49 protein-coding genes and 1 pseudogene (2 of these 50 cut by a window edge) are annotated in these 57671 nt (G+C 71.3%); 24 read left to right on the top strand and 26 right to left on the bottom strand.

From position 1 onward, the window contains the following. The 6 genes and pseudogenes from ACFVSN_RS13035 to ACFVSN_RS13010 form a co-directional block, all read left to right on the top strand. A pseudogene (locus tag ACFVSN_RS13035) lies at nucleotides 1-1489 on the top strand (SDR family NAD(P)-dependent oxidoreductase); its annotated part reaches 7193 nt to the left of the window's first position; the annotation flags it as partial. A 6-nt stretch (nucleotides 1490-1495) separates the two neighbouring features. Next, complete coding sequence (locus ACFVSN_RS13030; RefSeq protein WP_387955279.1) at nucleotides 1496-4660, top strand: type I polyketide synthase; 3165 nt, start codon at nucleotides 1496-1498, stop codon at nucleotides 4658-4660. 53 nt (nucleotides 4661-4713) lie between these two features. Next, complete coding sequence (locus ACFVSN_RS13025; protein ID WP_380444890.1) at nucleotides 4714-5931, top strand: cytochrome P450; 1218 nt, start codon at nucleotides 4714-4716, stop codon at nucleotides 5929-5931. 47 nt (nucleotides 5932-5978) lie between these two features. After that, nucleotides 5979-6443, top strand: coding sequence for a nuclear transport factor 2 family protein (locus tag ACFVSN_RS13020; protein ID WP_380444889.1), 465 nt, complete (start codon nucleotides 5979-5981; stop codon nucleotides 6441-6443). Nucleotides 6444-6518: 75 nt separating this feature from the next. Continuing rightward, nucleotides 6519-7319, top strand: coding sequence for an oxidoreductase (locus tag ACFVSN_RS13015; RefSeq protein ID WP_387597602.1), 801 nt, complete (start codon nucleotides 6519-6521; stop codon nucleotides 7317-7319). 246 nt (nucleotides 7320-7565) lie between these two features. Continuing rightward, nucleotides 7566-8939, top strand: a complete 1374-nt coding sequence (locus ACFVSN_RS13010; RefSeq protein ID WP_387954970.1) for an FAD-dependent oxidoreductase — start codon at nucleotides 7566-7568, stop codon at nucleotides 8937-8939. Between the two features lie 13 nt (nucleotides 8940-8952). Here ACFVSN_RS13010 and ACFVSN_RS13005 read toward each other — a convergent pair whose 3' ends face one another. After that, nucleotides 8953-10656 (bottom strand): serine/threonine-protein kinase, encoded by a 1704-nt coding sequence (locus ACFVSN_RS13005; RefSeq protein WP_387954968.1) that lies wholly within the window; start codon nucleotides 10654-10656, stop codon nucleotides 8953-8955. A gap of 50 nt (nucleotides 10657-10706) precedes the next feature. On the opposite strand from ACFVSN_RS13005, the gene ACFVSN_RS13000 reads away from it, so the two are divergent. From ACFVSN_RS13000 to ACFVSN_RS12990, 3 genes are all read left to right on the top strand, one after another. Beyond that, nucleotides 10707-11189 carry a hypothetical protein gene (locus ACFVSN_RS13000; protein WP_387954966.1) on the top strand — a complete coding sequence of 161 codons (483 nt, stop codon included), beginning with the start codon at nucleotides 10707-10709 and terminating at the stop codon, nucleotides 11187-11189. A gap of 382 nt (nucleotides 11190-11571) precedes the next feature. Next, a complete protein-coding gene (locus ACFVSN_RS12995) occupies nucleotides 11572-11922 on the top strand; it encodes a cupin domain-containing protein (RefSeq protein ID WP_387954964.1) in 351 nt (116 codons plus the stop codon). Between the two features lie 153 nt (nucleotides 11923-12075). Then, nucleotides 12076-13152: a response regulator transcription factor gene (locus tag ACFVSN_RS12990; RefSeq protein ID WP_387954962.1), complete on the top strand. Its 1077-nt coding sequence runs from the start codon at nucleotides 12076-12078 to the stop codon at nucleotides 13150-13152. A gap of 10 nt (nucleotides 13153-13162) precedes the next feature. On the opposite strand, the gene ACFVSN_RS12985 is transcribed toward ACFVSN_RS12990, so the two are convergent. The 7 genes from ACFVSN_RS12985 to ACFVSN_RS12955 all read right to left on the bottom strand — a co-directional run bounded on the left by ACFVSN_RS12985 (nucleotide 13163) and on the right by ACFVSN_RS12955 (nucleotide 19982). Further along, on the bottom strand, nucleotides 13163-14743 hold the full coding sequence (locus ACFVSN_RS12985; protein ID WP_387954960.1) for a CocE/NonD family hydrolase: 1581 nt from the start codon (nucleotides 14741-14743) through the stop codon (nucleotides 13163-13165). Nucleotides 14744-14851: 108 nt separating this feature from the next. Further along, complete coding sequence (locus ACFVSN_RS12980; RefSeq protein WP_387954958.1) at nucleotides 14852-15385, bottom strand: GNAT family N-acetyltransferase; 534 nt, start codon at nucleotides 15383-15385, stop codon at nucleotides 14852-14854. Nucleotides 15386-15392: 7 nt separating this feature from the next. Next, on the bottom strand, nucleotides 15393-16262 hold the full coding sequence (locus ACFVSN_RS12975) for a hypothetical protein (RefSeq protein ID WP_387954956.1): 870 nt from the start codon (nucleotides 16260-16262) through the stop codon (nucleotides 15393-15395). A 2-nt stretch (nucleotides 16263-16264) separates the two neighbouring features. Beyond that, complete coding sequence (locus ACFVSN_RS12970) at nucleotides 16265-16774, bottom strand: hypothetical protein (protein ID WP_387954954.1); 510 nt, start codon at nucleotides 16772-16774, stop codon at nucleotides 16265-16267. After that, the gene (locus tag ACFVSN_RS12965) at nucleotides 16771-18222 is read right to left on the bottom strand and encodes a Gfo/Idh/MocA family protein (protein WP_387954952.1); all 1452 of its coding nucleotides are present in this window, start codon (nucleotides 18220-18222) and stop codon (nucleotides 16771-16773) included. The genes ACFVSN_RS12970 and ACFVSN_RS12965 overlap by 4 nt, the downstream gene beginning before the upstream one ends. A 4-nt stretch (nucleotides 18223-18226) precedes the next feature. Continuing rightward, complete coding sequence (locus tag ACFVSN_RS12960) at nucleotides 18227-19564, bottom strand: MFS transporter (protein ID WP_387954950.1); 1338 nt, start codon at nucleotides 19562-19564, stop codon at nucleotides 18227-18229. 34 nt (nucleotides 19565-19598) lie between these two features. Next, a complete protein-coding gene (locus ACFVSN_RS12955) occupies nucleotides 19599-19982 on the bottom strand; it encodes a glycine-rich domain-containing protein (protein ID WP_380493591.1) in 384 nt (127 codons plus the stop codon). A gap of 766 nt (nucleotides 19983-20748) precedes the next feature. Between ACFVSN_RS12955 and ACFVSN_RS12950 the strand changes: the two genes are divergently transcribed. Continuing rightward, nucleotides 20749-21747, top strand: a complete 999-nt coding sequence (locus tag ACFVSN_RS12950) for a LuxR C-terminal-related transcriptional regulator (RefSeq protein ID WP_387954948.1) — start codon at nucleotides 20749-20751, stop codon at nucleotides 21745-21747. A 139-nt stretch (nucleotides 21748-21886) separates the two neighbouring features. Here the strand turns inward: ACFVSN_RS12950 and ACFVSN_RS12945 are convergent, their stop codons facing one another. Next, nucleotides 21887-23065, bottom strand: a complete 1179-nt coding sequence (locus ACFVSN_RS12945) for a hypothetical protein (protein ID WP_387954946.1) — start codon at nucleotides 23063-23065, stop codon at nucleotides 21887-21889. Nucleotides 23066-23600: 535 nt separating this feature from the next. Between ACFVSN_RS12945 and ACFVSN_RS12940 the strand changes: the two genes are divergently transcribed. Continuing rightward, nucleotides 23601-23870 (top strand): hypothetical protein, encoded by a 270-nt coding sequence (locus ACFVSN_RS12940; RefSeq protein WP_387954944.1) that lies wholly within the window; start codon nucleotides 23601-23603, stop codon nucleotides 23868-23870. A 200-nt stretch (nucleotides 23871-24070) separates the two neighbouring features. Beyond that, nucleotides 24071-25021 carry an HNH endonuclease gene (locus ACFVSN_RS12935; RefSeq protein WP_387954942.1) on the top strand — a complete coding sequence of 317 codons (951 nt, stop codon included), beginning with the start codon at nucleotides 24071-24073 and terminating at the stop codon, nucleotides 25019-25021. A gap of 185 nt (nucleotides 25022-25206) precedes the next feature. Here ACFVSN_RS12935 and ACFVSN_RS12930 read toward each other — a convergent pair whose 3' ends face one another. The 5 genes from ACFVSN_RS12930 to ACFVSN_RS12910 form a co-directional block, all read right to left on the bottom strand. Continuing rightward, on the bottom strand, nucleotides 25207-25650 hold the full coding sequence (locus ACFVSN_RS12930; protein ID WP_387954940.1) for a hypothetical protein: 444 nt from the start codon (nucleotides 25648-25650) through the stop codon (nucleotides 25207-25209). Nucleotides 25651-25885: 235 nt separating this feature from the next. Continuing rightward, a complete protein-coding gene (locus ACFVSN_RS12925; protein ID WP_387954939.1) occupies nucleotides 25886-26638 on the bottom strand; it encodes a DUF998 domain-containing protein in 753 nt (250 codons plus the stop codon). Then, nucleotides 26625-27380: a trypsin-like serine peptidase gene (locus ACFVSN_RS12920; RefSeq protein WP_387954937.1), complete on the bottom strand. Its 756-nt coding sequence runs from the start codon at nucleotides 27378-27380 to the stop codon at nucleotides 26625-26627. Before ACFVSN_RS12920 ends, ACFVSN_RS12925 begins: the two co-directional genes overlap by 14 nt. A 77-nt stretch (nucleotides 27381-27457) precedes the next feature. Next, entirely contained in the window at nucleotides 27458-28060 is a 603-nt protein-coding gene (locus ACFVSN_RS12915) for a hypothetical protein (RefSeq protein ID WP_387954935.1), read from the bottom strand. A 10-nt stretch (nucleotides 28061-28070) separates the two neighbouring features. Next, nucleotides 28071-28496 carry a hypothetical protein gene (locus tag ACFVSN_RS12910; RefSeq protein ID WP_387954933.1) on the bottom strand — a complete coding sequence of 142 codons (426 nt, stop codon included), beginning with the start codon at nucleotides 28494-28496 and terminating at the stop codon, nucleotides 28071-28073. A 448-nt stretch (nucleotides 28497-28944) separates the two neighbouring features. Between ACFVSN_RS12910 and ACFVSN_RS12905 the strand changes: the two genes are divergently transcribed. Continuing rightward, nucleotides 28945-30462, top strand: a complete 1518-nt coding sequence (locus tag ACFVSN_RS12905; RefSeq protein WP_387954931.1) for a peptide MFS transporter — start codon at nucleotides 28945-28947, stop codon at nucleotides 30460-30462. 77 nt (nucleotides 30463-30539) lie between these two features. On the opposite strand, the gene ACFVSN_RS12900 is transcribed toward ACFVSN_RS12905, so the two are convergent. After that, nucleotides 30540-32750: a tetratricopeptide repeat protein gene (locus ACFVSN_RS12900; RefSeq protein WP_387954929.1), complete on the bottom strand. Its 2211-nt coding sequence runs from the start codon at nucleotides 32748-32750 to the stop codon at nucleotides 30540-30542. A 657-nt stretch (nucleotides 32751-33407) separates the two neighbouring features. Here ACFVSN_RS12900 and ACFVSN_RS12895 point away from each other — a divergent pair. Both ACFVSN_RS12895 and ACFVSN_RS12890 read left to right on the top strand, forming a co-directional pair. Next, nucleotides 33408-34574 (top strand): sensor histidine kinase, encoded by a 1167-nt coding sequence (locus tag ACFVSN_RS12895; protein WP_387954927.1) that lies wholly within the window; start codon nucleotides 33408-33410, stop codon nucleotides 34572-34574. 132 nt (nucleotides 34575-34706) lie between these two features. After that, nucleotides 34707-35372 (top strand): response regulator, encoded by a 666-nt coding sequence (locus ACFVSN_RS12890; protein WP_380444873.1) that lies wholly within the window; start codon nucleotides 34707-34709, stop codon nucleotides 35370-35372. 6 nt (nucleotides 35373-35378) lie between these two features. On the opposite strand, the gene ACFVSN_RS12885 is transcribed toward ACFVSN_RS12890, so the two are convergent. Further along, nucleotides 35379-35990, bottom strand: coding sequence for a signal peptidase I (locus ACFVSN_RS12885; protein ID WP_387954925.1), 612 nt, complete (start codon nucleotides 35988-35990; stop codon nucleotides 35379-35381). Between the two features lie 93 nt (nucleotides 35991-36083). Then, nucleotides 36084-36737: a hypothetical protein gene (locus ACFVSN_RS12880; RefSeq protein ID WP_380444871.1), complete on the bottom strand. Its 654-nt coding sequence runs from the start codon at nucleotides 36735-36737 to the stop codon at nucleotides 36084-36086. A 260-nt stretch (nucleotides 36738-36997) separates the two neighbouring features. Between ACFVSN_RS12880 and ACFVSN_RS12875 the strand changes: the two genes are divergently transcribed. Beyond that, complete coding sequence (locus ACFVSN_RS12875) at nucleotides 36998-37876, top strand: LLM class flavin-dependent oxidoreductase (protein WP_387954923.1); 879 nt, start codon at nucleotides 36998-37000, stop codon at nucleotides 37874-37876. Between the two features lie 56 nt (nucleotides 37877-37932). Here the strand turns inward: ACFVSN_RS12875 and ACFVSN_RS12870 are convergent, their stop codons facing one another. Together ACFVSN_RS12870 and ACFVSN_RS12865 are read right to left on the bottom strand one after the other, a co-directional pair. Further along, on the bottom strand, nucleotides 37933-38376 hold the full coding sequence (locus ACFVSN_RS12870; RefSeq protein WP_387954921.1) for a GntR family transcriptional regulator: 444 nt from the start codon (nucleotides 38374-38376) through the stop codon (nucleotides 37933-37935). Between the two features lie 249 nt (nucleotides 38377-38625). Further along, nucleotides 38626-39909: a peptidoglycan-binding protein gene (locus ACFVSN_RS12865; RefSeq protein ID WP_387954919.1), complete on the bottom strand. Its 1284-nt coding sequence runs from the start codon at nucleotides 39907-39909 to the stop codon at nucleotides 38626-38628. A 372-nt stretch (nucleotides 39910-40281) separates the two neighbouring features. Here ACFVSN_RS12865 and ACFVSN_RS12860 point away from each other — a divergent pair, with 372 nt between their 5' ends. Together ACFVSN_RS12860 and ACFVSN_RS12855 are read left to right on the top strand one after the other, a co-directional pair. Further along, nucleotides 40282-40974 (top strand): response regulator transcription factor, encoded by a 693-nt coding sequence (locus ACFVSN_RS12860; RefSeq protein ID WP_387954917.1) that lies wholly within the window; start codon nucleotides 40282-40284, stop codon nucleotides 40972-40974. 201 nt (nucleotides 40975-41175) lie between these two features. Continuing rightward, the gene (locus ACFVSN_RS12855) at nucleotides 41176-42564 is read left to right on the top strand and encodes a sensor histidine kinase (protein WP_387954915.1); all 1389 of its coding nucleotides are present in this window, start codon (nucleotides 41176-41178) and stop codon (nucleotides 42562-42564) included. A 227-nt stretch (nucleotides 42565-42791) separates the two neighbouring features. On the opposite strand, the gene ACFVSN_RS12850 is transcribed toward ACFVSN_RS12855, so the two are convergent. Further along, complete coding sequence (locus tag ACFVSN_RS12850; protein WP_387954913.1) at nucleotides 42792-43190, bottom strand: RICIN domain-containing protein; 399 nt, start codon at nucleotides 43188-43190, stop codon at nucleotides 42792-42794. On the opposite strand from ACFVSN_RS12850, the gene ACFVSN_RS12845 reads away from it, so the two are divergent. Further along, entirely contained in the window at nucleotides 43189-43377 is a 189-nt protein-coding gene (locus tag ACFVSN_RS12845) for a hypothetical protein (protein WP_387954911.1), read from the top strand. The genes ACFVSN_RS12850 and ACFVSN_RS12845 overlap by 2 nt on opposite strands. A 152-nt stretch (nucleotides 43378-43529) precedes the next feature. On the opposite strand, the gene ACFVSN_RS12840 is transcribed toward ACFVSN_RS12845, so the two are convergent. Both ACFVSN_RS12840 and ACFVSN_RS12835 read right to left on the bottom strand, forming a co-directional pair. Then, on the bottom strand, nucleotides 43530-44459 hold the full coding sequence (locus ACFVSN_RS12840) for a Gfo/Idh/MocA family protein (protein ID WP_387954909.1): 930 nt from the start codon (nucleotides 44457-44459) through the stop codon (nucleotides 43530-43532). A gap of 390 nt (nucleotides 44460-44849) precedes the next feature. Next, complete coding sequence (locus tag ACFVSN_RS12835; protein ID WP_387954907.1) at nucleotides 44850-45749, bottom strand: ricin-type beta-trefoil lectin domain protein; 900 nt, start codon at nucleotides 45747-45749, stop codon at nucleotides 44850-44852. Nucleotides 45750-46448: 699 nt separating this feature from the next. Between ACFVSN_RS12835 and ACFVSN_RS12830 the strand changes: the two genes are divergently transcribed. From ACFVSN_RS12830 to murJ, 5 genes are all read left to right on the top strand, one after another. Next, nucleotides 46449-47723: an MFS transporter gene (locus ACFVSN_RS12830; RefSeq protein ID WP_387594556.1), complete on the top strand. Its 1275-nt coding sequence runs from the start codon at nucleotides 46449-46451 to the stop codon at nucleotides 47721-47723. Between the two features lie 303 nt (nucleotides 47724-48026). Further along, nucleotides 48027-49814: a Stealth CR1 domain-containing protein gene (locus ACFVSN_RS12825; protein WP_387594558.1), complete on the top strand. Its 1788-nt coding sequence runs from the start codon at nucleotides 48027-48029 to the stop codon at nucleotides 49812-49814. Nucleotides 49815-49871: 57 nt separating this feature from the next. Continuing rightward, on the top strand, nucleotides 49872-50438 hold the full coding sequence (locus tag ACFVSN_RS12820) for a GntR family transcriptional regulator (RefSeq protein ID WP_387594560.1): 567 nt from the start codon (nucleotides 49872-49874) through the stop codon (nucleotides 50436-50438). Between the two features lie 516 nt (nucleotides 50439-50954). Beyond that, nucleotides 50955-51713: an alpha/beta hydrolase-fold protein gene (locus tag ACFVSN_RS12815; protein WP_387594562.1), complete on the top strand. Its 759-nt coding sequence runs from the start codon at nucleotides 50955-50957 to the stop codon at nucleotides 51711-51713. 47 nt (nucleotides 51714-51760) lie between these two features. After that, nucleotides 51761-53650, top strand: coding sequence for a murein biosynthesis integral membrane protein MurJ (gene murJ, locus ACFVSN_RS12810; protein WP_387594564.1), 1890 nt, complete (start codon nucleotides 51761-51763; stop codon nucleotides 53648-53650). A 221-nt stretch (nucleotides 53651-53871) separates the two neighbouring features. On the opposite strand, the gene ACFVSN_RS12805 is transcribed toward murJ, so the two are convergent. The 4 genes from ACFVSN_RS12805 to tdh form a co-directional block, all read right to left on the bottom strand. After that, on the bottom strand, nucleotides 53872-54663 hold the full coding sequence (locus tag ACFVSN_RS12805; protein WP_387594566.1) for a hypothetical protein: 792 nt from the start codon (nucleotides 54661-54663) through the stop codon (nucleotides 53872-53874). Nucleotides 54664-54928: 265 nt separating this feature from the next. Next, complete coding sequence (locus ACFVSN_RS12800) at nucleotides 54929-55840, bottom strand: LysR family transcriptional regulator (protein ID WP_380444857.1); 912 nt, start codon at nucleotides 55838-55840, stop codon at nucleotides 54929-54931. Nucleotides 55841-56160: 320 nt separating this feature from the next. Next, complete coding sequence (locus ACFVSN_RS12795; RefSeq protein ID WP_387594568.1) at nucleotides 56161-57354, bottom strand: glycine C-acetyltransferase; 1194 nt, start codon at nucleotides 57352-57354, stop codon at nucleotides 56161-56163. Between the two features lie 143 nt (nucleotides 57355-57497). Then, nucleotides 57498-57671: the 3' end of an L-threonine 3-dehydrogenase gene (tdh, locus tag ACFVSN_RS12790; protein ID WP_380445828.1), read on the bottom strand. The gene runs 855 nt beyond the window's last position; 174 of the gene's 1029 nt are visible here — the last part of the coding sequence; its start codon lies beyond the right edge, outside the window; the stop codon is at nucleotides 57498-57500.

Here is a 57671-nt window from a genome sequence, read left to right as displayed (position 1 = left end):
ACTGAGCCGCCGTGCCGCGCTCGGCCGCCGCGCGGTGGTCGTGGCCAGGAACCGAGAGCAGGTGCGCCGGGCGCTGGGCGCGCTGTCGGACGGCGGTACCGCGCCCGGTCTGGTGCGCGGTACGGCCGGCCGGCCCAAGGTCGCGTTCCTGTTCACCGGTCAGGGAAGTCAGCGCCCGGGGATGGGGAAGGCGCTCTACGAGGCGTTCCCGGCGTTCGCCGAGGCGCTGGACGCGGTGCTCGAACAGCTGGACGTCCGTCTGGGCCGTCCGCTGAAGGAAGTGATCCTGGGCGACTCCGGGCACGAGGATCTGCTGGACCGGACCGCGTACGCGCAGCCGGCGCTGTTCGCCTTCGAGGTGGCGCTGTTCCGGCTGCTGGAGCACTCGGGTGTGCGGCCGGACTGCGTCGCCGGCCATTCGGTGGGAGAGCTGGCCGCGGCGCACGTCGCCGGTTGCCTGTCCCTGCCGGACGCCGCGCTACTGGTGGTCGAGCGCGGCCGGCTGATGCAGGGGATGCCCTCGGGCGGCGCGATGGCGGCCGTCGAGGCGAGCGAGGCCGAGGTGCTGGCGGCTGTGGACGGCGTGCGCGACAAGGTCGCCGTCGCGGCGGTCAACGGCCCGTCCTCGGTCGTCGTCAGCGGGGACGCGGCGGAGGTCGAGCGGATCGCGGGCGGGTTCGCCGCGCGCGGGCGCAAGACCCGGCGGCTGCGGGTGAGCCACGCGTTCCACTCCCCGCACATGGAAGGCATGCTGGACGCCTTCCGTGAGGTCGCGCGCCGCGTCGACCACCGGCCGCCGCGTATCCCGCTGGTCTCCACGCTGACCGGGGACGTGGTCACGGCGCAGGAGCTGGCTTCCCCCGACTACTGGGCCCGGCACGCGCGCCACGCGGTGCGTTTCCTCGACGCCGTCCGCACCCTCGAAGCCCAGGGCGTGGACTCGTTCCTGGAGCTGGGGCCGGACGCCGCGCTGACGCCGATGGCGGACAGCTGTCTCACCGGCAGGAACGCGGTGGCACTGGCGGCGGTCCGGGCCGGCCGGCCGGAGGAGGAGACGCTCGTCACGGCGCTGTCCCGGCTGCACGTGCACGGCGTACCGGTGGACTGGCGGACGTACCTGTCCGCGGCCGGGCCCCGGCTCGTCGACCTGCCGGCCTATCCCTTCCAGCGCCGGCGCTTCTGGCTCGCCCCATCCACGGACGGCGAGGCGGGGCAGCCCCACCGGGCCGGGCAGCGCGACCTGCCGCACCCCCTGCTGCGTGCGGAGGTGGACGTGCCGACGGCGGAGACGGTCCTGTTCACCGGCAGGCTGTCGGCGGCGGAGCAGCCCTGGCTCGCCGACCACACGGTGCTCGGCGCCCCGGTGCTGCCAGGGGCCGCGCTGGTGGACATGGCGCTGACGGCCGGCCGGGAGACCGGCCTCGCGGACGTCGAGGAACTCACCCTCCAGGAGCCGCTGGTCCTCCCCGAGGATCACGCCGTCCACGTCAGAGTCGTGGTCGACGCTCCGGACGCCTCCGGACGCCGGCCGGTGAGCGTCCACTCCCGGCCGGAGGACGCGCCCTCGGCGCAGACGTGGACCCGGCACGCCACCGGTCTCCTCTCCGCCGCCGGTCTCCTCTCCGCCGGAGGCGGGGAGCCGGAGCACCCCGTGGTGTGGCCGCCGGACGGCGCGCTCGCACTGGACACGTCCGGCCTCTACGCGGAGCTGGCCGCCGCGGGCCTGAGTTACGGGCCGTTGTTCCGGGGGGTGCGGCGGGCGTGGCGGCGCGGTGCGGAGATCTTCACGGAGGTGTCGCTGCCGGAGGAACGCACGCACGAGACCGGCGGCTTCTCTCTGCATCCGGCGCTGCTGGACGCCGCACTGCACGGTGCCGGCCTGGGCGGCCTGGTCGAGAGCGAGGGCGGGGCCATGGTGCCGTTCTCCTGGAGCGGCGTGTCGCTGCACGCGGCCGGGGCGTGCGCGCTGCGTGTCAGGCTGGCGCCGGACGGGCCCGGCAGCATCGAGGTGGCCGCCTCGGACCTGGACGGCCGGCCGGTGATGTCGGTACGGGGCCTCGCGCTGCGGCCGATTTCCCGCGAGCAGATCCGCGCCACGCAGAGTGTCAGGGACGGCGCTGTCTTCCGGGTCGACTGGGCCAGGACGGCGGCACGCGACGCGGTGCCGGTACAGCGCTGTGCGGTCGTGGGTCCGGGCGGTGACGGGTACGCCGGGGCTCTGGAGGCCGGTGGTGTCCGGGTGGGCCGCTTCGCCGGTGTGGCGGACCTGGGGGACGCGGTCGCCGCCGGTGAGGCGGTGCCGGATGCCGTGGTCGTGGTCCTGGGGCCGGGCGCGGGGTCGGTCGTCGCGGCGAGCCACGCCGCCGTCCACGAGGCGTTGGTGGTGGTCCGGTCCTGGCTCGCCGACGGGCGGTTCGCGCAGGCACGTCTCGCCTTCGTGACGAGCGGCGCGGTGGCCGCGCGCCGTGAGGAGGACCCGTCGGCGCTGGCCCACGCGCCGGTGTGGGGCCTGGTCCGGTCCGCGCAGACGGAGCATCCGGGCCGCTTCGTGCTGATCGACGTGGACGGTGAGGACGGGTCGTCGGGCGCGCTGAGCGCCGCGCTCGCCTGCGGCGCGTCCCAGGTGGCGATCCGCTCGGGCGCGCTCCTCACCCCTCGGCTCGCCAGGGCGGCGGGGGGCGGCGTGCCCGGGGATCTCGCGCTCGCCCCCGAGGGCACCGTGCTGGTGACCGGGGGCACGGGGGGCCTGGGCCGACAGGTGGCCCGTCATCTGGTGGAGCGCCACGGCGTACGGCACCTGCTCCTCGCGAGCCGTCGCGGCCGGGCCGCCGACGGGGCCGCCGAGCTGGTCGCGGAGCTGGCGGAGCTGGGCGCCGAGACCACCGTGGCCACCTGCGACGTGTCCGACCGGCAGGCGCTGGCGCAGCTCCTCGCGGGCGTGCCCGCCACGCATCCGCTGAGCCTGGTGGTGCACGCGGCCGGTGTGCTCGACGACGGGGTGCTCACCTCGCTGGCCCCGGAGCAGCTGGACAGAGTGCTGCGGGCCAAGCTGGATTCCGCGTGGCACCTGCACGAGCTGACCCGGGACAGCGACCTCGCCGGGTTCGTCCTGTTCTCCTCGGCGTCCGGTGTCCTGGGCGCCGGGGGGCAGGGCAACTACGCGGCGGCGAACGTCTTCCTCGACACGCTGGCGCAGCACCGGTCCGCCCAGGGGCTGCCCGCCGTCTCGCTGGCCTGGGGGCCGTGGGAGGAGAGCAGCGGCGGCATGACCGGTACGGCGGCCCGGAACCCGCTCGCCCGGCTCGCACGCTCGGGGGTGGCCGCCCTCTCCTCCGAGGAGGGCCTGGACCTGTTCGACGTGGCCCGGTCGGGTGCCGAGGCATCGGTCGTCCTGATGCACGTGGACACCGTCGCGCTGCGTGCGGCGGGCCGCGAGGAGGTGCCGACGCTGCTCAGGGGGCTCCTGCCCGCGCCGCCGCCTGCGCCGACTACGGCTACGGCTACGGCTACGGCCCGCAGGAACCTCGCGGATCTCGGCGCGGAGGAGCGGCGGGAGGAGTTCCTGGATCTGGTGCGGACGCGCGCCGCGAGCGTGCTCGGCCACACCGACCCCGGGGCCCTGGACGTCTCCCGGCCGTTCCTGGAGGCGGGGTTCGACTCGCTGACCGCCGTGGAGCTGCGCAACGCCCTGAGCGAGGCGACCGGCCTCCGTCTTCCCGCCACGATCGTGATCGACAGCGCCACACCGGCCGGGCTCGCCGAGCGGCTCGACGCACTGTTCGGCGCGAGCCGGTCCGGGCAGGACGCCGTCGCACACCGGACGCAGGACACCGTCGACGTGCTGTACCGGCAGGCATGCGCACAGGGCAGGATCGGTGACGGGAACGCGTTCCTGGTGGCCGCCGCCCGGCTGCGGCCGACGTTCACGGCGTCGCAGGACGGGGCCGTGCGGGAACCGGTCCGGTTGTCGAGCGGCCCCGAGCGCCCCGCCCTGGTCTGTTTCCCCACCGTGGGGGCCTCGTCGAGCCCGCTCCAGTACGCCCATTTCGCCGCGGCGCTCGCGGGCGTCCGCGAGGTGTCCGCGATGCAGGTGCCGGGCTTCGTCGAGGGTGAGGCGCTGCCCGCCGACTTCGCCACCATGGTGGAGACGCAGGCACAGGCGGTCCTGCGCCACACGGCCGGCGACCCGTACGTCCTCGTCGGCTACTCCTCCGGCGGCTGGCTGGCCAACGCGGTGGCGGGCCGTCTGGAGGAGACGGACCGCGGCCCGTTGGGCGTGGTGCTGCTGGACACGTACTTCGCCGACAGCCGGCTCCCGCTGATCCAGCCCGCGCTGACCCGGGGCATGTTCGACCGGGAGGAGTCGATCGGCAGGATCGACCACGTGCGGTGGACCGCGATGGGCGCGTATCTGGGCATGTTCGCCGGCTTCTCCCCGGCACCGACCCGTGCGCCCCATCTCCTGGTCCGCGCCACGGTCCCGCTGCCTCCGGTGGACGGCTCCCCCGAGGTCCCGGCGGACGTCTGGGAGCAGGACCCGGCGTTCCCGATGGCCGTCCGGGAGGTGCACGGCGACCACTTCACGATCGTGGAGGACGACGCCGGAGCCGCCGCCCTGGCGGTGCACCGATGGCTCTCCGCCCCCCTTCCCGGCCTGTGACAGGCGTTCCGCATCCGCACCACGTCCCCATCACGACGAGAGAGGTTCTGACCATGACTGAGCAGTCGACGACGACCGGCACGGAGCTGCACGAGTACCCGATGAGGCGGGGCTGCCCCTACCACCCGCCGACCGAGTACACGGAGCTGAGCGAGCAGGGCCCGCTCTCCCAGGTGGAACTCTACGACGGCCGGGTCGCGTGGCTGGTGACCCAGCACAAGGAGACGCGGGAGATGTTCGCCGACGCGAAGCTGTTCTCCTCCGACCACGACAACCCCGCCTTCCCGATCCTCGCCGAACGGGAGAAGAACTTCCCCGAGTTCACCCAGGAGCTGTTCGGTCTGGACGGGGAGCGGCACAAGGCCCGCCGGCGCATGCTGCTGCCGCGTTTCACCGCCAAGCAGGTGGAGAGGCTGCGTCCGATGATCCAGGAGGTGGCCGACGAGCTCATCGGCGACCTGCTGCGGCACGAGACTCCGGTCGACCTGGTCGCGGTGCTGGGCAGGCCGCTGCCGTCGCGGGTGATCTGCAAGATGCTCGGCATCTCCTACGAGGAGCACGAGCTGTTCGAGGTGCACGCCCAGGGGATCATGCAGGCGCCGGACCTGGAGCAGGCCGTCACGGCCGGCCGGGAACTGCTCGACTACCTGGTGAAGGTGGTGGACGCGAAGCGGGCGAACCTGAGCGACGACCTGTTGAGCACGCTCATCAGGGACCGGCTGAACACGGGTGAGCTGACGTCGATCGAGGTGTCGAAGCTGATGGTCGCCCTGCTGATCGGCGGTCAGGAGACGACCACGAGCATGATCGGCCTGGGCACCCTGACGCTGCTGCAGCACCCTGACCAGCTGGCGATGCTGCGCGAGGACCCGGAGCTGGTCCCCGGCGCGGTGGAGGAGCTGATGCGCTTCCTGTCCATCGCCGACCTGACGACGCTGCGGGTCGCGACCGCCGATGTGGAGGTGGCCGGGCGGACGATCAAGGAAGGGGACGGTGTCATCCTGTCCACCGCCGCAGCCAACCGCGACACCCGGGCCTTCGAGAATCCCGACGTGTTCGACATACGCCGGGACACCCAGGGCCATCTGGCCTTCGGTCACGGACCGCACCGCTGCCTGGGAGAGAACCTCGCGCGGGCCGAACTGGAGATCCTGTTCACCGCTCTCTTCGAGCGGATCCCCACGTTGCGCCTCGCGGTGCCGATGGACGAGGTCTCCATGAAGGTCGGCATGACGCTGGAGGGCCTGCACGACCTCCCCGTCACCTGGTGACCGCTCCTCCACGCCCATCCCCGACCGATCCCGGTAAGGAACAACGCATGGACGACCGCACCGCCGTCATCGAGATCTGCGATCGCACGGGGTGGCACAGCGACCGGCGCGAATGGAACGAGGCCCGCGCCCTGTTCGCTCCCAAAGTGCTCCTCGACTACACCAGCCTGCTCGGCGGGTCACCGACCACGGTGACGTCGAAGGAACTCGTCGACTCCTGGGTCGCGGTGCTCGGTGGCTACGACTCCTCCCAGCACTTGATGACCAGTCACCTGGTGTCGTTCGAGGGCGCCACGGCCGAGTGCACGGCCTCCTTCCAGGCGACTCACCGGCTGGACAACCCCATGGGCTCCCCGCTGTGGCGCATCGGCGGAACCTACCGCTTCCATCTCGTGCGCTCCGGCGGCAACTGGAGGATCGACGAGCTGGCGATGACCATCCTCTGGACGGAGGGGAACCGGAACATCCTGGACCTTGCGGCGGAACGGCAGTCGCAGAAGCCGACGAGCTGATCATCGCCCGGCCACCGGGCCCCGTGCCACCCCGCGGGGCCATCACTGAAGCACCGTCGAAGACAGGAAAGCGTCATGTCCTACGAAACAAACGCGTCAACGAGTAAACGGGGTAAGCGCGCGCTGGTGACAGGCGGTACCCGCGGTATCGGTTTGGCGATCGTGCGGAGGCTCGTCGCCGAGGGGGCGACCGTGGTGACTTCGGCACGGAAGGAGGCCCCCGGGCTCCCGGACTCGGCACACTTGGTGATCGCCGATTCGAGCAGCCTGGAGGGCGTTCAGCAGCTGGCCGACACGGCTCTCGAACTACTCGGCGGTGTGGACATTCTGGTCAACAACGCGGGTGGGGCGAGCAGCGGCGGCATGCCGCACCTGGGCGGGTACTCCACGATCCCTGACGAGGACTGGATCGAGGCACTCAAGACGAACTACCTCGCTGCGGTCCGGCTCGACCGGGCCGTCCTGCCGTCGATGATCGAACAGCGCAGCGGGGTGATCATCGAGATGGCATCGACGACCGCCCAGCGGCCGGTCGGCGCCCTGCTCCATTACGGAGCGGCGAAGGCGGCGCTCCTCCACTACGCGAAGGGACTGGCGGCCGAGGTCGCCGGGTACGGGATCCGCGTCAACAGCGTCCTTCCGGGACTGGTCAGGACCCCGGCCATGGACATGGTCGCGGACAGTATCAGGGGTGCCACCGGGCAGGACGGCGACGATGTCGTCCAGATGATGGTCGAGATGGAGGGCGCACCGATGAAGGGCGTCAGCGAGCCGGAGGATGTCGCCGACCTCGTGTCCTTCCTGACCTCGGACCACGCCGCCCGCATCACCGGCTCCGGCTACGTGATCGACGGCGGGGCGCTCGCGCGGGCGTAATGCCGTATACGCGGGGCGGATGCTCTGGACGAGGTGCTGTGGTACCGCAGGGCGGGGGCAGGAGAGACGGCCGCTTCCCGCCCTCGCCCTGCGGTGTCAGGCGCACAGGCCGCGGCGTCGGAACGCGGTCGGCGTCGCTGCTTCCAGTCGCACCCCGGAGGCGCTGCCAGGGGCGACGCCGGTTTGACGGGCGGCGATCATCGGACAGTAAGATCGCTCCGCAACACGACGCGAAGGGGAGCCTCAGTGGCGCGGGTTGCAGTGATCGGTGGCGGTATCAGCGGGCTGGGGACAGCGCTCATGCTGGGCCGGCGGGGCCATGTGGTGACGCTGTTCGAACAGGACACACGGGCCGCCGGTGAGGACCTCGACCGGGACTTCTACGACTGGGCCAGGCCCCGGGTGCCCCAAGCCGACCAGCCCCACTCGTTCCTCGCGCCGGTGCGCACCGTGCTGCGGGCCGAGGCCCCGGACGTCTACGCGGACCTCCTGGCGCGCGGCGCCCACGAGTACCACGACTTCGACTGGTTCGACGCGCACCCGCCGCAGCGGGACGGCGACGAGGACCTGATCACCCTGCGCACCCGTCGCATCGTGCTGGAGGCCGCCCTGACCGCCGCCGTGCAGCGGGAAGCCGCCGTCGACGTGCGGCGCGGCTGCCGGGTGCGCGGCCTCGCCTTCGCGGCGGACCGTCCCACCCGGGTCACCGGCGTGGAGACGGACGCCGGGACCCACCCGGCGGACCTTGTCGTCGACGCCGCCGGCCGCCGCTCGCCGGTGCCCGGCTGGCTGACCGCGGCCGGCTGCCGCCCGCCCGTGGTCGAGAGCCACCGCGCCGGGATCGCCTACCTGTGCCGCTGGTACCGCCTGCGCCCCGACGGCCCGCGCGACCCCGGGCGCGTCAAGACGGGCTCGGTCGCGCCGTTCGCGATGGCCGGCGTCTTCCCGTCCGACAACGACACCTTCGCGCTGAGCATGGTGCTCTCCACGGCCGACCCGACCCGGGGCGCGCTCACCGACCCCGCCGTGTTCGAGGCCGTCCTCCGCCGCTTCCCGGCCTGCGCCGCCTGGCTCGACCTGGCCCCCGAACCGCAGTCCGCCGTCCTGGCGATGGCCGGCCTGGACAACCGCTGGTCCTCACTCGTCGACGCGGACGGGCCCGTCGTCACCGGCCTGGTCAACGCCGGGGACAGCCTCGTCCACACCAACCCCACCCTGGGCCACGGCGTCGCCCTCGGGCTCCTGGCCGGCCAGTACCTCGCCGCGCACGCCGACGAGGTCGCCGCCGACCCCGCCGGCTACCACGCCTGGAGCACCCGGACCCTCCGGCCGTGGTTCGACGCCCAGGTGAAGGCCGACCAGACCAACGCCCAGCGCCTCGCCGACGCCGCACCGGCCACGGACGTGCGGGCCGCCGCCGTGGCCGCGTGCGCCTTCGAGGACCCCGTCGTCATGCGCGCCCGGGCCCACGTGCGCCACCTCGTCCACACCCCCGACACCGCCTACGGCAGCGACGAGGTGGACCGCCACGTCACGGCCTGGCTGGCCGACCGCCCCGACTTCGCCCCGGCCCACGACGGGCCGACCCGCGCCGAGTGGGACGCGCTGATTCCCGCCTGAGGGCCCGCCGGGGTCACTTCGGCCCGTCGTCCCAGGCGGTGACGGCGAACCGGAGGGGACCAACGCCCGAGGGAACGGCCACGATCCTCAGGACGACCGTACGGCCCTTGCGGGTCTGGTAGCAGAACTGTTTGCCGGGGACCAGGGGGCCGCTGTCGGCGGCGCCGTTCTGTTTGATCTGGACCTTGCATTCGCCGGAGCTCGGACCATAGTCGTCGAAGGGGCGGGCGGCCGCCGCCAGGGCCGGTCGCGCCCGCTCGACCCCCAGGCTCGGCGCGCCGGCCGCGTTCCACCGCACCGCCAGATCGGCGGGATCCGCACCGACCACCGGCCGGTCCGCGTCGAGGTCGATGGAGGCGGCCTGAGCGGAGTCGACGGTGACATCGACCGGTCCGTACTTGACGGGAGCGGTGGACTTCTCGTCGGGGACGTCCAGCGCCGCGAACGAGAGGTAGGCGATATAGAGGCCGACGACCAGGAACGACACGGCCACCAGACGTCGTCGTCGCCTGGGCCTCGCGGGCGCGTGCGAAGCGGGGGGAACGGGGACCTGGGGGGCGTAGGCGGGCGGCGCGGGCGGAGCGGGGGCCTGGGGAGCGACGGCCGCCAGGAAATCGGGATCCAGGACGCGGGTCGGCGCGGGCGGCTGCGGCCGGGGCAGTACGACGGGTGCGGTGGCGGGGGCCGTGGGCAGGTACTCGGCCGGGGCTGGCGCGGGCGCGGCGGGCTCAGGCACCGCAGGCTCGACCGGGCTCTCCTCCGCCGGCGGCCCCTCGACCGGCGCGTCCCCGTCCAGGAGCCGGCGGACGGCCGTCTCGCGGCGCCGGATCTCCCCCGCCAGGGGTGCCGGCAGCCAGTGTTCGAAGGCCCGGAGGGGCCGGGGAAGGACACGGTTGCAGAGGTCCGCCAGCTCCTCGGGCGTGGCCCTGGCCGCCGGGTCGGCGTGCAGGCAACGGGCGAGCAGCGCGCGCAGCTCGGGCTGGTAGCCCGAGAGGTCCGGGGGCCGGTACTCGGTGTTGGCGATGCGCGTGGCGAGGGTGATCGCGCTGCCCTCCCCGTACGGGTGCCGCTCGGTGGCGGCGACGGCGGCGATCAGGCCGAGCGCGAAGACGTCGCCGGCCTGGGTCACCGGTTCTCCGAGCGCCTGCTCCGGGGACATGAAGTGGGGCGTGCCGATCATCGAGCCGCTGGCGGTCAGCCGGGTGCCGTCCTCGGCCCGGGCGATGCCGAAGTCGATGACCCACGGGCCGTCGGAGGCGAGCAGGACGTTGCTGGGCTTCAGGTCCCGGTGGACGATCCCGGCCGCGTGCACCGCGCGCAGCGCCTCCGCGACGCAGCCGACCACCTGGAACACGGTCGTCAGGGGCAGCGGCCCGAACCCGCCGAGGGCCTGGTCCAGTGCGAGGCCGGGAACGTAGCGGCAGGCCAGCCAAGGCGTGGTGCCACCGGTGTCGTGGTCGATGACGGGCACCACGTGGTAGCCCTGCACCGTCCGGGCCGCGCGGACCTCCTGCTCGAACCGGCGGCGGAACTCCCCGTCGCGGGCGAACTCCTCACGGATCACCTTGATCGCGACCGGCTGGCCGCCACGCGTCCGGGACAGGTACACGGCCCCCATGCCGCCCTCGCCGATCCGGCGCAGCAGCGGGTAGCCCGCGACGTCGCGCGGGTCGCCCGGCCGCAACGGCGGCATGCCCGTGTGGTCCTGACTGGTCACCGCTGCTCCCGCTCCCCCGGCATCGTCGGATCACCGTCGGAGCACCGTCGATGATCAAGGACGATGCTACCGACGCGGCAGTGAGCTACGGTCGCCGTGTGGAGAATGAGGTGTTCCCGCCGTACCCGGTGCGGGACGTGCGGGCCCGGTACGTGTGGCAGGCGGGGTGTCCGTCCGACTTCGCTGACGTGACGGTGGACTTCGAGCCCTGGGAGGACGGGATCGTCCTGGAGGTCGCGCACGGGGCGGAGCTCGTCGGAACGATCCCGGAGGGTGAACTCCGCTCGTGGCACGAGTCGTTCGTCGAAGGCATCCGCGAAGAGCTGGCCGCACGCGGCGCGGGTGGGGTGGCGCTGGCCGTCGTCATCCACCGTACGGTCATACACGACGTGGATTCGAGCGCACGCTCCTTCCACGCCGCCGGCCGGGTCGCCGTCCGGGAGGCGTTCGTCCGGATCGACGGCCCCGGCCCTGCTCTTGCGGCTCCGTCACGTCCGCATCGTCGTCAGTCCTCGATCCCGGTAAAGACTTGAGCCGACCGTACGGCGGTACCGCCGGGCCCGAGGGGTCGCCGTGCAGCCGGCACCTCCGTCCGGCCCGGCCCGGTCTCGGATGCCGCCGGATCCGGGGCCGGCGTGGAGAACGGGGAGCCCACGGGTCCCTGCGGCTCGACGAGCGGAACGTCGACCGCGGCGTCGGCGTGGGAGAACGGCTGGGCGAGCTGGCGGCGTAGTGGACGCCCGGAATGATCGATCATCCTGACAGGATGTCACCGATCTTCGTCGTTCGTGCCCGCTCCATGCCCCGCCGCCCCTCGCCGGGGACGGGACACCCGCCCGGATTCACGACCGTTTCGGCACCTCGGGGTGTCCCCACTAGGATCGGTGCCTTTCGGATCTCGCGAGGAGAGCCCACGTGGAGTTGTTCCGGTTCGACCGTGCGGACAAGGCCATCGACCGCTTCGACAGCGTGGGCGCGACCGCCGCTCAGGTCGCCGCAGGACCGGGATCCGCCCATCTCACCTATCTGACCATCGGACCGGGAGGAACGATCGGCTCCCATCCCGCCCCGGTTCGCCAGGTCTTCCTGGTGATCACGGGCGAGGGCTGGATCTCCGGTCCGGACGGGCACCGGATTCCCGTGTCGGCCGGCGACGGTGTCCGCTGGGAGCCCGGCGAGGACCATGCGTCCGGCACGGCCACCGGTCTCACCGCTCTCGCGCTGGAAGGCCCGTCCCTGGACGTGCACCTGCCCGACCGGTCGTGACCTCGTCACCGGGCCGGCGACGCACCGAGCACCACCTGGAGCGCCGACTCGGCGCGCCCCCGACTGGCCGGAACCACGCCCGTCGGGAGGAGGAGTGGGGGCCCGCCGATCGGCGCGTGGTCGGGGCACGAACCGGGTGTTAGGTTCCGCGTCATGGGGTTACGGAACGCGCGGGCCGCCGCCGAGGCGGGTGCCATCGAGGGGCTGCGGGAGCTCGCCGCGGCCGCCCTGCCGACCGACCGGACCTTCCGGGCGGCGGACGAACTCCTGCGCCCGGTGCTGGAGTTCGACGCCGTCTGCTGGCACACCGCAGACCCGGCCACCGGGCTCGTCACCTCGGTGCAGAGCGAGGACCTGAGCCTCGCCGCGTACGACCACGCCGTCCAACTTGAGGTGTGGACCGACGACTTGGCGACATTTCCGAAGATCCGCCGGGCCGGCCGCCGGGCCGAGACCATCAGCCACGCCAGCCAGGGCCGGCCCGGATGCAGCGTCCGCTACCGCGAGCAGATCCGCCCGGCCGGGTTCGGCGACGAGCTGCGCGCCTGCTTCGACGCGGCGGGCGGCATGTGGGGCTGCGCGGCGTTCATGCGCGCGCCCGACCGCGGCCCGTACCCGGCGCGGCAGCGCAGGTTCGCGGACCTCGCGGCGCGGCACCTCGGCAACGCCCTGCGCGCCTCGCACGTCCCGCCGTCCGGTCGGGTGGGTGAGGATGGTGACCGCGCGCCGGCCGTGATCGTCCTCGACCGGGCCAACCGGCTCCTCGCCCTCTCCGGCCCCGCCGAGGACCTGCTCGCCCGGCTCGCCGACCCGACGCCCACCGCGCTCGACGTGCCCACCGCCGTCGCGATGGCCGCCGAGCACGCCCGCCGCGCGGCCCACGGACTGCCCGCGTCCCAGCTGCCGGTGCGGGTGCAGACCCGCGACGGCCGCTGGTACGTGCTGCACGGCTCCGCACTTCGCGGCGCGGGTGTGGCGGGCCAGGCGACGGTGGTCGCCTCCCCCGCCACGCCCGCCGAGACGGTGCCGCTCTACCTGGCCGCGTACGGGCTGACCGCGCGCGAGCAGGAGGTGGCCCTGCTGCTCGTGCGCGGCTGCGACACCCGTGAGGTGGCGCGGACGCTCGCGATGGCGCCGTACACCGTGCAGGACCACCTCAAGTCGGTGTTCGCCAAGGCCGGGGTGGCCAGCCGGCGGGAGCTGGTCGCCCGGATCATGCTGGGTGCCTAGTGCCGTGGCCCTAGCGGACCGGGACGGAGACGTCCGCCGGGCCGAAGGTCACCGTGCTGCCCTCGGGCGTCTCGCCGCCGTACAGGTCGTCCCGGGTGCCGAGCACGAGCGCGAGGCGGTGGCCGGCCGGGACGTCGTAGGCGGTGGGGAACAGCGTGACGTCGAGCGGGAAGGGCTGCCCGGCCGGGCGTCCGGCCCAGCTCTGCGGGGCGTGCGCGACGAGGCGGCCGACACCGAGCGCGTCCACGTCGTACAGGTACGCGACGGCCGTGCCCTGCGGCGCCGAGCTGGTGACGGTGGTGTGCACGCGGACCGCGCCGCGCACCCGCAGGCCCTGCCCGTACGGCTCCGACTGGCGGACGGCGGCCGCCGAGCGGTCCAGGAACGGCACGACGACGGTCGGCGGCTGGTGCAGCCACTGGTCGATCATGCCGGAGAGCAGGACGACGCCGCCGCTCGCGCCCGAGGACTCGTCGCCGCGCACGGTGGCGCTGCCGTCGAGGCTCAGCCGCTCGGTGCGGGAGCTGACGGAACTCCAGTCCGGGTACGCCTCGTGCGCGCCGCCCGGGCGCACCTCCAGGTCCACGCCCTGGGGCCCCTGCGAGCCCGCTGCGCCCATCAGATAGTGGTCGAGCCAGCCTCGGGCGTTGTCCCAGGTGGCGTTGGAGAAGCCGAGCAGACCGGTGAACTCCTGGCTCGCGTGGTCGCCCGGGCGCAGTTCGAGGCGCTTGGGGACGGTCAGCCGCTGGTAGAAGTCGGCCATCTGGCCGGGGTTGAAGAAGCTGTCGTTCCAGCCGTTGGCGAGGTAGATCGCGGCGCCGTTGGCGTTGATGCGGTCCAGGTAGGTGGCCGGGGAGCGGACGCCCGCCCACTTGATCACGTCGGGCAGGTCGTGGTCGCCGAACAGGTCGTCCAGGGCGGTCGCGAACTCCGGGCTCTTGCGGCCGGTCAGGTGCTCGATGTTCTCCAGGCGGGTGGCGGCGGCGGTGTGCCGGGTCTGCCCGCTGTAGAGCGCGTCGGTCAGGTCGGCCCAGCCGCTCAGCGAGGCGACGGCCTTGATCCGCGGGTCGAACGCGGCGCCGAGGAGGGTGAGTCCGCCGCCGAGGGAGAGCCCGATCATGCCGACCCGGCCGGGGTCGGCGGAGGTGTTGGCGAGGGCCCAGTCGATCACCGTCGAGATGTCGGCGACGTCCTTGGGCCCGGCGACGTCCACCTGCCCGCCCGAGCCCCAGAACCCGCGCACGGTGTACGTCACGACGACGTACCCGGCGGCGGCGAACTTGTGCCCCTGGGCGACGTACTCCAGGTCGTTCTGCCCCCAGCTCGCCGGCTGCACCACGACCGGGTACCGCCCCTGCGCGTCCGCCCCCGGCGTCCCGGCCGGCGGGGTGAACACGTCGGCCTTCAGCACGACCCCGTCCGAGGCGGTGATGCTCGCCAGCCGGAACCCGCCGAGCGCCGACGCCGACGCGGCGGCCGCGGGGGCGGCGACGGCGGCCGGCGCCACCGCGGCCCCCGCCCCCAGCCCGAGCGCCACGACGAGCGCGACGCTCACCGCCCGGTGTCCGCCACTGCGGTGGGGTCGTGCCATCACGCTGTTCTCCCTACTGCTCACAACATCCGATCGCAGGGAGCCTAACGATCTGACGCCGCCTCAGACGAGACGATGATCAGCCAAACTACTGGCCGGTAACTCATCTCACCGCGGCACACCACCGCGGCGCCGGACCCACTTCAGAAGCGTCTCCGGTTCACCGTGGTCGAGGTCGACCTCGGTACCCGCGAAGAGGAACCCGGCACGTCGGGCCACCGCCTCACTGGCCGCGTTCCCCTCGCCCGTCCAGATGACGACCTGATCCGCCCCGGCGTCCAGGGCCCAGTCACTCAGCGCACGGACGGCCGCCGTCGCAGCCCCCCGGCCCCGGCCGTCCGGAAGGAGGGCGTAGAAGACCTCCGGATGCTCGCGCGTGACGATGATGCCCGCCGTGCCCACGGACTGGCCGTCGACGCGGACGGCATAGCGGCGGCTGACGCCGTCGCGGCTGCGGGCGTGCCCGAGCTCGATGCGTTCGCGGGCCTGCTGTTCGGTCATGTCGGCCCGGTAGAAGGTCCAGCGGACCACGTCGGGCACGCGGGACAGCTGCTGCTCCAACGGCCAGTCGGCGAGCTGCAGTTCCAGGAGCTCGATGCCGTCGGCCCGAAGGGCGGTGGGCGGGAGGGGGTTCAGCGGCATGGCGTGGTCAGCCGTTCGGTCGGGGGTCGGTGTCGACGGCGATTCTCGCAAGGGCGCGCGGGACGTCGAGGAAGAGCGGCGCGTTCAGCCAGGCGAGGTGCCAGAAGGAGATGTCCATCGTCTTCTTGACCGTGCCGTGGAAGGCGAGCGCGGACAGGCCCAGCAGCGGGCGGGCGCGGGGGACGAGCACGAGGACGGGGAGGAAGCCGGCCTCGAATGCCACGGCGGCGGCGGACAGGACCGGCATGAGGTCCTCCCGGCGGCCGAGGGCACGGCCGGCCGGGGTGCCGTACAGGGCCAGCGCGTGGCGCAGCGTGGTCGCGTCCTTGATCCAGTGGCTGCCCGCGTGCAGGAGCTTGGACAGGCCCGACTGGGTGTAGACGGTGGCGACGAACAGCTGGGCGAGCGCTGTCTGCGCCGCCCGCAGACGGGCCTGGCCCGGTGTGTCGGGACGCGGCCGGGCCAGGCTCAGCCGCCGGTGGGTGTCGCCGGCCACGAGCGTGGCGAGCATGATGTTGAGGTGGCTGGTGTAGCCGGCGAAGCCGGGCAGGCCGTAGGCGACTTCCCGGTTGAGCAGGGCGAAGGCGCCGGTGGCGACGACGCCGCTGGTCCTGGGCGCGATGCCGGCCGTCCAGGTGCCGACGGCGGCGAGGGTGAGCGCCTTGAGGGCCCTCACCCGCCGCGCCGTCCTCCGCGGGGCGGGAGCGGGGGTGCCCGTTCGTCGACGGCGGAGCGGCGGGGGCCCGGGTGCGAAGGGTCGCTGTTCGGCGAAGAAGGCGCTGTCGGGCAGGTGGGCGGTGTAACGGATCACTGCCGCGCCGACGGTCCATCGGCTGAGGGCCAGGCGCAGGGCCGGGTCCAGGCTGGTCGGGGGCATGGTCAGCTCCGGAAGCGGTACAGGAGTTCGGTGTCGTGGTGCGGGCGGTCGCGGTCGGCGTCGTAGTCGTCGAGGTCGATCAGCACGCGGTAGAGGTCGAAGCCGGTCCAGCGGGCTCCGTTCGGATTCCTCGGCGCCGCCTTGACCTGGTCGAAGGCTTTCCACGGGCTGTCGTTGAGCCGGTCGACGAGCAGCCCGGAGAACCGTTCCCTGACCGGGCCGGGTGTCTCGGGGTCGAGGTAGATCTGCATGAAGGTGGACGCGACCCGGAAGTGCTCCATCGGCAGCATGCCCCAGACCCGTTGGGGTTCGGTCCGGTGCCCGTGCTCGTCGAGGAGGACGATGCGCATGTGGCGCATGCGGCGCGGGGTGGGCCGGTTGAACATGTTGTAGCTGCAGAACGGCCAGGCCGAGCGGTCGGTGAGGGTGTGATGCAGCTGGACTCCGACCAGGGCGAGGCCGGCGGCGATGTGCAGGTAGCCGCGGGCCGGCAGGCGGCGGAGCGCGGTCACAGCGCGATCGCGACCGGGCCGCGCGCGCTGTCGCGGGTGGCCCAGCTCTCGTAGGCGCCGGCCACCATGGCCGTGGCCAGGCGGTGGGAGGCCAGGGGCGAGGCGAGCCGGTCGGCGGGGATCCGGCCGGCCACGGCGTCCAGGAACTCGCCGGTGATGGTGAGCTTGCCCGGGCCGACGGCGAGCTGCTGATCGGTGACGGTCTCCAGGTCCGCCAGCGAGATCGCTTCGTGCGACTTCCAGTCCTTGCGGAGGTTCTGGTTGCGGAAGACGTGGATCTCGCAGTGCCGGTCACCGCCGATCTCGTGCAGCGGGAGGTAGTCGCGGTCCCAGTCCGGGGCGGACTGCCACAGCGCGACCTTGATCGACTGGAACGGGCCCTGCTTGATCGTGTACGTCTCCTGCTTGACCCGGCCGTTGCTGGTGTAGAGGTTCCGGCCACCGGGCGAGGCCCAGGCACGGGCGGACAGGCTGCAGTGGACGGTGTGCAGGTTGATGCTGGTCAGCGTGCGGCCGTCGCGGCGCAGGGCGGCCATGGCGTGCGCGTCGACCTCGCCCATGTGGTGGTCGGGGGTCTTGGCCGCGATCCGTTCCAGTTCCCGTTCACCGACCGGCAGGGCGCCCAGGGCGCGTTCGAGCAGCGGGTACGGCAGCTGGGCGAGGTAGTCGGCGGGCGTCACGAACTGCGAGGTGATCGTCAGCTCGTCCGGCCCCGGGCTTCCGAGGCGCGTGGTGTCGGCGAGCCAGGCCGCGGTGTCGTAGGCGTGGTAGCCGGAGTGGGCGAGCATGCCGTACCCCAGCGAGAAGGGGTGGTACTCCTGCTCGTACACCTCCCACGGCATGCGCCATTCGCCGTCGCCGTATTCGGCGTTCACGGTGGTGACCGGACAGCCGGTGGCCTCGAAGACCTCGGCTATGAGCTCCCTGACGCGCCGGAACCCCGGGTGGTACCGGCGGTGGGCGACGACGCCGGCGATCTGGTCCGGCCGTCCCGAGGCGCGGTGGAGGGCATTCAGGCCGTCGAAGTCGGTCAGCGTGCCCCTGGCCGCCTCGGCCGAGGAGACCATGCCCGCACGGGCGGTGACCGGCTTGTCGATCAGCACGGACAGGCCGCGCCGCAGGGCCCACTCCACGTATCCGCGGTGCGCGAGGGGCTCGGTCGACACGACGACCGCGTCGATCGAGAGCCTGCCGACCACGTCGTCCAGCAGGGCGAGTTCCCGCCGGTCGAGGGACGGCGCGGCGCTGCCCAGAGCCTTGTCGAACGCGATGACCTCGACGTCGGTGAGGCCGAGGTCGTCCAGGTGCGCGGTGATGCCCGCGGAGCGTTCGGCCAGGTCGACCACCGCCCGGACGGCGACCGGGCGGTGGGCGCGCAGGCCGACCAGGGCGGGCAGGTGGGCCCGCCGGGCGTGCAGGCCCACACCGATGAGCAGGACGTTGATCACAGTGTCACCTCGGAGTTGCTTCGGACGAGGGGGCGCGGCGCGCCGCACGGAAGAGCGGGGCCACCAGGCACAGGGCGACGATCCCACCGGCCGCGACAGCGGCCTTGTACCCGTCGAGCGGCAGCCAGCCGGGCAACGGGCCCCCGCTCCAGGCGAGCGGCATGAGGCAGCCGGCCAGGGCCCCGTACAACTGGAGGGTCGACGAGCTCAGCACGTCCAGCAGCGTGAAGGCCGGCACGGACTGCTCCTCCGGGATCTGCGTGTACAGGTGGGAGTTGAACGCGATGGAGAAGCCGCTCTTGGCGACCTGCACGAGGCTGGAGAAGACGACCAACAGGACACTCGTCGCGAGCCCGTTGTAGGAGGGAACGAGAACCCACCCGCAGAGCAGGACCGCGAGCGCGAGTCCGGCCCGGCGCATCACCGTCCGCGGACCCAGCCGGTCCACGAGCCTGCCCCAGCGGCCGAGGCACCACAGGTTCGCCAGCGTTCGGACTCCGACGGCCGTGGTGAGGACGGCGGCCGGGTAGTGCAGCACGTCGACGGCGTAGACGGTGAGGAGCGGCAGGCCGATCAGCATCTGGCACGTTCCGACCAGATAGACCTTGCGCAGTCCGGGCACCCGCAGGGTGGCCCACACGCCACCGCCCTTCGGCGCGGATCCGCGCGGGACCGGCGACCGCCGTTCGGGAAGGTGCTGGAACTGCCGGGCGGCGAAGACCAGGTAGCCGGCCAGCCCCGCCAGCAGCACGTCGAACTCGGTCTCGGTGAGTCTGCCGCCCAGCAGGAGCGTCACCGCGACGACGCCCGATGCCGAGACCAGCTGGCTCCCCAGCTTCATCCGGCTCACGAAGAACGCGCGGTCCGCGGAGGTGGTGAAGTCACGGACCCACGGGTTCCACGCCACGCCCCAGGAGGAGGCGATGCAGATCTCCGCGCCGAGCACGGCCAGGGCGAACGCCGCGTAGCCCCACGCGGGGGACGCCCGGGTGAGGGGCGCGAGCGCAGCGAACAGCGCCAGGACGGCGACCATCCCCAGGGCGCCGGCCTGCATGGTGCGCCGCTTGCCGATCCGCTCGGCCAGCCGGGTGGCCCAGAGCTGCACGGGATTGCTCAGGACGAGCAGCCCGAGCGCGAGCCCTATCTGCCCCGGCGAGAGACACAGCACCTGCAGGGCGAACAGCTGCAGCAGGTCGGCGGACATGCCGCCGGTGGCGCTGCTGAGGAGGATGATCCCGGCGTTCGCCGCCACCGCTCGGCGCTGCACACCGGTCAGGGCCGGGCGACCGCGGTCCGGGCGGGTCCTGCCCTCGTCCACGGTCGGCGAGGCGATCGCACTCACTGCCGCTCCTGTCGGTCGGGCCCGTCGTCGCGGGCTAGTCGTACTGGTAGAGCGGCTCTCCGAATTCGGCCTGGTACCACTCCATGGTGTTGTCCCAGGCCTGGTAGAGCGCCTGCTCGTCGGCCTTGCCGCGCGTTCCGAAGTACGGATAGTGGTGGAAGTAGTAGCCGAATATCCGGTCGCAGTGCTCGGTGTAGGCGAACGTGTCGAGGATGTGCGCGTGCCAGAATTCGTCGATATCGGCCGAGGGAGGCATGCTCTCGCCCTCGTGCTTCCTCCGCAGGAAGAGCCAGCGCTTGTACAAGGTCTCCGAGAAGTCGGCCTTGTCCTGGGAGATCGGCAGCTGTGAGCCCACGGCGGGGTTCATCAGATTCCACTTGATGAGCCCGAAGTCGAGGCCGAATATGTAGTCCCGCACCTCGTCGAGGCACTCAATGCGCTCCGGCCCTGGAACGACCGTTCGGACCCGACCGCTGCTCGACGTGAGGACGATCTCCCGAACTGCTGTCACCATGACTCAACTCCGTTTCAAGAGAGGGACGGTGGGGCCGCACCACAGCGGCGCGGCCCCACCCGTTCAGCCATCAGCACTCGCAGCGCATCGGGCGCTCGGCGATCTTCCGCTCCTGCTCCATTGAAATCACCTCCTTCCGGTTTTCCGTCCTGCGCCGCCCCTGCGGCACATCCATATTCTTGCGCCGGAGCGCCGGCCGATTCCAGCCTGTCGACCCCTCGTCTTCCTGCCGACACGAAGACGAGGACAGAACAAAACGGACACGGTGGATCCGGAGCAAGAAACGGCGAAAGCCGCCACCCCGGTGCGGGATGGCGGCTTTCGCTACCGTTCGACCTGCCGATGAATTTCTAGCTTCCCCACCCGAGGTCCGCGAGGTGCTCCACCTTCTGCACCCGAGGCGATGTCGCGACGTGCGAGGAATCGACCGAGGCTGCGATGCCGGCGACGACCAACCCCGCCCCCACCAGGACCGTGCCGAGAACTCGAACCAGACGCGCCATTGCCATGCTCCCCGTTTCTGCCTTCCTTGGATGCTGGGCAGCAGGATCCGTACACGACGGACTGTGCCCGCCGAGATCGTCACCCATTGACGCCCGGCACGTCCAGAGAGCGACCTTGTCGGTATTCTGCCAACAGCAACACGACGGGGGAAGGAAACGGGATCGATATGGACATTAGGCACACTGGTCAACCGCAAGTACTGACCGTCGCTGCGAAGGCCCTGTACGAACTCTGCGTCACCAAGGGTTCGGTCGCCACGGCCGATGCCGTACTCGAACTGGGACTGACGGACAAGCAGGCCACCGAGGCGATCGACGCCCTCAAATCCCTCGGCCTGATCCGCGCGGACTCGCGTTCGCCGAGTCGCTGGAGCGCCGTGGCGCCCGACTCCGCCCGCATCCAGGTCCTCGGCCCGCTCCTGCGCCGGATGCAGGAGACGCAGGGCTGCATCGACCGCATCAGGGAGGACCTGGACGAGCTCGCCCCCCTATACGAACGGTCGATGGACCAGGTAGCGGCAGAGCGCGACACGGAGACCGTCACCGAGCTGGACGTCGCTCTCAGGCTCATCACCGAGTTCTCCGCCTCGGCCGCCGAAGAGGTGCTCACGTCCCAACCCGGCGGGGCCCGCCCGGAACAGGTCCTCGAGGAATCGCTCGGCCGCACCGAGGCACTGCTCGCCCGACAGGTGCGCCTGCGGACCCTCTATCAGCACACGGCCCAGTTCCACCAGACCACCATCGCCTACGTGGAGCGCGTCACCGCGATGGGGGCCGAGGTCCGGACGACCGCACCGGGATTCGCACGGATGCTGATCTTCGACCGTTCGATTGCCGTACTGCCCCTGCTCGGCTCCCAGGAGGGAGCCGTCGTCGTGCGCAACGCCAGTGTGGTCGCGGCGCTCGCCGAAGCCTTCGAACGCACCTGGAACGGAGCCACGCCGTTCCCCCTCGAATACAGCAGGCACCAGGCCGTACAGGCCGCCACCGAGGTGCGCCGCACCATCATCGGCCTCCTCGTCCAGGGTGAGACCGACAAGAAGATCGCCCAGAGCGTCGGCCTCTCGCTTCGCTCCACCCAGCGCCACATCGCCGAGGTCATGCAGGACCTGGGCGCTCGCAACCGGCTCCACGCCGGCTACCTGCTCCACGGCCTCACGGCCTGACACCTGCGCCCCCGACCGGACGGCCGACCCGGGCGGACGAGACACGACGTGGAACCGGGCCGGAGGCCGCCGCGACCGACCACCACCCGGCCTTCGCGGTCTGCGGCCCGCACGTGCTGCGGGCCGCAGGGTCGGCCCGCTACTTGGGCTGGACGTGCACGAGCATGCCCTCGACGCGCTTGCCGGGCGTCCCGCAGAAGGCGCCGTCCTGCACGAACGGCGTGTCGCCGGTGTCCTCCACGTGCGCCATGTACGTCACCACGTACTTGTCGGCCTCCGTTCCGGTCAGTTCTATGGCGAACCCTTCGATCCGGAGGGACTGTCCGCGTGTGCCGATGAACTGCCCTTCCGGCACCCAGTCAACAGGCTGATTGCCCTGGAGAGTCGCCCGGTAGCGCAAGCTCAAGCCCGGAATCGGGGGTTCGAAGTGAAGCTCGAACCCCTCCAGTCTGAGCGACAGCCCCTGGGTGCCCATGAACTTGTCCTGCGACAGCTGGACGTCCCCGATGTTTTGCACGTGGACGACTCCGCCCAGGGTTTCGCTGGGAAAGGTGATCGGCCACGGATTGTCGTTGACGAGCCCCGAAGGGTTCCCGGGCGGATACGTCAGCCAGAGCAGCAGCGCGAACGGCTCGAAGGGGTACACGTCACCGATCAGCTTCGCGGCGGTGTCCGCCAGGGTGGCGCCGCCGGCCTGAACGATCTGCCCCCAGTCGAGCCCGAACTGCACGTTCAGGTAGTTGAGGAAGAGGACGGCGCAGCCGTTCGAGATCTCGGATCCCCCCGCCGTCCCGGAGGAGGGGTCCGTCCGGTTCACGTAGTTGGGCCGCAGGCCGCTGTCCAGCCAGACCGCTCCCGCTCCGGTCACGTTCCCCGGGTAGAGCGCCGTTGCGAGGTCTCGGGACAGGCCCTCGCCGTTGCTCGCCCCGCAATTCCACCCCGCGTTCTGATGAGCCATGAAGACTTCGGCCACTTCCGCCACCACCCCCGCGCTCACCTTGGCTCCGTTCGTCGCGTCGTAGGCGGCGGCGTGGATGTCCCGGGCCGCACAGCTTCCGGTGTGATACGCGCCGAACGCCCCGGGGTCGATGTAGACGCGGAAGGGCCCGCCGACGTTGATGCCGCCGAACCAACTCCGCATCTGCGTGAAGTCCTTCTCGCAGGTGGCCAGGACGGCTGTTGCCATGGCCTGTCCGCCGGCGCCGAGGGCCGCGTCGTAGAAGACCTCGAAGTTGGATGTCCGCAGTCCGCCCGGCTGGTACGCCGCGACCGCGGCGGGTGCGAAGGGTTTCGACTTCGTCCAGAACAGATAGCTCATTTCCGTGCCTCCTTGGCCGTCCCGATGATCCGGCCGGACGGCAGGAGCAGTCGGCCGAGACGATTCGAGACGATTCGAGACGATGGGAAACGACGAGGGGCCACCCGCCCGGGCCATGGTTCGCGCCCGTTCCTATGCCTTCCACGCTACGCCTGACGACTTCGCGATTCGACCCCCTGACGCGACGGGAGCGGGGGCTCCCCGACGAAAAGAGCCCCGTGCCCGCGCGGGCTCGGTTCGCGCAGCACGAGCCCAGCAGCTGCCACTCCCGCCCGATCAGGCGCTTCTCCAGGCGGTTGAGCGTGATCTGGATGCCGACCGTCCCGGCCAGTCCAACCCGGATCTGGCTGCAGCTGGCACAAGCAGGGCCGTCCGACAAAGCACTGCTGAGTCCGCGCAGCCGTGAGACGGCCCGTCAGTCGACCGGACAGCCGCTATACCATTCGGTAACTTCAACGAACCGTTGAAGACCGGTGGGTGATCCGGACGACGCCCACCAGCCAGAACACGCCCCGGCCACAACGAAAGGCTCGCGATGACCAACCAGACCCCGCCCACACCCAACTGGCAGCCGGGCTACGGCCAGCCGCACCAGCCCGCACCGTACGGCTACCCGGCGCCCATCATCATCAACAACAACACCTCCGCCTTCGCCAGCGCGTCAGCCATCGGAGTCGGCTACCGCCGCCCGTACCGCCGTCAATCGTTCTGGGCCCACTTCTGGCTGTTCATGTTCACCGCCGGGGTCGGCAACGTCATCTACGCCTGGATGGTCTCCTCCGCGAACCGCCGAAACGGCTGGTAACCCGGTGACCGGTGAGTGGGCGGCCCACGCCCACTCGATCAGCTGATCCACCGCCACACCGGCCTCACCCGGCGGCCGGGTTGCTCAACCCGAAGGACACCCCGCGTGAAGACCTTCCGCAACGGAGTTCCCGTGGGACGCGCCGTCGGCCCCGCCCCTGACCGTGAAACCGGCCCCACCGACTCGGAAGGAACCCCCTGATGGTCCTGCGCGACCGCCGCACCTGGCTGGTGAGAGGCCACAACATCCGAAAGACCGACTGCTTCCCCCGCTGGGTCGAGGAAGGGATATGCGCGACGTCCTGGCACAGCGTCGGCTACCTCGCGCCGCACCCCGTCATGACTCGCGACGAGCACGGCGACGTCTTCAACACCGCCTACGGAGGCGGCGGCAGGGTAGGCACCCGAGCCACGGAGTGCTGGTACTTCCTCAACGCCATCCAGCCCGGAGACCTGGTCATCGTCTCGGGCTCGCTCAAGCCCGGCCACCTGCCCGTCAAGGTCGGCGTCGTCACCAGCCACCCCCTCTGGCGGCCCAACGACCCCACCGCCTGCCGCGCCCGCCGCACCGACTGGCTCGCCCACGACGACAACGCCATCGACCGCGACGAGTTCCGGACCGACATCGGCGGCTTCCTCAAAGCACACCGCGCCTCGGTGTGGCCGGTCGATGAGGTGCACGACCGGAACAAGTACGGCGAGATCACCTCCGACCTACTGCGACTGCTCGGCACGCGTGGCATCAACCTGTCCCCGCAGACCGTGGAAGCGCCGCCCCTCAGTACCTACGCGCTGCGGTGCGCCGAATGGGATCTGCGGGACCGGCCGGAGCGCATCGCGGCCACCGGCAGCAAGTTCAAGCGAGATCAGGAGCTTCGGGCCCTGGTTGCTGCCCGGTCCGATCGCTGCGAGAACCCCGACTGCCTGACGCCTGCCGAGTACTACGCCGCCCTGGACAGCAAGGGCATGCCGATCCTTGAGGTCGATCACGTCCAGGACTTGGGCCTTGAAGGTGCCGACCGGCCGGACAACATGATCGTCCTGTGTCCGAACTGCCATGCCTTGAAGTCCCGCTCCACGCGCAGCGGCTCGATGCGGGAGAAGCTCCGGGAGATCGCCCTGCGCCTCCACGAGCAGGCGGCCGGAGGATAGCCGCACGACGCGAACGGCGTGTAGGGCGCCGCATGCAGCGGGTAGTAGAGACGTTCGTCGGCCCAGAGTGTGGTTACCGTGACGACGCCGTTGTCCGTCTTCCCGAGCACTGGCAACGATCTGGCATCACATCAGATGGGGCGATGCTCAGCCAATCTACTGGCCGACAACCTCTGTCGAGGCTGTCATGCCGTTACGCCCAGTGCGGCGGAGGCCTGGACGAGGGGAGCCGTCTTCATGTCCTCGGGCATGCCCGCGCCCTGGACGGACATGACGGTGACGACCCGGTACCGGCCGGGATCCGTGGCCACGTCCTTGAAGCTCGTACCGGGGCACGCCCGGTCGATGGTCAGGTGCTCCTCGTAGGGCTCCTCTCCGACGCGATAACCCAAGGCGACGGTGGCAGTGGGACCGTCGCCGCGGTGGGGCGTCTGCGTCGCGACGATCTTCCCGTCCTTGAGGTGGGGCGTCTGCGTCGCGACGATCTTCCCGTCCTTGAGGAGGAGAGCGGTCGGTGGGACTCCGATGAACGGCAGCGTCAGCATCTCCGCGGGGTCCTTGGCCGTGATCCGGTAGGTGACGGCGATCCCGGTGTCATCGAGTTCGGCGCGGGGGAGGGTGAGGTACACGTGGTCGCCGGCGAGGGACTCCGCACGCGGCGGGGCGATCGTGGTCCCGCAGGCCAGGGTCCGTTGCCGACGCTCGTCCGGTGGCGCTGTCGGGACCGAGCCATCGAGTGTCGCGACGGGGGCGCTGCTCGCGCAGTAGGCGGCGAGGATCAGCAGGGGAGTCAGGTACAGGGCTTTCTTCAGGGTCGTTCCTTGGGTTCCAGTGATTCATGCCCAGGCCGGGCCGGTGTCCATGTCAGCGAGAGGCGGGTTCGACCGCCTGACGCCTGGTGCTCCAGGCCAGGCTGATGAGCCATGCGGCCACGATTGCCACGTGCGCACGCTGGACGAGCCCGTGCAGACTGCTCTCGTACGCCGACAGCGCGATGTCGACGAGCAGCAGGCAGCAGCTCAGAACGCCCAGGAACGACTCCCTGGGGAGGCCCCGACGAAAGCGGTACGTGGTGGGCGCGAGGCGGTGCGCAATCCACATGGCCGCGAGGAACGCGGCCTCCACCAAGGTGCTCAGGGCAACGTGTGTCAGGGCTTGCGAGGGCAGGATGCCGTTGAAGCCCAGGGTTTCACACCCCTCCTCCAAGGAAGGGGAGCACTCCATGGGGGACAGGACCGCGCACACACTCGTCATGACACCGGCGCCGAGGAGCGTCAGCCAGAGGAAGGTCCGTGCCCAGCAGACATGTTGGGCCCAGGAGAACAGTCTGGCGATGCAGCCGTACGCGATGAGCGCACCCGCTGCGGCGTCACACGCGGCGAACAGGGACCGGGTCGGCTGGCCTTCTGCGGCGAGTTCCGAGATGAAGGAGCGGCCAGGAGGAAGACCCGTGACCACGAGGTTTTCGAGCGGCCACGCGCTGTAGAGCACCGCACCGGCGATCAGGAGGGCCGTCGCGCCGTCCCACTGCCGCAGGCCCAGCGCCGGACGGGCAGATCCGCGGCGCGGCCCGACGGCATGGAGGGTCGGGTTGGCGGAAGGTTCACTGCCGGCCATGGGTCGCCTCGACGTAGAGTTCCGTGAGCGCCTCGCCGAAGACCGGACTGTAGGTTATCCAGTCCACCGGCCCTCCCCCGCCCTTCCCTCCGGTCACTCCTATGACCTCGCCGGTCATGCCGTCGAAATTCGACAGCCACGGCCCTCCGGAGACCCCGCTGGCGTAGCCGTCGCAGCTCATGCGCAGGTACCGGCCTCCAGGGAGCGTGCCCGTGCCCGCAGTGCACCTGACGGGCAAGTCGGCCGGATTCTTCCGGCGCCAGGGGTATCCAATGACGGTGACAGGACCGTCGTGATGCCACGAGCCCCTCCGCAGGGAGTTGGCTCCCGTCACCGAAGCGATCGGGGTACCTGCCGAGTTCGGCCTCAGCCGCACGAACATGAAGTCGAACTCCTCACCCTCCGGGGTGCGGGAGAAACGCGGATCGGTCCAGGTCCTCTCCACATCCCAAATACCAAAAGGCTGCCCGGAACTCCCCTCGGCCCCGTCATATCCCGGAATGAACCGCGTTTTGCCGGCCTGAACGCCACAATGGGCGGCAGTGATGACGATGTCACCCCCAGGACTCTCGATCACAGCACCCGTGCAATTGTGCTCCTTGATATCCCTGCCGCCATCGACGAACACCCCCACGCTGGATATCCCGCCAAATCGTTTGGCAACCTTGATCGGCTCATGGGTCACCAGGGCGGACATCCCGAGGAGAACGAATATCGATGTGACGACCGAGGCAGCGACCACGGCGACATGCCTGGGGCCGGAAGTTCCCGCCCCAGGCATCAGAAATCACGTCCCACGAATAGATCCAGAGATCTCTATCAGGGGCGGGGCTTCGACAGCTTCACTTCCCGACCCAGGCCCTTGCTCGAAGTGTCCTGGAACAGGGAAAGTCCGCCGTTGGGCCACCGGAGGAGGAGATCGTCCCGCAGATTCGTCGGCTTCCCCTCGGCCTGATGGTAGTTGCCGATCGCCATCAGGCCGCCTTCCCATTCGTGGTCCCCGGCCGGCCGAATGAACGACTCGGAGTGGAGGCCCTTTTCAACGGAGTAGTCGTAGACGCTCACCCGACCGTCGTTCCAGCGCACCATCAGGTCGCTCATGGCCTTGTCGCCGGTTCCGTCGAGGTGCCCGGCGACGACGGTCCTCGTCGCCCTCCACTTCTTGTCGGGCGCCCGAAGCTGACCCTGCTTGCCGAATCCCGCGGCGGTCAGCTCGTAACGGGTGACCTCACCGTCCGTCCAGAGGACCACGAGATCGTCCAGACCCCCGTCCTTGTGGAACTTCCCGGAGGTGATGCTGACGACGTTGTTGTGCCAAACCTTCTCATCCCCCGCGGGCGGGGCGATCTGGATCTCCTCCGTCAACTTGTGACCGACGGTCACGTTCTTGAACAGCGAAGCAGCGCCGCCCCTCCAGCGCACCAGCAGATCGTTACTGCCCGAGCCGGTGAAATTGCCCGCGGTGATGGAGACGGCATCCTTCCAGCGCTCCTCCGAGCCGGGCTCGGACAGCTTGTGGACCTTCGAGAAACCCGTCCGATTCGTTCTGGTAGAGCAGGATCTGTCCGTCCTTCAGGCAGGCGACGATGTCATCGGTGCGCCTTTCCTGCTGCTTGTCCGAGTAGAAGAAACCCGATGTGACCTTCCCGGCCTTGCCCCAGTCCGCCTCACCCACCGGATCCTTCGCCCCCACAAAGCTCTCCGATCCAAAACCGCAGGTCTGCTGGTCGATCGGAGCTTCCCCCAGTCCGTCGGAGGTCTTGCTCCCGACGGCATGCGCCGTTCCTGCCACTCCGAGCATCGCGGCAGCAGCGGCGGCCGCGGCCGCCGCAAAAGAAATACGTCGAATCATCGCCATGAAAGTTCTCCCCCAACGGGAACTGACGGCCGGGATCCATATTCCGACTGGTCCCGATTGCTTCGGCCGACTCTATGCAGAGCAACCTCGGGGCGTCTACAAACCAAATAGGGCGAATGGGTATCCAAAGTTTATCGACCGGTTGCTGATGGCGTACAGGTCTCGACCCGTCCCCAACCAGCCACCCGAAGCCGTGCAGGCGACCCGCCGGTAGTCGACGTTGGTGCACGGGTGGGCCCCTGGTGCACATCGAAAGGGCATCGGGCGGGGACGATCGGCGACTGTCGCGGCCCGCGCGTGGCGGCCTAGAAATGAGGGGCCTGTGGGCGATCCGGGCCCTCCGGGACGAGACGCCCAGGCGGCCGGACTCCGTGCCGGCCCCCGATCCGTCGCAGGGGTGCAACGCCCCCACGCGCGACCAGTGAGCAGCAATCAGTAAGGAACCACCATGGCACCAAGCCTGACCAACGAGACGGTCGGCACCGCCAGCGGGACGTCCCACTCCCGTCAACCCCGTGGCCTGGCCACCCTGTTCATGACCGAGATGTGGGAGCGGTTCTCCTACTACGGCATGCGCGCCCTCCTCGTCGTCTACCTCATCTCGGGCGGGCCGGACTCCGCGGCGGGCAGCCAGGGCGGTGGCCTCGCCATGAAGATGGCGACCGCGACGGCCGTCTACTCGGTGTACGTCGGGATGGTCTACCTCATGGCCATGCCCGGCGGCTGGCTCGGCGACCGGGTCTGGGGCGCCCGGAAGACCGTCACCGTCGCCGGCGTCGTGATCATGTCGGGCCACTTCCTGCTCGCCCTCCCCGGGCAGGGGATGTTCTTCTCCGGGCTCGCGCTCGTCGCCGTCGGCTCGGGCATGCTGAAGGCCAACATCTCCACGATGGTGGGGCACCTGTACGACGGACCGGCGGACCCACGCCGGGACAGCGGCTTCACGCTGTTCTACGTCGGCATCAACCTCGGCGCCTTCGTCGCGCCCTTCGTCATCGGCACCGTGGGCCAGGAGTTCAACTGGCACCTGGGCTTCGCCCTGGCCGGCGTGGGCATGGCCCTGGGGCTGCTCCAGTTCCTGCTCGGCACCCGGCACCTGAGTGCGAAGAGCGACGTCGTACCGAACCCGCTGAGCCCCCAGGAGCGCTCCAAGCTCCTCGCCACGGCGGCAGCCGTCGCGGGTGTCGTCGCCCTCTTCTACACGGGCGTGGTCATGGCCGGCGCGTTCACCCTGGAGTGGGCGCTCCTCCCGCTCTCCCTGGCCGGTCTGCTGATCCCGGTCGGCGTGCTGGTCCGGATCAAGCGCGACAAGGAGCTCTCGGACACCGAGCAGGCGCGGATGAACGGCTACATCTGGTTCTTCGTCGCCGCCGCCGTGTTCTGGATGATCTACGACCAGGGCGGCTCCACGCTGGCCACCTTCGCGGAGGGCAAGTCCGCGAACACGCTGCTGGGCTTCGGTTTCCCGTCGACCTGGTTCCAGTCCCTGAACCCGCTGTTCGTCCTGGCACTGGCCCCGCTCTTCGCCTCGCTGTGGATCGGGCTGGCGCGCCGGGACCGCGAACCGAGCACCGTCGTGAAGTTCGGCCTGGCCCTCGTGCTGGTCGGCGCCTCGTTCCTCGTCTTCGCCGTGCCGCTGGCCGTGGCCGGCCCGGACGAGAAGGTGAGCCCGATGTGGCTCGTCGCGATCTACCTGGTCCAGACGGTCGCCGAGTTGTGCCTGTCCCCCGTGGGCCTGTCCCTGACCACGAAGATGGCGCCGGCGAAGTACGGCTCGCAGATGATGGGCGTGTGGTTCCTCGCGGTCACCGCCGGTGACTGCGTGGCCGGTCTGCTCTCGATGACCGGTGTGAACCTCAACGGCACTCCGGCCATCGTCGGTCAGGCGGCGCTGGCCGTCCTCGCCGGCGTCGCGATCCACCTGGGCCGCCGGACCGTCCGGTCCCTGATGGGCGACGTGCGCTGATCTGCCGGGCGCGAAACGGCTGCGGTCCCAAACCCGAACCCCGGGTTTGGGACCGCAGCCGTTCTGTGTCCGGCAGATCAGCCTTGGTCGTCCGGCACGGACTCCGGCGCGGCCTCCGGCCAGGCGACGAGGACGGGGCCGCGGGTGAGGGCGTCGAGACGGGCGCGGATCCGCTCGGCGTCCGGGATCCCGAGCCGGTCCGCGACGCCGAGGGCGCTGCGCAGCCAGATCTCGCCCTCGGCCTCCGAGCCCTCCTCGCACAGGCCGATCCCGGCGCCCTCCAGGGCGAGCATCTCCTGGTACGGGAGCGGCAGTTCGCAGGCGAGGTCGCGGGCCTGCGCGTAGTGGGTGTGCGGGTTCGACCAGCCCGTCTCCGCGAGCAGCCGGCCCAGCAGGTTGAGCGTCTGCGCCTCCGCGCCCGGGTCCTGGAGGTCCCGGCACAGGCTCAGGGCGCGCCACAGGCTCTGGAGCGCCGGCTCGTAGGCGCCGGTGGACCGCTGGGCGTCGCCGAGCACGGCGAGCGCGCGGGCCTCGCCGGGCCGGACGCCCAGCTCGTGGTAGCCGGCCACCACCCCGGACAGCCATTCGACCGCGACCCCGGACCGACCGGCCGCGTGGTCCAGCCGCGCCAGCCCGAGGAGTGCGTCCAGCTCGGCCCGCCGGCGGCCCCCGTCGCGGTGCAGCTCCAGCGCGGTCGTGAACTCCCGTGTGGCCAGGTCGCTTTCGCCGAGCGCGAGATGGGCGTCCCCGAGCAGCAGCAGGGTGTCCGCCCGTCCCTCGTCGTGGCCCAGGACCCGGTGGATCTCCAGCGCCTCCCCGTGGCTCCCCAGGGCCGCCGCGTACTGCCCCATCAGCTGCTGCATCCGTCCCAGCGCCGACAGGGCATCTGCTTGGCCGAGCCGGTCGCCGATCGCGGCATAGAGGTTCACGGCCTCCCAGTGCCGGGCGGCGGCGGCCTGGTACTGCCCGGTGAGCTCGCCGACGACGCCCAGGCCGAGGCTGGCATCGGCCCGGCCGGGGCGGCTGTTCAGGAACTCGGACAGCTCCAGCGCCGGCTGGAGGTTCTGGGTGGCCTGCGTGTGATTCCCCAACGTCCGCTGGGCGCGGGCGAGTCCGACCATCGCGGCGATCTGGCCGTGGCGGTCCCCGTCGGCGAGGTGGAGGTGCAGCGCGGCCTGGTGGGTCTCCACCGCGCTCTCGTACCGGCCCTGCGCCTCCTGGACCAGGCCGAGCCCCGAGAGCGCGTACGCCTCGCCGGTGCGGTCGGCCAGGCCCCGGTACAGCTCCAGTGCCTGGGAGTACCGCTCCTCGGCCGCCGCCTGCTCGCCCGTCAGCCCGTCCAGCTCGGCCAGGTTGAGGAGCGTCTCGGCCCGGCCCGGCCGATCGCCGAGGAGGACGGCGCTGTCGAGCGCGAGGTGGTGCAGGACGCGGGCCTCCTGCCAGTGACCACGGCCACGCAGGTAGGCGTGCAGTGCGGCCGGCAGGTGGACGGCGTGGGCGTGGCGGCCGTGCCGGATGGCGAACTCCACGGCGGCCTGCAGGTTGGCGCACTCACCCTGCATCCAGGCGATCGCCCGCTCCGGGGTGGACAGGTCCGGGGCGCGGTCCGCGCCCGGCGCGAGCCGTCCGGCCGCGAGGAGGGGGCGGCGGGCCAACTGGCGGTCGGCCGCCGTCGCGCAGGCGAGGTAGTGGTCCAGGAACCGGTTGATGGCCGCCGCACGGGTGTTGGGGCCGTCACCGAACGCCAGCACGCGGGCTGGTTCGTGCAGCACCCCGGGCAGTCGGTAGCGTCCGTGGGCCGATTTCTCGACGAGGTGGCGTCCGACCAGGCCGTCCAGCAGGGCCTCGACCGTGGCCGGATCACTGTCGACGAGGGCGGAGGCGGCGAGGACGTCGAAGTCCGGACCGGGAACCAGCCCGATCCTCCTGAGCAGGCGCTGCTGCGGAAGCGCCAGGTCGCGGTACGCCAGGTGGAACGCGGCGGCCACGACGGCGGGGACGGTAGCGGGCACGGCGGGTGTGCCCGTCGACTGCCGTGCCGTGGCGTCCAGTTCGGCGCTGAGGCTGCCGAGCGACCAGAGCGGCCGGTCCCGGAAACGGGCCGCCGTCAGCCGGACGGCAAGCGGGTGGTACCCGCAGCGGGCCACCGCCTCGGTCACCGCCGGGTCATCCTCGGCGAGCCCGGCCCGGGCGGCCTCGGCGACGAAGAGCCGGGCGGACTCCCGCGCTGCCGGGGTGTCCGGCACGCCGGGGAGCCCGGGGAGTCCGGGGAGTCCGGGGAGTGCCACCGCCTCCGGGCCACGATCGGGTGATGTCCTTGCCCGGCTGTCGGGTCGGGTCCTGGGCGGGCGTCCGGACGCGAGGGTCACGGCGGCCCGGACGAGGCCGGTGCTGCGGGTGCGAAGTCGGCGGATGCTCATGGGGCTTTCTCTGCGGAGTGGTCGTGCCGGATCGGCGGGGGCGGACGAAGGTCAGCGGGGCCGACCGACGGAGAGAGAGCCTCCGCTCTCCTTCGCGCCAGGGGTAGGCAGCTCGGTCGCCTCGGCGGACCGGAGGCCGGCCAGGATCCGACGGAGGACGGCCTCATGGGCGGTCCATTCCGCGGGAATGTCCTCGGGCAGGACGGGAATTGCGGGCACGGGGATTCCTGTCTTCGGAAGGGTGATCTCTCGGGCGCCAATGATCATGCCTGTGCCCATCCGTCCCGGCCACGGCCGAAGGTGGTCGGAAACGCATCCGGAGTTGTGAATTGCATTGCCATTCGTGCATGGAGAATCCGGCGTCGCCACGGAATACTTCCCCGCTCCCGCTGCACCCTGCCGATGATCGAATTCCGCCCGCCGAGACGCCGCGGCGGTCGAGAGTCTGCAGCGATCAAGCAGGAAAACGTCTAGAATCGTCATCTTTCGCCCGAATCAGCCGCATTCGATCAAGGACCGCCCCCCGTGACGCTCTCCATCGCTCCGGACGCCTTCGAGCGCTGGTACACCGCCTTCACGAAGCCGGCCGGCCGGTCCCGGTGGACGCGCGCCGACCTGCTGATCGTGGGGCTGGTGGGCATCGGGTCGGTGAACAACGCCCTCAAACCGACGACCGGCCTGCTGTGCGACGTCGTGCCCAGCCTCGCGGTCGCCCTGGTGGTGACGGCAGGCTTCCTGTGGCGCCGGCAGGCCCCCCTGGCGGTCACGGTACTGACCCTCGCGGGGCTGGTCCTGGACGGTGCCCGCACACCGGTCTTCCTCGCGCTGTTCAGCCTCGCCAGGTTCCAGCCGCGGCACCGCGCGGCAGTCATCACAGCCGCCGGCGTGCTGTCCGTCCCGCTGAAGGCGCTGCTCCCCGGCCGCCCCGGGGAGTCGCTGACGAACGACCTCCTCACCGCGGCCTTCTACGCCTTCTTCCCGGTCGTCTGCGGGCTGGGCGCACGGGCCTACGAGCACAGCATCGTCGCCCTGCGCGAGGAGCGCGAGCGCCGGGTGGCCCAGACCAGGGCGGAGGAACGCGTCCGGCTCGCCCGCGAGATGCACGACGTTCTGGGGCACCGCATCGCGATCATCGCCATGCACGCCGGAGCCCTCGAATTCGTCCCCGGCGTGAAGCCGGAGAGCCGACAGGTGGCGCGCGCCATCGGCGACACCGCCCGCGCCGGCCTGCGGGACCTGCGCCAGGTGCTGGGCGCGCTGCGCGACGGTGACGACTCGGTGATCGCGGGCCACTGCCTCTCCGACCTGGAGAAGCTGGCGGCCGAGGCCCGCTCGTCCGGCCTGCCCGTCACCCTCGCCACGAACGTCTTCGGCCCCGTCCCGCCCGAGATCGCGCTGACGGCCTACCGCACCGTCCAGGAATCGCTCACCAACATCGTCAAGCACGCCCCGGAGGCGAGGACCGAGGTGCGGGTCTCCACGGCGGAGGGCAGGCTCGAAACCATGGTGCGCAACGACCCATCGCCGGTCCCCGCCCGGCGGATCACGGTGGCGGGTGACGGCTTCGGGATGATCGGGCTGCGGGAACGCCTCTCGCTGCTCGGCGGGGACTTCCACGCCGGGCCGACCGACGGGGGCGGCTGGCGGGTCGTGACGTCCGTCCCGCTCGACGACCCGGCCGCAAGCCAGTGACTCCGGTGAGTCCCGTGAGTCCCCACTTTCGGCGGGCGCACCATTCACTTTCGTGAACATTCGCCGTGCGACCCTCGGAGATCTTGATCCGGAGCCCCGGACGGGACAGGGACGAACCCAGAGGAGACGGACGTGATCCGCGTGCTTGTGACGGACGACGAGCCACTCGTCCGGTTCGGACTGCGCGCGCTGCTGGACGCCACCGACGACATCACCGTCGTCGGCGAGGCCGCCGACGGGGCCACGGCCCTCGCACAGGCCCGGGCCCTGGCGCCCGACCTCGTGCTGACCGACCTCCGGATGCCCGGCATGGACGGGATCACCGCCACCAAGCAGCTGCTGGCCCTGCCGAATCCGCCGATCGTCCTGGTCCTGACCACCTTCGACACGGAGGAGGGCGTCACCGAGGCCCTCCAGGCCGGTGCCGCCGGCTACCTCCTCAAGGACGCCCCGCCCGAGCAACTGGTCGGCGCGATCCGGCTGGTGGCGAGCGGCGGCACGGTCCTGGCCTCGGCCTCGGCGGCCCACCTCGTGAACGCCTCCCGCGACCGCTCCGACCAGGCGGTCCGAGTCCCCCCGGACCAGCGGCGCCGCCTGGAGAAGCTCAGCGAACAGCAACGCGAACTGCTGCGCCTGGTCGGCGGCGGCCTGTCCAACGCGCAGATCGCCCAGCGGATGTACCTCGCCGAGGGCACCGTCAAGGCGTACGTCTCGCGGCTGCTCACCGCGCTCGCCGTCGAGAACCGGACCCAGGCCGCCATCCTGGCGCACAACGCGGGGCTCCTCGACGGGGAGTAGAAGACCTCACGCTGCCGGGACGGCCACCCCGGACCGCCGGGAACCGGTCCAGCAGCCCCGCAGCAGCAGGACGTACAGCGCCACGGCGACGGCCAACGGCCCCCAGTCCCCGTCCTCGGCCCAGGTCCAGGCCTTGCCGGCCCACGGGACCGCGACCGTGACGATGCCCGTGAACTCCTCGGCCCTGACGAGCAAGGGGTCCGGATCGGGGTTGGCATCGCCCTTGGTCCGGTAGGCGGCGCCACCCTCCAGACGCTCGACGGCACGGTGGGTCGTCGGGCGGCCGTCGTGCAGGGGGTCCTTGAACGAGATCACCGCTCCACCGCCGACCTCGTCGAGGTCCGCGGACCGCGTGACGACCACATCGCCCCTGCTCAACGCGGGCCTCATGGAGTCGGAGACGACCACGGACGGACTCCAGCCCCACACCAGCGCCGCCAGGGGCATCAGCACCAGGCTCGTGACCAGCGTGACGACCGCACGGCTGAACGCGACACTTACGACCGCCCACCAGCTCTCGGTCTCCTCATTGGCCTGCTCCTGCTCCGCGTCGCGCTCCTGGGCCTCCGGCTCCTGAACACTCGCTCCCCCCTCCTCCGGCTTCGAAGCGCCGTTCACCCTGTACGCCTTCCTGCTTTTCTGTCGGTGTCACCCCACCTCGCGGCGGCACCTCGCTTCCGAGCCGGGCGCCGCCGCGAGGGTGGAGGGGTACTACACGGCGTCGATCTCAGCGCCGAGGTCGAACTTCAGACCGGAGTTCTCGGCCTCTGCCGGGGCGTTGTCGGCGAGCTTCCACTCAAGCGTGACGTCAGCCTTGTTCTCGGGGGCGTGGACGTTGTTCCGGTCGAGCTTCTCCCGCCGCAGGTCCGTGCGGCCCATCTTGTTCTTGTCCGTGTTCGTCATCTCGTACCACGCGGCGAGGGTCTTCTGCTCCTCCGTCGTGTGGTTCCCCTGCTTGATGGTGATCTTGAGGTACAGGTTCTTGGCCAGCTCGGACTGCGAGGGAATGATGACCGGCTTGCCGTGGCCCTTCGTGATGGCGATGTCCTTGAGCACCACCTGGCCCCAGCTCTCCTTGCCCTCCGACTTCTTGGGCTCGTAGGTGTAGGTCACCTTGGCGCTACCCGGCTTGCCGGGCATCAGGTTGGACACCTTGACGACAGCGTCGGTGCCCTGGTCGCTGCCGACCTTGGACTTCGTCCAAGAACCCGACTCGATCGTGTTGTCCTTGTTCCACGCACCGGCCGACACCGTGGCGTGGGTGGCGCCGAGCACCATCGCCCCCGCGGCCAGGACACCGACCGGCACGGCCGCCAGCTTCGTCCAGCGCTTGGCAGTCTCGGTGCGCCGGTTGTTCATCGTCATTGAATTGATCTCCGCTTTTCGGATTTCTGCGAGCCGGCCGGGTCGGCCGAGCACCCATTGATCAAACCCCGGTCGGGCGAATCCAAAGTGGACCGGCCGGGCAGCGAAAGTGGCATTCCCCGGTGTTACCGTCCTTCTGCGCCCATTCGACCGGGAAGCGCCATGAATAACACCGTCCGCACACCGGAGTGGAATTCCTCGCACGCGGTGCGGGACGGGACTCCACGGCTCCGCGACCCGAAAGGCTCCCCTCAACTCCGATGGAACTGATCGTCGATGATCAGGCGCCGATCCACGTGTCGGGCCGCGAGCACGCGTTGACGGGCACGGCGGCCGCCGCTCAGGAGGCCGTCCGGCTGGCGCTCGACTGCGAAGAACTGGGCTGGGACGGCTACTGGGCCGCCGTCGACCCCGGCACGGTCCGTCACTCGCACATGCTCACCGCCATGGCCTCCGCCGCCGCCACCATCACCGGATCCATACGGGTCGGAACCGGATTGGTCCTGCCCGAGGACGGAGGCCCGGTCCGCGGCGCCGCCGGCTTCATGTCGCTCGCCCACCTGCACCCGCGGCGGACCGATCTGATCGTCGCCACCGATCCGGACGCCGCTCACGGCACGCCTTTCCCGGGCCCCCGGCTCACCGCGTTGCTCGCCGCCCTCCGCTATGAGGACGTACACGGCTCCCCCACCGCTCCACCGCGGATCTGGCTGACCGGACAGCGCGCCGAGGACGCCGCCGTCGCGGCGGCGTACGGGCTTCCGTTCTGCCTCGAACTCCCCGCCGATCACCTGCCGCGCCCGGACTTCCTGGACCACTACCGGAAGTTCTGCCGCACGGAGGCCGGCCCCGGGGCACCGCGCGTCGCGCTGGCGCTGCGGATCGCGTGCGCCGACAACCCCGACGAGGCCGCCGCGCTGCAGGCCCTGCTCGCCTGGGCGGAGCCGCCTACGGCCACCGCTCGGCCTCGGACGCTGGTCGGCACGCCCGACCGGATCAGGCCACACCTGGCCCACCTGCTCGACCTGTACCGGCCCGACACCCTCGCCGTCTCCACCCCGTGCCCGGACCACGCGCTGCGCATCCGCTCGTACACCCTCGTCCAGGACCTCGTCACCGGCCTGCGCCCCGCCCCTTGAAGCGCGAACAGCTGAAGCGCGAACAGCACCCCTGCCCGGGGTGCTGTTCGCGGCGGTCACTTCTGGTCCTCGTTGACGTAGGTGCCCGGCGAACCGGGCCGGACCACCAGCAGGTGCTGTTCAATCAGCGCCTCGACGGCCTGGTTGACCACGTCGAAACTCACCCCGTACGCCTCCGCGAGCGCCCGCCGCCCGGGGATCCGCCCTCGCAGGCTGCGCGCCTCGATGCGCTCACGCAGATCCGCAGCCACGCCCAGCCACGCCACCGATCCGGGGGGCTGCGGCAGGAGCCAGGGCGGTCGCCGCAGCAGGGTGACCGCAGCCCGCCGGACGAACTCCGCCGTGGGGACGGGAATTCGGTACAAGCGGGCGATCCGCCCGACCGCCGGGACCCGCTCGGGCGACCTGGGCCGGGGCAACCGATCGACCAGGTCGGCGGCGAGGTCCCGGTACTCGGGCCGCCTCTTCGTCCGCTCCGACCGGCCGACGTCATCGCACATCTCTTCCTCGATCCCTGTCGATGGTTCAGGCGGGTCGGTCCCACCGTGCATCGATCCTGGGTCCTCGCCGATCCCCCCGGTAGACCGGAAAGTCACCGGGGGGATGCACCAAAGTGAATCGAGGAAACCGCCGACCGGTACCCGCTCAGGGGCCCTCGATGCGCTCCACGATGAGGCTCGGTCCTACGTGTCGAGGACAGTGCCCGGGCCACCGTCCACACACGGCTGACCCGGCATCACGCATTCACCTCATCGGAACAGCAGTCGCCACGTGTGCTCCCCCGGGTATCCGTCCGCGTCGGCGCCGTGCCAGCCCTGGTCGGCCTGGAAGGCCTGCACCGCGCGGCGGTCCGACTCGCTCCAGGCAGGCCCCGGGCCCTGTCGGTAGTACCGGCCGTAGCCCTTGGCCACCAGTTGCCTGCCGAGGAGCGCCACGTGGTCGTTCCGCTGGCCCGGCCTGAAGTGCCCGGCCCCGGGAAATGCCGGGGGCCGGTTCGCGGGGTGGTCGGCGGGGCGGTCCGCGCCTGGTCCGATGTCCTTGCCGCGTCCCTCGACGAGCAGTCGCCAGGTCTGCGCCCCGGGGATTCCGTCGGCGGCCGCCCCCGACCATCCCTGCGCCTGCTGGAACGCCCGGGTGGCATCACTGTCGGGACGGCCCCAGCGCGGGCCGGGCCCGTGCTGGTAGAAGCGCCCGGCGCCGCGGCCGATCAGCATGGTGCCGAGCCTGGTGACGTCCGCATTGTCGGCCCCGGGGCCGAACCGTGCCGCGCCCGGGAAGGCACGATCGGAACCGTCTCCTGGTGCGTCCTCCTCCTGGACACCGTTGTAGCGGTACGGGATGTAGGACGACCCGTGCGAGGTGTACGCATAGGGAATGGTCCGCTTGACCGCACCACGCCCGCCGGCCTGCTCCAGCACCACGTACCGCGTGTGCTCCCCGTCGGCCCAGCCGCCGAACAGCACCACGTGCGAACCCCGTTGGGGGTTCGCGGTGTTGTGGAAGAGCAGCATGTCCCCCGGGCGCAGCTCCGTCTTGGTGATGCGGGTCGCGTACTGGTGCAGGTCCCCGGTCCAGTGGCTGCCGGGCAGGGACCACGCCATCGAGACGAAGCCGGAGCAGTCGGTGCGGTAGCCCTGGCGGTAGCGGTTCATGCTGTACGGGACCTTGGCATCGATCCAGCCCTGGGCCCGGGCCAGGATCTGGGCGCGGGTCAGCCGGGGTGCGGCGGTCGCCGCGGAACCGGTGGAGGGACTGGGCATGCCCTGCGGGGACGGCGAGCCGTCGTCGTCGCCCATCGGTGTACCGACGGGCGACGACGGTGTGGCGCCCTCCGCCGCAACGGCCTCGGTGGTCCCGGCGGTCCCGGCACCGGCGAATGCCGCCGCGGTCATGGCACCCGCCGCGACCAGCCTGGTCGCCCGTACGCGGGTCGAACGGGCCACGGCCGCCCGGTCCTGCGCGGCGGCCTCGGCGCAACCGGGGCACGGGCAGTCGGCGGGTGCGGGGATCTCGCTGAATTCCGGCAACGACATCGTGGGCGTCCTTGTCTCAAGAGCAACGACGTCCTCGGCAGCGGAGCCGGGGCCGAGGACGGAAGGTGAATCGGCGGTCGGTGCAAGGAGCGGTCCGAGCTCAGCCTCCGGGCGCATCCCCCGCCGGACCGGCCGGTGACGGCCGGGGCCTCGCGATCGGGCGGTCTTCCGTGCATCGACGCCGGGAACGCGCGGGCTCGGCGAACACGCGGGCCCGGCAAACACCCAGGCCCGGCAAACATGCGGGCCCGGCGCCGAACGTCCGGAGCCGCTGGGTGAAAGCTAGACCACGTACCGGCCGCCACCGGCAGTCTCCTGAAGTCTGCTTCAGGGTTACCGGAGGGTTGCGACGGCGGGCGTCATGCTGGCGTCATGCGTCTGCTGCTCGTGGAAGACAACGCCAGATTCGCCGACCTGCTCCGCCAGGGCCTGGCTGCCGAGGGCATCGACGCGGATTGGGCGCCCGACGGGCACGCGGGCCTGCGACGGGCCCTGGAGGGTGGCTACGACGTGATCGTCCTCGACCTGATGCTGCCGGGGATGCACGGGTACGAGGTGGTCGCGCGCCTGCGGACGGTCGGCGACCGGACGCCGGTCCTGATGCTCACTGCCAAGGACGGGGAGTACGACATCGCCGAGGGGCTGGAGACCGGCGCCGACGACTACCTGGTCAAGCCCTTCTCGTTCGTCGTGCTCCTCGCCCGCCTGAAGGCGCTGGTGCGGCGCAGCGCGCGGCGGACCCCGACGGAGTGGCTGGTGGGCGACCTGCGGGTGGACCCGGTGTCGACCCGGGTCTGGCGCGGGGGGACGGAGGTCGAGCTCACCGCCAAGGAGTTCGCCGTCCTGGCCTGCCTGGCCGAACGGGCGGAGCAGGTCGTCGCGAAGCCGGAGATCATCAAGCGGGTCTGGGAGGGACGGTCGCCCCGGCCGCTCAACGTCGTCGAGGTCTACATCAGCGCCCTGCGCCGGAAGCTCGACACTCCCTTCGGGCTGGTGAGCATCCTCACCGTGCGGGGCGCCGGCTACCGGCTCACGGCACGGCACCGCGGCACCTCCCGCCCGTGAACCCCGTGAACCCCGTGAACCCAGCGAACCAGCGAATGGCGAACTGACGCCGTACTCAGGACTCGTGACCGGACCGGCCGGACCGGCGCACTCAGGCATCCTGGTGGGATGCGTCTGCTGCCCGTTCCGTCAGTCCCTCCCGTCACGACCGTCTCCTGTGAACAGCCCCCGGGACGACGCCGCCCGGCCGATCGGCCGCCGGTGAACGAGCAGTCAGCGCGGTTGAGGCGGTCGGCTCCGCGAACGCTGCGCGCCCGGGCCACTGCCGCCGTCACCGCGGCGTTCACCCTCGCGCTGGTCGCGGCCTCGGCCGCGTTCCTCGCTGCCCTGCGGGCCGACCTGTGGGAAGCCGCGAGGGACGAAGCACGGCGGAACGCGGTCTCGGCCGTGGAAGTGCTGGAGGCGCAGAGCAGTTCCTCCAGCGGCAGCTACACGGTCCGGGGCGGCGCCGTCGGCGCCGTCAGCCTCGGCGACCCCGGTACGACGGCCGCGCAGTGGGATCCCGGACCGGTCGCGCAGCACCCTTCCGCGGCAGTGTCACCGACCTCTGCCTCCCCGTCCGCCGGCGCCCCCTCGGACGCGACGGCCATCGTGAACTCGGGCGACGGCCGCTTCCAGGTCGCCGCGGTCGTCGACTTCGACGCCGCGCGCGCGACGCTGCTCAGCATGTCGTCGTGGATGATCCCCATCCTCCTCGTCCTCGTGCTGTTCTGCGCCTGGCTGACCTGGACCGCGGTCGGCCGTGTGCTGGCGCCCGTCGAGGCGCTGCGCCGCGAGGTCGCCGACATCACGGCCGGTGACCTGCACCGGCGCCTGCCCGTACCCGGCGGGCGCGATGAGATCGCCCGCCTGGCCACGGCCATGAACGCCACGCTGGACCGGCTCGACCACGCGGTGGCCAGGCTGCGCACGTTCACCGGGGACGTCTCCCACGAACTGCGCAGCCCCCTCGCCACCCTGCGTACGCGCCTGGAGCTGTCGCTGGCCCACCCGGACCGGACCGACTGGCCGCGGACCGTCGCGGACGCCCTGGAGGACACCGACGAACTGGCGGGGCTCGTCGACGACCTGCTGCTGCTCGCCCGGCTCGACGCGCACCGCCCGGGCCACGAGAGCGAGGTGGACCTCGCCGAGCTGGCCCGTGCCCACGGGGCGGTCCCGTCGAATTCGGCCGCCCCCGTCGTGCTCGTCGACGCGCCCGGCCCGGCAACGGTCCGGGGCACTCCCGCGCACCTGGTCCGCGTCCTCACCAATCTCGTCGACAACGCCCGCCGCCACGCGCGCGCCGCAGTCCACGTCAGGGTCGCGACGGAGGACGGCAGCATCACGCTGGAAGTCGCCGACGACGGTCCGGGGATCCCGCCCGCCGACCGGGAACGGGTCTTCGAACGGTTCACGCAGCTCGACGCGGCCAGGACCAGGGGCTGCGGAGGAGCCGGCCTCGGCCTGGCGATCGCCCGGTCCATCGCCACCACCCACCACGGCACGCTCACGGCCGAGGCTCCCGCGGGGACGGTGCCCGGCGCCCGGCTCGTCCTGCGTCTGCCCGCCGCCGAGCGCGGACCACGGCCCGGGACGGACGGGAGCTGAGACCACGAAGGACCGCCAGACGTCAATGACGCCTGGCGGTCCCGGAATTGCTGCGGCGCCCAGTGTCCTTCAGGCCGGCACCGGATCCGCGTGGAGGAGCATGTCCCTGCTTCGCTGCTTCTCCGGGCGGACCTTCTCCCTGGCGCCGACGGGCTCCTGCAGGTGCCCACCACGCCAGGGAGAGTCATGCAGCGGTCCAACCACTGCGGAGATCGGCTCCGGGGTTGTCAGCCCACCTGGAGCTTCCACTGCTGATCGGGGATGTCGAGGCAGTCCCACTGGAGGGCGTCGGCCCCCTCCTTCTTGCTGCCCTCCCGGATGCCCAGGCAGTAGCCCGAGTTGCTGTTGACGAGCTGCCAGCTGGAGCCGTGGACGAAGTTGAGCTTCCAGTGCCGGTCGTTACTGCCGTCACACTTCGCCTGGACCGCCGGGGCGCCCTTGTTCTTGCTGCCTTCCTGTATGCCGAGGCACAGGCCGTGACCGTTCTCGATCGTGTACCCCTGCCCCGCCTCCTTGAACGTCCAGCTCTGCTCAGGCTTCTTGCTGCAGTCCCACTGCTGGACGAGGCGGCCGGGTTCGGACCCGCCACCCTTGGCGCCGATGCACATGTGGGACCCGACGTTCATGATCGTCGAACCACTTCCCGACGAGGCTTCGACCGCCGATGCGGTCGAAGCCCCTGCCAGCAGCAAGCCGCTGACCAGTGCGCCGATTGTTCCCGTGGCAAGGATTCCCTTGGAACGCAAGACATCTCCCTCTGAGTCAATCAATAAGCCGCCTGCAACCCGGATGTTCGGGCGCATCAGCCGATGATCATGAACGCTAGGCCTGCCATTGCGTCCGACCCAGAGGGCGGAGGTCCTGAAGAATCGACCGGACGTCCTGTAGCCGGACGAAGCTTTCTGCACAGCACCCGGCGCAATAGGGACTGGCGGCGTTCGAGGAAGCCGTCGACCGGTACCCGCTCAGGGGCCTTCGATGCGCTCCACGATCAGTTCGCACAACTCGTGGGTGCGCAGGGCGTCGTGGGCGTCGAGCGTCTTCCCTCCGCGGACGGCGTCGAGGAAGGTGAGGACGCACTGCTCGATGCCGCGCTGGCGGGCCACCGACACCCAGTCGCCGCGGCGGCGGGTAGTGGGCTGGCCGCGGTGGTCGATCACCTCGGCGAGGTTGTGGACCTCGCGCTTGGAGTCGGTGCCGGAGACCTGGAGGACCTCCTCGGTCGAGCCGCTGCGACGGTTCATGATGCCGAGGGCCGTGAAGCCGTCGCCGGCGAGCGTCAGGACGACGTGCTCGACCAGGCCGTCGACGCGACGGGCGCGGACGTCCACGTGCTCGACCTCGCCGGGGACGAGGAAGCGCAGGGTGTCGACGACGTGGATGAAGTCGTCGTACACCAGGGTCCGGGCGGCCTCGGGCAGGCCCTCGCGGTTCTTCTGGAGGACGACCAGGTCGCGCGGGCGCTCCAGCGCCTGCACGTAGCCGGGGGCGTGGCGGCGGTTGAAGCCGACCATGAGCGAACGGCCGGTGCGGTCGGCGAGGTCGACGAGGCGGCGGGCGCCGTCGAGGGTGTAGTCGAGGGGCTTGTCGACGTAGACGTCCACGCCGGCGGTGAGCAGCTCCTCGACGATCGGGACGTGCTGGTCGGTGGCCGCGTGCACGAAGGCGGCGCGGATGCCGCCCTTGATGAGCTCGCCGAGGTCGGTGTGGCGGTGGGCGGGGTTGATGCGGTGGGTGTCGCCGATGCGGTCGAGCTTGGCGCAGTCGCGGGTCATCAGGCGCAGGTCGAGGCCGGGCAGCGCCGTGAGGACGGGCAGGTAGGCCTTCTGCGCGATGTCGCCGAGGCCGACCACGCCGACGGGGAACGGCATGTCGGGGGCAGCAGTCTCAGTCATCGAATCTCCAGCCGTGCGGGTGGTCGTCAGCCGTCCCAACCTTACGCACCGGCGGCCGAGCCCGGACTGCCAACTGCGGGCCCGGCCCTTCGCATCCTCACAGGAGCTCGCCGAGGCGCGCCCAGGGGCGGAGCTGTCGACGACGCCCCGGTCCGCCACGAGCTTCTCGAGGGCTGCACGTTCGCTCCGGCTCATGTCCGCACGGAGACGCTCGGCTGGGAGGCCCAGCCGAGCGTCTCGCTACGATTCCCGGCCGCAGCCGGTTGATCGCCGTGTTGCCGCCACCCTGGAATTCGTCGTTGCCGGAGGGCCTTCACCGTTCGACGGAATCACGGGCCCGGGCCGTGAACAACCGCACAGCCCTGGTGCCGGACGTATTCCGGCGAGTTGCTACGGCTTGGTCCACTTCTGGTTGGCGCCGCCGGTGCAGGTGTACAGGGTCGCGGGAGAGCCGTTGTCGGTTCCCCAGCCCTTGACTTCGAGACACAGGCCGGTGTTCTGGTGGCGAATGGTGTTGTCGGCGTTGTCCAGGTTCCACTTCTGGTTGCTCTCACCCGTGCAGGCGACGGCGTGCATCGGAGCGGGGAGCTTGGAGGTGTCGCCGGCGGGGGCCAGGCAGTTGCTGCCGAAGACCCGCAGTTCCTTGGCGCGGGTGTGGGTGAACTTCTGGTTGTCGCCGCCCCAGTGGTCCCAGATGATCACGCTGCCGTCGCTCTTGGCGTCCAGTGCCCTGCCGGAGGCCTTTCCGGTGAAGGCGAAGGTGTGCGCGTTCGCGTCCTTGACCCAGTCCGTGACGTTGTCGGTACGGGTGATCACGGCCTGGTTCTTGCCGGCGGGCTCGCCTATGCAGTTGTGCAGGGAGGAGGTGCTGGTGACACCGACGAGTTCACCCTTGCCGTTGATCACGGGACCGCCGGCGTCGCCGCGGCAGATGGCGCCGCTGACATCGCCGTTGAGCGAGGACGCGGTGATGCCCTTGTCCCCCACGCTGACAAAGGTCTGGGCGCGTGACACCGGCACCCACTCGTCCTTGGTGCGGCCGTAGCCGACGGCCTTGAGCGGTTCGCCCATGGCGACGGAGGTGGCGAGGGCGATGGGGGTGACGCCGGTGGCCGGGCGTTCCAGGTGCAGGAGAGCCAGGTCGCGGTTGTCGTGGGCCCTGAGTTCGGTGACGGCCAGAGTCTGGCCGGCCCAGAACGCGAGCACCGCGGGCACGACGCAGGAGAGCGGCGTCCAGAAGACGAGCGACCCAGCAGCTGCGCCAGGATGGACAGCTTCTGCGGCGGCCACCGGGAGTTGAGGAGGTGGTGCAGGGGCCCGGTGTGGCCCGCTCCGGCGGCGACGGCGAAGTAGGCGTACTTCCCGTCCGGCTGGAACGCCGGGATGACGCAGAGGAAGATCAGTGCGAGTGCGGCGGCCGAGGCGGCCACGGTGGCCAGCCCGAGCCGTCTGTTGCCCTTCAGGAAGACGTAGCACCCTACGGCCGCGACGGTGACGGGCGGGCTTCTGAAAAGCCGGTGCGAGCACGCACATTTGTGACCGTGGAAGCCATGCTGCGGAGACCGGCACCCGAGGCTCCGGGACGAAGGACCCGGGCTGATCGGGAGAACTCACAACCTATTTCTGCCTTGCAGTCGCCTTGGTCTCGCCACAGGCGGCCCCAACGCGACCGCGACAGAAACCGGATTCACCTCTCGCATCCACTTAAGCATCACTGGTTTGTCGCACTTCGTGAATCTGAATACTCACCTGCGCAACCACCCCCGCTCGTAGGTTCGTTCGCACCTGAATGTTCTCGAAGGGGTGAAGAGTGACGAATGTGACCGCCGGCAGGGACGTGCCCGGGGCCGGCACCGCCACCGTGTCGCTCTCGGATCTCGTCGAGTGGCATGTGGTCCGGGACCCCGATGCGCCCGCCGTGGACTACCCCGGCTCCGGGATATCGCTGAGCTGCGGCGAGACCGGCCGAGACCCCGAGGATCCAACCGCATGAGGCCCTCCCCGGGGGACGGTCGGACGTTCCTGCCGCTGCGACACCGCGACTTCCGGCAGCTCGCCGGCGGGCGGTCGCTGATCTACTTCGCCAACGCGATGGCGCCCGTGGTGCTCGGCTTCGCCGTGCTCGACCTCACCGGATCGACGACCGACCTGGGCTTCGTCGTGGGCGCGCGATCGCTCGCCAACGTCGCGCTGCTGCTCCTCGGCGGCGTCGTCGCCGACCGGTTCTCCCGGACCGTGATCCTCCAGGGCTCGGCGGCCGGGGCCGCCCTGGTGCAGGCCGTAATCGCACTGACCGTCCTCCTCGGCTGGACCTCCGTACCTCTCCTCGTCGCCCTCGGCGTGGCCAACGGCGCGCTGTCCGCACTCTCGCTGCCGGCCTCGGCAGCGCTGACCCCGCAGACCGTCCCCGCGGACGTGCTGCGGCCGGCCAACGCCCTGATGCGCATGGCCACCAACATCGGCATGATCGTCGGGGCCTCGCTCGGCGGTGTGGTCGCCGCCCTGATCGGCCCCGGATGGGGACTCGCGGCCAACGCGCTCTGCCTGTTCCTCGCCGCGGTGTGCTTCCACGGTGTCCGGGTCCCGGCGAACGACAACGGGCCGGCCGAACGCTCCCGCCCCCTGCATGAACTGCGGGAGGGATGGCGCGAGTTCACCGCCCACACCTGGGTGGTCGCCGTCGTCCTCCAGTTCACCGTCGTGAACGCCGTCGTCGCCGGCGGCATCCAGGTCCTCGGGCTCGGCATCGCCGACGACACCTTCGGGCGCGGCTGGTGGGGCGCAGTCCTGGCCGCGCAGATGATCGGCGCCGTCGCGGGCGGCGTCCTCGCCGCGCGCTCACGCACCCGGCACGCGCTGCGCCTGGGCGTGGCCCTCGTGACGCTGGAGGCGGTACCGCTGGTGGTGCTCGCCGAAGCACCGCACGCCCTGTTGCTCGGTGTGGCGATGTTCCTGAACGGCGTGGCCCTAGAGCAGTTCGGAGTGGCCTGGGACGTGTCGCTCCAGGAGAACATCCCCACCGACCGCCTCGCCCGCGTCTACTCCTATGACGCGCTGGGGTCGTTCATCGCCCTGCCCGTCGGCGAGATGCTGGCGGGCCCGGTGGCCAATCTGGCCGGTGAACGGGCGACGCTGCTGTCCGGCGCCGTGCTGGTGGTGCTGGCCACCGCCGCCGCACTGCTGAGCCGCGACCTGCGCCGCCTGCCCGTCGCCCCCGCCGCGCCCGGACGGCCCGCCAAGGACCGGGATACCGACGCCGCGTAGCGCGGCGGGCCGCAAACCCTCAGACCGCCGGTGACCTGTCCGGCCGGCTCGATGACGGGGCGAAGCCTCATGTCGTGGATCTGCGGGTCGACGCGGGATGGCGTGCCCGCCACACATCAGACCTGGAAGTAGAAGGAGATCCGGATCGTGGAGTCGATCCCGGGCAGCGCGGCAACGTTCGCCGAGGCCGTCCACCTGACCGATCCGCCCGAGCCATCGACAGGGAACTCCGATGCCGGGCCCCCGGAGTCCGGTCGGGCCGGGCGTCATGACGGCGCCGATGCGTTCGGGCGAGAAGGCCTGGTGCTCCGCCTCCGCACGGCCGGGCGTGCCCTGCGCGCCGCGGCCCGCAGGGCACGCCCGAGTGCGGTGCCGGCGACGCCGGAGCCGGTTCCTCCGAGCGCCGAGGACCTCCGCCACCGGCGCGAGGAAGAACTGCTGGCCCTGCACCCGGGCCTGGTGCGGGAACGCGGCCTGGTGACCGAGGTGCGGGACGACCTACTCGCCGCGGACGCCTTCCTGCGCAGTTTCACGGAGATCACCGACGTGCTGCGCACACGCGGGATCACGTTCGCGCCGATCCCCCGCCACGGCTCCCGCCAGTGGGTGGTGATCCCACCAGGGCTGCGGGCCGACGTACTGGCAGCCTGCGCCACGGCGTTCCGCGGCGTTCCCGTCTACGCCGATCTCCTCGGCCACGACCACACACATCGGACCGTCCTGGCGGAGGAACTCCCGGACGCGGTGGCCGAGTTGGAGGGCCATATCAAGCCCGCCGCCGCAACCGCAGACCACACCGACTCCATTGCCCCGGAGCCGGAACCCGTACGGGTCAAGGGCGTGCGGCTCTACCGTCCGGTGGTGACGAGCGGGCGGAGCCTCTTCTACGGCCACGAGTACGGCTGCGATCTGGACTTCTGGGACTCCGCACAACCCTCCGAAGGCGCCATCGCCGCGATCCACGAACCGCCGTTCGGCTGGTGGACGCCCTCCCTCGCAGCGGATTCCACCGTACGGATCGCCGACCGGGACTTCCCGGTGCCGGCCACCTTCACCCGGGCACGCCTGAACGACATCACCTTCCCGGTGGACGCGGTCATCACCTGGGTCGACGACGGCGACCCCGTCTGGCAAGCCCGCCGCGCCGCCGCACTCACCGCACTCCCGGACCTTCCCGGCCCGCCGTCCAGCGGGACCGGCGACGAGCGTTTCCGCAACCGCGACGAACTGCGCTACTGCCTGCGATCGATCGCGATGTACACACCCTGGATCCGCCACATCCACCTGGTCACCGATGATCAGCTGCCCCACTGGCTCACGACCGAGCACCCCGACCTCACCGTGGTCCACCACCGGGAGCTCTTCACCGACCCCTCGACGCTGCCGGTCTTCAACTCCCACGCCATCGAGACCCAGCTCCACCGGGTTCCCGACCTCGCCGAGCACTTCCTGTACTTCAACGACGACATGTTCCTCGGACGACCACTGCGCCCCGAGCAGTTCTTCCAGGGCAACGGCGTCCCGCTCGTCAACCTCGACTCCCGAGTGATCCCGCCCGGGCCGGTCACCGCCTCCGACGACGAGTACGTCGCCGCACAGAAGAACACCCGCGCCCTCGTACACCGCAGGTTCGGCCGGGACACCACCAACACGCTCCGCCACACGCCGTACCCGCTGACCCGCACGCTGCTCACCGAGAGCGCCGAGGACTTCGCCGCCGAACTCGCCGACACGGCTCGCTCCGTGTTCCGCTCGCCCACCGACATCGCCCCGATCACCCTGGCCGTCGCCCGCGGCTACCTCACCGGCCACGTCGCGTGGGGCCGGCTCGGGCACCACGACACCGACATCGGCCGGCAGGCCCAACTCGACCGGCTCCCCGCGCTCCTCCACGACCGCGCGACAGACACCTTCTGCCTCAACGACGGGGCTCTCGACCACCTCGACCACCTCGACCACGCCGAGCAGGACCGGGCCATCACAGCCTTTCTCCAGGACTACTTCCCCGTCCCCGGACCGTTCGAGGCCACCCCGCCACTCCCGACGGCACAGCGGCCCGCGACCGACCAGCCACCCGAGCCAGGGCCTTGAGGACGAACAGTGCCCGATGCCCCCAGGCCATGAATCCCACCGCGACAAGCCTTCCGGATGATCCACATGAAGACGAATCCGCAGGAACCCACGCCGGCCGAGGCGAGAAGCCGGCCGCACTACAAGACGCTCGCCACCCACCTGGTCAGAGGACTTCCCGCGGGCCTGCCGCCGGACCAGCTACCTCCCGCATGGAAGATCGCGCACTGGTACCGAATCCCGCTATCCACAGCACAGTTCGTCCGGCGGGCCGCCACCACCCGGCTACGCCCACCACTCCGGCTGTGCCCGGACGACTCCGCGTGCCCCGTGTGGGTCGGTGTGGCGGCGGATCTGCGCGAGCGCATCCGGGAGGGCCGCTTCAGCGGACGGATGCCGGGACGCAAGCCGCTCGCGGCCGCCTACAAAGTCGGGACCGACACAATCGGCAAGGCCCTCGAACTGCTCGCCGATGAGCACCTGGTCGAGATCAGGCCGGGGACGCAGGGCACCTACGTCTCCCAAGAGCTACTCGACGAAGGAGAGGTGAGCCGACACGACGCTCGCCTGATCGGGGCCCCGGTCAGCAAACAGGACCGAGACGCGGCGACACCAGGAACGACCGGCAGCGAGAACACGACGTGACGGCCCGAGACGGTCAGGGCGGGCCGACCCAGGGCCGCTTGAGCCGACGCGGTGTACTCAGGGGCCTGATCGGAGGCCCCGTCCTCCTCCTCACCGCCTGCGACAACGCCAAGACCGCCGGCACACGTCACCGCCGGTGGCTACGGCCGCCCCGGTGGCTGCGATGGCGGCAGTGCGCCGGAGGCCTCCGCTGTCGCGATCATCGTAGGACCCGCAGGCCTACCTGAGATCCGCGGACCGCGCCAGCCGGTTCGCCATATTTCGGCGGCCGACGAGTCAACGAAAGTCGTCATGTCGGCTCATATTCTCCCCCTGAACACACGGCGAGCCGAGCGACCGCCTTGGCGTCAGGACTCAAGCAGAGTCATCCCTCCGAACCTCACCCACATGAAACTGACTGGCTCACTCTTTCTCTTTCTCTCGATCGTCTTCGTCCCCCTTTCCGTGGGCCTCCTGATGTCCCTTTGGAACCGGGTGGGCGGTCCGCAGCCACTCCGCTTCGCAAGTCGCCTCGCCATGGTCCTCTTCACCCAAGCGACCGCCATCACGCTGGTGTTCGTCGTCGTCAACAACAGCAACCAGCTCTACGGCAGTTGGGGAGACCTGCTCGGTACCGACAGCCACGTACGGGCCGTTCCCGTGCCACCAGTCGAGGAAGCGGTGCCCAACAAGGTCGGGCCCGGCGCTCCGGAACAGCCCAAGGTCATCCAGCAGTTCGGGCCGGTCGACGACAACGCGGTGCCGAAGGACGTGAGGACGACCGACGTGAAGGACCGGATCTCCGGCGTGGACGGCAAGGTCAACGCCGAGACCTGGCTGGCGCGCGACGTCCCGCAGATGATCCTCGACAACTTCCGCGCCGAGCCCGGCCCCGAGAACTGGGCCGTGGCCGGCTACTCGGCAGGCGCACACTGCGCCGCGCGCCTCGCCCTGGCGCATCCGAACCGCTACCACGCCGGTATCGGCATGTCCGGCTACAACGACCCGAACGGTCAGCGGGACTCGCTCACCGCGAAGGACCCGCACCTGCGGGAGATCTCCAACCCGCTGTACGCGCTGACCCACGCGCAGACACCGCCGAATGTCGCCCTCTACCTGACGGGCCAGAAGGGCGACGGCTACGAGGACGCGCTGGCCCTGCAGAAGGCGGCCAAGGCACCGACCTCCGTCACCCCGGTGGAGGTCGACGGGCCGCATCTCACCTCCACGTGGACGCGGCTGGTCCCGTCCGCGTTCACCTGGCTGACCCGGACGATCGCCGCGAAGACGGGCTGAGCAGCATCCGACCGAAGCGCCCCGGGCACCGAGAGACAGAGAACCACATGACCATACCCAGCACCTGCGAGCCGACCGGCCCGTACGACATCCCGACGGCCACCCCCTCCGGTGGGCTTCCGTCGGCCCCGGTGCCTCCCAGCATCTCCATCCCGGCACCCGGCGTCACGCCGGCCACCGGTCCAACCGTCAACGAAGCGTCTGCCACCGCCAGGGCCGGTCGGACCTCCAGCGGCAGCCTGATCATGGCGCTCGGCTCGCTCACCTCGCGCGCGCTCGGTTTCGTCCGGGCCGCGGTGATCGCCGCCGCCCTCGGCACCGCCGCGGTCGGGGACGGCTACGCCGTGGCGACCATGCTGCCGAACACGATCTTCATCATGCTGATCGGCGGCGTCCTCAACTCGGTCTTCGTCCCGGAGCTGGTCCGGGCCGCCCAGCAGCACGACGACCACGGCGCGGCGTACACCAACCGGCTGCTGACGGCCTGTGGGACGGCGCTGCTCGTGATCACCGCGCTCGCCTTCACCTGTGCGCCGACGATCGTGGACGCGTACACCGGTTACGGTCCGCACGACACGGCGCAGCGCGAACTCACCCTCGCGCTGGCCAGGTACTGCCTCCCGGCGATCCTGTTCCACGGGCTGTTCGGGTTGCTGGGGCAGGTGCTCAACTCCCGCGACCGCTTCGGGGCGATGATGTGGGCCCCGGTGCTCAACAACGCCGTCGTCATCGCCGTCTTCGCCCTCTACCTGGTGCTGTACGACTACGCGGGTTCGGCGGAGGACGTCTCCGGCGGCGGAGCCGCTCTGCTGGGCCTGGGCAGCGCCTTCGGCGTCCTGGTGCAGGCGCTCGCGCTGCTGCCCTCGCTGCGCGCCTCCGGCTTCCGCTACCGCCCGCGATTCGACTGGCGCGGCGCCGACCTCGCCGGCCCGTTGCGGGCGGCCGGGTGGGCCCTTCTGCTGGTTGTGGTCACTCAGCTGTCCTTCCTGGCCATCACGAACCTGGCCACCGGCGCGCTGTCCAAGGCCCACGGGGACGGACTGACCGCCGGCCTGGGCTACAGCGCCTACAACAACGCCTACCTGCTCTTCAACGTCCCCCAGGGCATCGTCTCGGTCTCCCTGGTGACGGCGATCCTGCCGGGCATGTCCCGCTCGGCGACGGCGGGCCGGTTCACCGAGGTCGGCCGGGAACTCGCCCGGACCCTGCGGACGACGGCCGGGATCATCGTGCCGGCCACCCTGGGCCTCCTTGCCCTCGCGGGCCCGATCACCGACCTCGCCTACGGTCACGGCGGCGTCTCGACCGCCGACACCGAAGTGATCGCCCAGACCCTGGCGGCCTTCGCGCTCGGCCTGCCGGCCTTCTGCGCCCAGTACACGCTGGCCCGCGGCTTCTACGCGATGGGCGACGCCCGCACGCCCTTCTGGCTCACCGCAGTGACCGCGGGGAGCAACGTGCTGCTCTCCGCCGTCGCCTTCCTGGTGCTGCCGAGCCGCTGGATCATCGTCGGCATGGCGGTGGCGCACACCCTCGCCGTACTGATCGGTGCCGCCCTCACCAGCCGGGCGCTGGACCGCCGACTCCGCCGGGAGGCCGAGGCGCTCCGGACCAGCCCTCCGCCGGCAGGCACCCAATACACGCCGGCCCGTAGCGGGCTGGACGACGGCGGGATCGTCCGCCTCCACCTGACGCTGGTGATCGCCGGCGCGCCCGGCGCGCTGGCCGGGTACTGCCTGGCCGGATGGTCCGACGACCTGCTGGACGGCGGGGCGATCGCCGCCATGACGTCACTTGGCTTCGGCTCGGCGGCCGTCCTCGCCTCGGTGCTGGTGCTGGCCCGCCCGCTCGGGGCCGACTCCGTGGTCGCCCCGCTGGCCCGCAGGCTGCGCATCCCCTACCCGGCTCCGGCACGCCGGGGCAGACACCGCCGATGAGTCCTCACTTCCTGCGGGCGTCCGGACTCGGCGGGGAATCGTCGACAAGAAGACCGCGCGGCCAGAAAGCCAGAGAGCCAGAGAGCCAGAGAGCCAGAGAGCGAGTTAGTGGATTCTGTGACACCACCTGCATCAGGCTCGCAGCGCCGATCCAACCCCGGCCTGGCGGGAGCGGGCACGGCCGGATCCCTCCCGATGCGACGACACGCCTGGCCAGTACGTCAGCTCCTGTTTCCGTCGGCACCGCACGGGAGCACGGCCCCGGGGTGGGCTGCTTGGAGGTCGTGCAGAACCTGGGTCTCGACGGTGTGGATGGCCGTGGGCGGGACGTTGATGAGCTGGTCGAAGGGCCGGTCGACGTTCTGGATGATGACGAGCGCGCTGCCCAGCAGGACGGTGATGGCGACGAGCGCCGCGAGCTGCCCGCGGTTGTCCCGGTGTGGCACGGCGATGCCCAGGGCGATCACCGTCATCGCGAGCACGGTCAGCAGGAACCAGAAGATCGGAGCCGGGATGCTGGGGCTGGCCTGCGCCACCCGTTCCTCTCGCGCGAGGGAGCGCTGGTCGTCGGCTGCGACGAGCATCCCGAACGCCTGCTCGGTGCGCAGTGTCCGGAACACTCCGCGAAATGCGTAGCTCCACTGGTCCGAGGCGTCCGAGCTGCGCACGGCGGCCATGGCGGGCCACTCGGCCGTCCGTACGGTACGGGCGTAACAGACCACGTCCTGGAGCAGCTGGCTCTGCTGGGGCTCGGGGGCGTACGTGGCCATGGCGGCCAGGTGGGCCAGCTCGTGGGCTTCGCGGCGGGCCGCGTCGCCGGCCTGAGCGTACGAAGCGGAGGCGGTGACCAGGACGAAGGCCAGCAGCAGGATGGTCAGGGTCTGCATGGGGCCGATCAGTTCCTGGACCTTCATCCCCTGGTCGGCCTCGGTGACCATCCTTGGGCGCAGGTACCGGTTCGCAGCAACCGACGCCGACAGCGCGGCGGCGAGGACCACGATGATGACGATCACGACGGGGGCCACCTCCTGAAGCGATCTTCACGACACCGGATGTCCCGGGCGGGTTGACCCGCCGCACGCGCCGCCCAAATGGGTGGGGCCCGTGTCCGGGCCATGTACTCAGGTGAATGCCCGGCGAGCTCCACTCGCGCCGTAGAGGCCTTGCCTGCGCCGGAAGTCGGGACTCGTGCCGGAGTCCGCTGCCAGGTCCCGCAACGGGGCCGACGGGACGGTGCCGATCGGCTCGTTCTCCCGGGCCCGGCAGTTCGGTACGACCTCAGGCGGTCGTCGTGGCCGCCTCGGCCAGGGCGTCCAGCACCGGGCGGATCAGCGGGTGCCCGTCCGCGCCCGCGCGGACCGCGGCGAAGACGCGGCGGGTGGCGAGCTCGCTGTCCACCGGGCGGACGGCCACCTGCCCGAGGTCGACGCCGCGCAGGGCCGAGCGCGGCACCAGGGCCACGCCCGCGCCGGCGGAGGCGAGGGCGACGACGGCCCGGAAGTCGTCCGAGGAGTGGACGAGGCGGGGCTGGAAGCCGGCGTGCTCGCAGGCCAGCAGGACGACGTCGTGGCAGGGGTTGCCGGGGTAGGGCCCGATCCAGGGCTCGGCGGCGAGGTCGGCGACGGCGATCGGGCCGGTGCCGGCGGCCAGCGGGTGGCCGAGCGGCAGGACGGCCTCGAACGGCTCGGCGTACAGCGGCACGCGGGTGAGTCGGGCGTCGTCGGCGCGCGGGGCACCGCGGTACTCGACGGCCACGGCCAGGTCCGCGCGCCCGTCGAGGACCATCGGGAGGCTGGCGTCGCCCTCGGCGTCCAGCACCTTGAGCCGCACGCCGGGGGCGCGCGCGGCGAGCAGGCCGATGGCGGGGGCGAGGACGAGGGCGATGCCGGTCGCGAAGGAGGCGACGGTGACCTCCCCCGCGACGCCCGCACTGTACGCGGCGAGGTCGGCCTCGGCCCGTTCGAGCTGGGCGAGGACGGCGTCGGCGTGGCCGAGCAGGATCTCCCCGGCGGCGGTGAGGCGCACGCCCCGGCCCTCGCGGGCGAGCAGGTGGTGGCCGGTCTCCTGCTCCAGGGCGGCCAGCTGCTGGGAGACCGCGGAAGGGGTCAGGTAGAGGGCGGCCGCGGCCGCGGTCACGGTGCGGTGGTCCGCCACGGCCCGGAGGGTCCGCAGCCGTCGTGCGTCGATCACACCCCAATTCTGCCAGCGCGCCGGGGTGATCCCGGCCGGGCCGGCCGGGCGCCGACCGGCGGCGGCCCGGATTCCGCCGTGCGGAAAGGGCGTTGGCCGTCCTTGTGCCGATCTTCACGCCGACCGCGGCGGTGCTCGCGGCCGCCGCCGCACCGGCGGGGACCGGGCGCCGGAACCGCGAACGGGAGGGGGAAGCCGCGGGGGGACGGCTTCCCCCTCCCGGGCGGGAGGGTGGGGCAGTTGGTACTTGGAGCCCGTGGCCGGTCCGGTTCCGAGCGGACCGGCCACGGGCGGTTCATGGGGGCCGGGCCCCGGCGGGGCTACTCCCCGAGCGCGGCGCGCGCGTCGACGAAGGCCGCCACGGCGCGCTCGACGTCCTCGGTGGAGTGCGCGGCCGACAGCTGCACCCGGATGCGGGCCTGGCCGTGCGGCACGACCGGATAGGAGAAGCCGATCACGTACACACCGCGCTCCAGCAGGAGCTCGGCGAGCCGGCCCGCCTTCGCCGCGTCGCCGATCATCACCGGGGCGATCGCGTGGTCGCCGGGCAGGATCTCGAACCCGGCCTCGGTCATCTTCGTGCGGAACAGCGCCGTGTTGGCCGCGAGCCGCTCGCGCAGCTCGTTCGAGTTCTCGACCAGGTCGAGCACCTTCAGCGAGGCGGCCGCGATCACCGGGGCGAGCGAGTTGGAGAACAGGTACGGGCGCGAGCGCTGGCGCAGCAGGGCGACGATCTCGCGGCGGGCGGCGACGTAGCCGCCGGAGGCGCCGCCGAGGGCCTTGCCGAGGGTGCCGGTGATGATGTCCACGCGGTCCATCACGCCGTGCAGCTCGGGGGTGCCGCGGCCGCCGGCGCCGACGAAGCCGACGGCGTGCGAGTCGTCGACCATGACCATCGCGTCGTAGCGGTCGGCGAGGTCGCAGATCTCGCGCAGCGGGGCGACGTAGCCGTCCATCGAGAAGACGCCGTCGGTGACGATCAGGCGGCGGCGGGCGTCCTGGGTCTCCTTGAGCTGCTGCTCCAGGTCGGCCATGTCGCGGTTGGCGTAGCGGTGGCGGCGGGCCTTGCTGAGCCGGATGCCGTCGATGATGCTCGCGTGGTTGAGCGCGTCGGAGATGACGGCGTCGTTGGCGTCGAGGAGGGTCTCGAAGACGCCGCCGTTGGCGTCGAAGCAGGAGGAGTACAGGATGGTGTCCTCCTGGCCGAGGAACGCCGAGAGGCGGTCCTCCAGCTCCTTGTGGACGTCCTGCGTGCCGCAGATGAAGCGCACCGAGGCCACGCCGTAGCCCCAGCGGTCCAGCGCGTCCTTGGCGGCGGCCAGCACCTCGGGGTGGTCGGCCAGGCCGAGGTAGTTGTTGGCGCAGAAGTTGAGCACCTCGCCGGGGCGGCCGCCGCCGGTGACGGTGACGGCGGCGCTCTGCGGAGAGCCGATCACCCGCTCCGGCTTGAACAGGCCGGCCTCGCGGATCTCGTCGAGGGTGGCGGCGATGTCGGCGCGCACGTTGTCGAACACGAACGGTCTCCTAGTCGATTCGGCGGGGCGGGTGCTCGGGCGGGCGGTGCTCGGGCGGGCGGTGCTCGGGCGGAGCGGGGCGGTGCTCAGGCGGTCCGGCGGGGCTGACGCGCTCCGGCGGGCTCAGGCGGGCTCAGGCGGGCTCAGGCGGTCCAGTCGAGGATGATCTTGCCGCAGTTCCCGCCGGCCGCGTCGTCGAAGGCGGCCTCGAAGTCGTCGGCGGCGTAGCGGCCGGTGATCACCGGGCTGAGGTCCAGGCCGCCCTCCAGCAGCACGGACATCGCGTACCAGGTCTCGAACATCTCGCGGCCGTAGAT

Source organism: Kitasatospora sp. NPDC057904 (genome assembly GCF_042887925.1).
In the GTDB taxonomy this organism is placed as follows: Bacteria; Actinomycetota; Actinomycetes; order Streptomycetales; family Streptomycetaceae; genus Kitasatospora.
Note: the sequence above shows the minus strand (reverse complement) of the source record. Positions and strands in the feature narration are given on the sequence as shown.

Coding starts and splice junctions, on each gene's coding strand:
- ACFVSN_RS12990 (WP_387954962.1), top strand. CDS start 12,076: ATGGGGTTACGGAACGCGCGGGCCGCCGCCGAGGCGGGTGCCATCGAG.
- ACFVSN_RS12985 (WP_387954960.1), bottom strand. CDS start 14,743: ATGGCACGACCCCACCGCAGTGGCGGACACCGGGCGGTGAGCGTCGCG.
- ACFVSN_RS12975 (WP_387954956.1), bottom strand. CDS start 16,262: ATGCCCCCGACCAGCCTGGACCCGGCCCTGCGCCTGGCCCTCAGCCGA.
- ACFVSN_RS12945 (WP_387954946.1), bottom strand. CDS start 23,065: ATGAGCTATCTGTTCTGGACGAAGTCGAAACCCTTCGCACCCGCCGCG.
- ACFVSN_RS13025 (WP_380444890.1), top strand. CDS start 4,714: ATGACTGAGCAGTCGACGACGACCGGCACGGAGCTGCACGAGTACCCG.
- ACFVSN_RS12860 (WP_387954917.1), top strand. CDS start 40,282: ATGCGTCTGCTGCTCGTGGAAGACAACGCCAGATTCGCCGACCTGCTC.
- ACFVSN_RS12905 (WP_387954931.1), top strand. CDS start 28,945: ATGGCACCAAGCCTGACCAACGAGACGGTCGGCACCGCCAGCGGGACG.
- ACFVSN_RS12870 (WP_387954921.1), bottom strand. CDS start 38,376: ATGTGCGATGACGTCGGCCGGTCGGAGCGGACGAAGAGGCGGCCCGAG.
- ACFVSN_RS12830 (WP_387594556.1), top strand. CDS start 46,449: ATGAGGCCCTCCCCGGGGGACGGTCGGACGTTCCTGCCGCTGCGACAC.
- ACFVSN_RS12815 (WP_387594562.1), top strand. CDS start 50,955: ATGGTCCTCTTCACCCAAGCGACCGCCATCACGCTGGTGTTCGTCGTC.
- ACFVSN_RS12980 (WP_387954958.1), bottom strand. CDS start 15,385: ATGCCGCTGAACCCCCTCCCGCCCACCGCCCTTCGGGCCGACGGCATC.
- ACFVSN_RS12950 (WP_387954948.1), top strand. CDS start 20,749: ATGGACATTAGGCACACTGGTCAACCGCAAGTACTGACCGTCGCTGCG.
- ACFVSN_RS12875 (WP_387954923.1), top strand. CDS start 36,998: ATGGAACTGATCGTCGATGATCAGGCGCCGATCCACGTGTCGGGCCGC.
- ACFVSN_RS12880 (WP_380444871.1), bottom strand. CDS start 36,737: ATGACGATGAACAACCGGCGCACCGAGACTGCCAAGCGCTGGACGAAG.
- ACFVSN_RS12820 (WP_387594560.1), top strand. CDS start 49,872: ATGATCCACATGAAGACGAATCCGCAGGAACCCACGCCGGCCGAGGCG.
- murJ (WP_387594564.1), top strand. CDS start 51,761: ATGACCATACCCAGCACCTGCGAGCCGACCGGCCCGTACGACATCCCG.
- ACFVSN_RS12850 (WP_387954913.1), bottom strand. CDS start 43,190: ATGAACGTCGGGTCCCACATGTGCATCGGCGCCAAGGGTGGCGGGTCC.
- ACFVSN_RS12910 (WP_387954933.1), bottom strand. CDS start 28,496: ATGGCGATGATTCGACGTATTTCTTTTGCGGCGGCCGCGGCCGCCGCT.
- ACFVSN_RS13015 (WP_387597602.1), top strand. CDS start 6,519: ATGTCCTACGAAACAAACGCGTCAACGAGTAAACGGGGTAAGCGCGCG.
- ACFVSN_RS12940 (WP_387954944.1), top strand. CDS start 23,601: ATGACCAACCAGACCCCGCCCACACCCAACTGGCAGCCGGGCTACGGC.
- ACFVSN_RS12845 (WP_387954911.1), top strand. CDS start 43,189: ATGATCGTCGAACCACTTCCCGACGAGGCTTCGACCGCCGATGCGGTC.
- ACFVSN_RS12840 (WP_387954909.1), bottom strand. CDS start 44,459: ATGACTGAGACTGCTGCCCCCGACATGCCGTTCCCCGTCGGCGTGGTC.
- ACFVSN_RS12865 (WP_387954919.1), bottom strand. CDS start 39,909: ATGTCGTTGCCGGAATTCAGCGAGATCCCCGCACCCGCCGACTGCCCG.
- ACFVSN_RS13020 (WP_380444889.1), top strand. CDS start 5,979: ATGGACGACCGCACCGCCGTCATCGAGATCTGCGATCGCACGGGGTGG.
- ACFVSN_RS13000 (WP_387954966.1), top strand. CDS start 10,707: ATGATCAAGGACGATGCTACCGACGCGGCAGTGAGCTACGGTCGCCGT.
- ACFVSN_RS12935 (WP_387954942.1), top strand. CDS start 24,071: ATGGTCCTGCGCGACCGCCGCACCTGGCTGGTGAGAGGCCACAACATC.
- ACFVSN_RS12925 (WP_387954939.1), bottom strand. CDS start 26,638: ATGGCCGGCAGTGAACCTTCCGCCAACCCGACCCTCCATGCCGTCGGG.